This window comes from Tissierella praeacuta DSM 18095 (genome assembly GCF_900128955.1).
GTDB lineage: Bacteria > Bacillota > Clostridia > Tissierellales > Tissierellaceae > Tissierella > Tissierella praeacuta.
Genome location: NZ_FQTY01000002.1, coordinates 173,014 through 230,684 on the forward strand (window position 1 = coordinate 173,014; position 57,671 = coordinate 230,684).

Below are 57,671 nucleotides of genomic sequence, written 5' to 3' on the forward strand. Positions count from 1 at the left end.
GCATTAGTTAAAACTTTAAAAAATCCAAATAACTATAATCCAAAGAAGATGAAATTAGTTCAATCATAAGAATTTATAAATAATAATTATTTGTTTCTATTAAATATAATTTAATAAATAGTTTGTAAACAAGAAGGACTTTATTATGATTTTAAAGTCCTTCTTGTTTATATTTTAAAAGGTTAATATAAATAAAGCTTTTTTATTACCTTATATTTTCTGGTATATCATTCAAAGTTCTTTCTTCAGAATATAACTTTATACTATCTTTAAAAGTGCTTTCAAATTCTTCTCCTTTTTCATGAGAACCAGTTCCTATTTCTTGAGTTTCTTCTTCAAATCCCTTAAAGTTTACATTGATAGTGTCGAAATCCTGTCCTTCCCTTAAAGAAATAAAGTTTATATCCACTCCGTCTGTTATTTCTCCACCTTGAGAGCTTCCATTATTAAATTGAAGTATTTTAACCAGTGTGCCTAAAACAGGAACTTCTTGGAGAGTATTTGCAAATGATGGAGAAATATTTATGCTTAGAGTAAATATTCCAATTGCTTTATAAAGCCGTGTTTTTACTGTACTTAAAGGAAGTTCTAAAATTTCGGCTATTTCTTTTAATTTTAAGTCTTGGGAATATCTGAGTATTATTACAGTTTTATATATAGGTTCTAATTTTTGTAAAGCTTCCTTTAGATCAATATTTTCTAAAGTATTACTTTGTTCGTCATTAAATCTATCTATAGTCTGATTATCTAAATATAAGATTCTTTTAGATTTATTTATGAAATTTATTGAACAATTAATAACTATACGGACAAGCCATGTATTAAAATATTCGGGATGCTTTAACTTATCTATTGATATATAAGCTTTATATACTGAATCACCAACTATATCAAGTGCATCTTCCTCATGATGTACATAACTATATGCAATTCTATATAAATCTTCTTTTTTGCTATTTATAAGGAAACCGAAACTTTCATCATCTCCCTTCATTGCTTTAAGAACTAAATCTTTCAGTGAAATCTCCTCCTTGTAAATAAAATATGAGCTCATTTTTATTATTCACCTATTAGACAATTGTATATGGGAAAAAGTTTTATTAAATTTATTTTTTATATTTATGGATGTAATATATTATGAGAATATAGAATTAAAGTTAAGGTTAATCCTATCCTATTTATAAAATATTATAGTAATATATTTTATCTCATCTTTGAAGATTATACTCTGTGAAAAGTCTTGAGTCCTAAGATATATAAATTAAAAAAACTCAAACATATGTTTGAGTTTTTGCTGTTACTATGGTATAATTTACCTAAAATAATCGGTGATGAGGTGTTAGTAGTGGATGTTTTAGAGAAGTTAAAGATATTGTCTGATGCAGCTAAATATGATGTTTCTTGTTCATCTAGCGGAAGTAATCGAAAGAATAAAAAAGGTGGACTAGGAGATGCAAGTCCAGCAGGTATATGTCATAGTTGGTCTGATGATGGAAGATGTATTTCCTTGTTAAAGATTTTAATGACTAACTATTGTATCTATGACTGTGTTTATTGTATTAACAGGTCATCCAATGATTTACCTAGAGCAATTTTTACACCAGAGGAGATAGTTGATTTAACTATAAATTTTTATAAAAGAAACTATATAGAAGGCTTATTTTTAAGTTCTGCTGTATTTAAATCTCCTAACTATACAATGGAAATGCTTCTTCAAGTAGTTAAAAAGCTTAGAGAAGAAGAAAACTTCAATGGATATATTCATACAAAGGCAATACCTGGGGCAGATGAGGATATTGTTAATAAAATAGGCAGATATGTGGATAGAATGAGTGTAAATATAGAATTACCCACAGAAGAAGGATTAAAACTCTTAGCACCTCAAAAAAATAAGGAAAATATTTTAAAACCTATGAACTTAATAAAAACTGGGATTACTCAATCTATAGATGATAGAAAGAAATTTAGATTTAGTCCCAAATTTGTTCCAGCAGGTCAGACTACACAGTTAATAGTAGGAGCTACAAAAGATAATGATTTAAAAATCATTAGACTATCTGAAGGATTATATAATTCTTATGGTCTTAAAAGAGTATATTATTCGGCCTTTGTACCTGTATCCAATAGTCCCAAACTACCACTTATTAAATCTCCGCCTCTTGTAAGGGAAAACAGACTTTATCAAGCAGATTGGTTACTTAGATTTTATGGATTTGAAGCAAAGGAGTTATTAGATGAAGATAAACCTGACTTTGATTTGAGCCTAGATCCTAAATGCGACTGGGCACTTCGCAACATTCATTTATTTCCAGTAGAGATAAACAAAGCAGACTATACTATGCTTCTAAGGGTACCTGGTATTGGAGTAAAATCAGCAATAAAGATAATTCAAGGAAGAAGATTTTCATCCATAGACTTTTTTGATTTAAAGAAATTAGGAATTGCACTTAAAAGAGCCCAGTATTTTATTACATGTAAAGGAAAGTACTATGGGATAAAATCTATGGATAGTCAAATAATTCGTAATCAGTTAGTGGAAAGTCCTTCAATAGAAAAGAAATATTATCAATTATCTTTATTTGAACAAGTATCTCCAGAGGATAAGTATATTCAAATAGGAGGGCAGCTTTAATGATTCATTATATTTATGATGGTAGTTTTGATGGATTGTTAACTGGAGTTTATGAAGCTTATTATAGGAGAGAAAATATTGATGATATAGTACCTGAAGATAGTATGGAAGAGAACTTTCTAGTACAAAAAGTATTTATTTCAACAGATGGAGAAAAATCTAAAAAGGTATATGAGGCTATAGAAAATAAGATTTCAGAAGAAGCTTTAAGGAAAGTTTTTTATGCCTATTTATCTGAGTTACCAAGACATGGGATAACTATATTAAAATATCTTCAACTAGGATTTACAATTGGAGCAGAGGTGGATTTCAATTTATCCAATGATATTGTTTTAAAAATAAATAGTATTTATGATAAAGTAGGTAAAGAAAAACATAGGATGTTAGGACTTGTTAGGTTTAAACAACTTGAAAATGGGATATTGTATTCTTCAATAGAACCAGATTACAATATTGTAGGGCTACTTGCACCCCATTTTAAATCTAGAATGATGAATGAAAATTGGGTAATACATGATGTAAAGAGAGGAATAGCTGTATTTTATAATAAGGAAGAGTGGGTTATTAAGGATATGGAAATTAATAATTCATTGATAGTAAAAGAAGATGAGGAACAGTATCAAGAACTTTGGAAAGCATATTTTAAATCCATAGCAATCCAGAATAAAATTAATCCAAGCTTACAAAAAAGATGTATGCCAGTGAGGTATTGGAAGCATTTAGTGGAGAAATGAAATAGTTTATTTTCAAAACATTTATTTTATAATAGGGAAAAGATAATTTATTATGTCTTTTCCCTATTATATAATTAGTTGTTTTTAAAATAGTCTAATGGTTCAACGGCTTCTCCATCTTTTCTTACTTCAAAATGTAAATGTGGACCAGTACTAGCTCCAGTCATGCCTATTTTTCCAATAGCTGTACCAGAAGTTATTTCTTCATTTTCTTTAACAAGGAGTTCAGAGCAGTGAGCATATACTGTGGCTAAATCATTACCATGGTCAATAATTATTGTTTTACCATATCCCTCATCAAATTCTGAAAATACTACTTTACCATCTGCTGCTGCAATAATAATTTCTCCTTCTTTTCCAGGAATATCAATACCAGTATGATTTTTTTCCATTTTTGTAACTGGATGTACTCTTTTACCAAAAGGTGCAGAAATCCTTTTAGAATTAGGTACAGGCCAAATCATTTCTATTAATTGGATATCTTCTTTATTTATAACTGGGGTACTACTTGAATAATCGTCAGCAGATACCTTCATATTTCCATTGCTTAAAAATACGCCAGACATTAACATAAACAGCAATATAGTCACAAGTGACAATTTATATGAACCTTCTTTAAATTTCTTTATCATTATAATCCTCCTTTTTAGATACCTCTTCTTATTTATAAATTCTGTAGTAATGATCCTATATGGTTTAGCTCTATTTTTTTCCAATAGATTTATTATACATAAACCATAATTTTCTTTTTCATCTTCTTCAAAAGACGAAAGAGCTAAGGCATCACAAGCAATTTCGCAATCATTTTTCATTTTGCAAAGACCGTACCAAACAATAGGGTTAAACCAATAGATTATCTGTAGGATATATATAATCATATAAATCAATATATCCTTTCTTTTATAATGGGCTAATTCATGTGCAATCACATACTTTAAATCATCAATATGAATTTTTTCTTCTATGTCATCAGGTAATAATATACAGGGGTTAAAAAAGCCATACAAACAAGGAGAATAGACAAAAGATGATTTATAAGACTGCAAAGATGTTTTTATACTAAGCTTTTTTGTACATTTAAATAATATTTGTTTAATATGTCCTTCTACAGGTATCTTGCTAATATTAACTAAATGTCCATATTTTATATTAGATAATATGAAATACAGTCCTAATATTAATATGCCTAAAATCCATATACTTGGCAAAAAATATTTAAGTGAGAAATTAGAGGAAAATTTATGTAAATTAATATTTTGATGATTTAATCCATCATTAAACCACTTAAATATCTGGGATTTTGTTATTACATAATTAGGTTTTAATATAATATTATAAGGGTTGATTCTAGAAAATATATTAAAGCACCTTAGATTCACATTGGATAAAGTTAACCTTATAATAAGTAAAAACCAAAGAATATTTTGACCTCTAACTCCTATTTTCTCTCTAAATATATTCTTCACCAATAAAATAATTCCAATTAAAAGACTAGACTTCATTGAAGCTTCTAAAATTGTATAAAAAAGTCTTACAAGCATGATAAATGACTCTCCTTAACTCTTCTTTTTATCTAAGATTTCTTTTAATTCGTTAATGTCCTCATTAGAAAGTTCATATTCTTCAATGAAGCTAGCAAGCATAGCTTTTAACTCCCCCTTGTAGAATTTATTAATGAATTTATTACTTGTTACACTAATACATTCCTCTTTTTTTAAAAGGGGATAATAGTAGTAAGATTTTCCTATTTTTTCATAACTCAAGATATTTTTATCTACAAGCCTTGAAATAAGAGTTTTAATAGTAGTTGGTTTCCAATCTCTTTTTTGTCCAGCCTTTTCAATTATTTCTTTAGAACTGAGTGGGTTTTTCTCCCAAAGAATTTCCATGACATCCCATTCTGAGTTTGATATTTTAGCTGATTTTTCCATTTTTTCACCTCCTATAAAAATATGACTACAAATGTAGTTTGTATTTATAGTCTACAACTGTAGTCATAAAAAGTCAAGATAATTTATTTGTAAATTTTTTAATTGAAGAAAGCTAATTATAATAAATGGTAAAGACTATAATAAAAATTTCTTTGGTTTGTTAAACCAGAGTTATTATATTTACAAGAGTTCAAGAATATAAATCATTTTAGGAAGATTATATTGAATGGTATAATAAATATAGAATTAAAAGTAAATTAAAAGGACTAAGTCCTATTCAATATAATAGAACTTAATCCTTATGAGTTACTTAATTTAATGTATCCAACTTCTTTGGGTCAGATTATTTATTTAGTTATTTGGTTTCAAAGGCTATACCAAGAGTATTTGGACCACAGTGACATGATATAGTACAACTTGCAATTGTTACATAGATTTTCTTGAAATTCGTATGTTCTAAAATTGTATTTTTAGCAAGACTAATAATCTTCTCATCCATTCCAGAATGGACGAGAAAGATATGTTCATTATTAATATCATCATGGCTTGATAGTTTGTCCTTAATATATTTTACTATAACTTTTTCAATTGTTCCCCTGTATTTATTTCCTAAACTCATAGCACCTGATTTGTTATTTACATTGATAACAGGTTTTATTTTCAATAGATTTGAGCCAAGAGATGAAATCTTTGAACATCGTCCGCCAGCATATAAAAAATCCAAGGTATCCAGAATGAAGCTCATATGTATTTTTTCCTTATAATTGTTTAAAGTATTGCTAATTTGCTTTGCTGTGAGTCCTTGATTTATCATATCTGCGGCTTTCAATACTAAAAGAGCAGAACCAGTAGAGAGATTTTGTGAATCTACAGGATAGATATTACCTAGTTCCTTTGCTACTATACAACAGTTATTATAACTGCTTGTAAGAACACCGCCAAGATTGATATGTATTATTTCATATCCATCATCTATCAAAGGTTTGAAATAATTATAATATTCCATAGTATTTATGGCAGATGTTTTTGGAAGCAGCTTTTTTTTATAATAGACTTCAAAAATTTCAGGTGGTGTGATATCTATATTGTCCTTATAGGTTTTTCCATCTAAAAGGATAGTATAAGGATAATGTTTGACACCATAATGCTGTATTAGTTCATTATTCAAATCGCAGGTACTATCAGCACTTAATATTATCTTTCTCATCTAAATTATCCTTTCTAAATACATTATTAAGTAATTTTATAGCCAGATAAATATGTTAAATTTAGGTATATATACAAAAATCATATCTAATATAGCTTCTTTTGTCAATTGGTCTTTGGGAGTTTTATAGCTGCTCTAAAATATTAAGAATAAAATGAATATTTCTTGACAACAATATTGGAGGAAATATATAATATAAGATATATTGGTGAAGGAGTTGATGTAATATGATAACAATGATAATGGTGATTACTCAATAAAATCAAATATGGGTCAAGGAATTAATAGTAAACAGTATGTTTTTTTGTTATGCAATAGACCTTGTGCCGTAGAATCAACCTTTCACGTCTACTTAAATCCAATAATAATTAAATAATATTACCGTAGATATCCATGGATGGTTTTGTCTGCGGTATTTTTATGCCCATTTTTAAAAAATTAGAAGGAGTGATGTTTTATGAAAAAGAATATAAATCCCAAATTTATAAGTATAAAAATTAATAGAAAGTTGATTAAATTGGAGGTATTAAATGAATAATTGTATTGAAAATTATGGTTTTACAGATTTCTTTAGAAATCAAATAGAATTAATTAATATAGATAAAGATAATCTTGTGCCAGCAAGAGTAATTGAAGTTCACAAGGAAATGTATACGATAATCTATGATAATATGGAGAAAAGAGCAAGACTCAAAGGTTCAGTATTTTATAATGATAATTATAGTATATATCCTGCTGTAGGAGATTTTGTTTTAGTTAAGCACAATCCTTATGGAGAGGATATAATCTATTATGTATTAGATAGAAAGAGTAAGTTCTCAAGATATGATTCTCATTATGAAAAGGAGCAGATGATAGCATCTAATTTTGACCATGTATTTATAGTTTCATCTTTAAACCATGACTTTAATATAAAACGGATTGAGAGATATCTTTCAATTGCATGGGAAAGTGGGGGCAGTCCAGCAATTGTTTTAACCAAATCGGATCTAGCTGATAATATTGAAGAATATAATTTACAAGTAGAAAATGTAGCTATGGGAGTACCCATTTTCTTTATTAGTTCCATTACAGGAGAAGGAATAGATGAATTAAAGAAATATCTTAAACCAAGAGAGACTATAGTATTTCTTGGTTCTTCAGGAGTAGGAAAATCTTCTTTAGTCAATGCCTTATCTGGGGAGAATATTATGAAAGTTAATGATATTAGAGAAGACGATAGTAAGGGAAGACACACTACAACCCATAGACAATTGATTGTGTTAAACAGTGGAACTATGATAATAGATACTCCTGGTATGAGAGAGCTTGCATTGTGGAATGTTGAGGATGGGTTAGATACTACATTCTCAGAGATTGAAGAGTTGAGCAGATTATGCAGATTTAAAGACTGCAGCCATAATAAAGAGCCAGATTGTGCTATTAAAAATGCATTATTAAGTGGAGAACTTTCCTATGATAGATGGAATAATTATATAAAGCTCCAAAAGGAAGCTAGATTTACTTCTAGGAAAGAAGAACTAAATCTTAGGAAGAAAGGAAAAGCTCAGAATAAAGCAAAATTATTAAAAAAATAATATAGGGGAAAAATATATAATTGCCAAGGAAATAGTTTCTTTGGCAATTATATATTTTTAAGCAAATTAAATAACATTTAGAATTCGACAAACAAATACTGATATTTATATTATAATGTTATTATAATAAATTAACCTACATTTCGTCATTGTTTCTAGATATTAATGCTAATTTAAATTTTTTATCATATGAGAATAAGGAAATGATGTATTCAGAAGGTGTATATTCTTTTAGAACAATATATGAAAATATATTTACAATACTTGAAGATAATATGATTTCTGATAAAGAATTTGAGTATTTAAATTTATTGAGTACATTTATAAAAACACTTATAGAAGAGCTTAATTTAGCAGTTGAATTTGTAAGAGATGATGACGAAATTGTAAATTACAGTACAGAAAATTTGAAAGTATCTTCTCTAAGTAGATGTATTTTAGATTTTATAATGGATAATAAAGAAATTTTTCTTTATTCATTAAATAATTAAAAAATAGGGATTAGATATAAAAATCCCCCTATCTTTTTTATATAAAAAAATATATACTAAATATTAAGCTATGCTAAATTAGCTTAATACTTTTATATAGGAGGGGAAAATGGAACTACCTAAACTTAAAATAGGAAATCTAATTGCTAAGTTGCCTATTGTGCAAGGAGGTATGGGAATTGGTATTTCCTTATCAAATCTAGCAGGTAATGTAGCCTTAAATGGAGGAGTAGGTGTGTTATCTGGTGTTGAGATTGGGTTTAATGAACCAGATTATTACCAAAATAAGAATGAAGCAAACTCAAGAGCTTTAAGGTACCATATTAGAAAGGCAAAGGAAATAGCCAAGGGGGGGATTGTTGGTATCAATATAATGGCAGTTCTAAATAATTTTGAAGAAGTAGTTATAGAAGCAGTCAGGGAAAAAATAGATATAATCTTTTCAGGTGCAGGGCTTCCCCTTACCTTACCTAGTTTCACTAAGGGAACAGATACTAAGGTTGTACCTATTGTTTCATCTGACAGAGCAGCTACCCTTATATGTAAAACTTGGGATAAACGATATGATATTATTCCAGATGCAATTGTATTAGAGGGACCAAAGGCAGGCGGACATTTGGGGTTTTCAAAGGAAGAATTGAAAGACTCCTCTAAGGATTTAAATACTTTATTGTTAGAAGTATTGGGAGCTATTAAACCATATGAAGAAAAGTATGGAAGAGATATTCCTATTATAGCTGCAGGAGGAATAATGAATGGAAAAGATATTGCTGAATTACTAAAACGAGGTGCATCAGGTGTGCAGATGGGAAGCAGATTTGTAGCAACGGAAGAATGTGATGCATCTGAAAATTTTAAAGAATCTTATATAAATGCAAATGAAGGAGACATAGTGCTAATCAATAGTCCAGTTGGTCTAATAGGGAGGGCTATAAACAACAAATTTATAGAAGATGCTAAGGCAGGACTAAGGAAACCAATAAAATGCATTACAAATTGTTTAAAGCCATGCAAACCTACAGAAGTACAATATTGTATAGCGAATGCTCTAATTAATGCACAAAAAGGAAATCTTAATTCAGGATTTGCATTTGCAGGTGCCAATGCATATAATATAAATAAGATTATTTCAGTGAAGGGTTTAATGGAAGAATTGGTTAAGGATATTCAATTACATTTTTAATAATAAAACTAAGCCAATTTTGGCTTAGTTTTATTATTAAAATGGGTAGAATAAATATAGTAAAAAATAGGATACAATATAATGTATGTTGTATTAGAAGGAGAGAAATTGGTTATGAAAAAAATATTTAATAATGATTGGCAGGAATTATTAGAGGGAGAGATGGAGAAAGAATATTATCAGAAACTTAGGGAATTCTTGATTAAAGAATATAGAACTAGAATAATATATCCTGATATGCACGATATATTTAATGCACTACATTATACTTCTTATAAAGATGTTAAAGTAGTTATATTGGGGCAAGATCCTTATCATGGACCTAATCAAGCATATGGACTAAGTTTTTCAGTAAAACCGGGTGTTAGGATACCGCCTTCATTAGTAAATATTTATAAAGAATTGAAAGATGATTTAGGCTGTTATATACCAAATAATGGTACCTTAACTAAATGGGCTAAAGAAGGAGTACTTCTATTAAATACTTCTTTGACTGTAAGGGCTGGAGAGGCTAACTCCCATAGCAAAATTGGTTGGGAAATATTTACGGATCACATTATTAGATTATTAAATGAAAGGGATGACCCTATAGTATTTATTCTTTGGGGAAATAATGCAATTAAGAAGAAAGCTTTTATAACTAATCCTCAACATTATATAATAACATCAGTTCATCCAAGTCCATTATCGGCTACTAGAGGTTTTTTTGGTTCAAAGCCATTTTCTAAGACAAATAAATTTTTAGAATCTATAGGAAAAGAGCCTATAGACTGGCAAATAGAAAATATTTAGTTCTCCTTTAAATTTGATAAAAAATAACTTGATATTAATCTAAAACATGGTATCATATAAAGGATTATATTATTTAAAGGAGGATTTTATGGAGAAAAATCACACGCAAAATGTAAAAATTGTTAATGCAGATCCATCGGCAATAGGTCTTTTTGGACTAGCAATGGTAACCTTGGTGGCATCAACGCAAAAGCTAGGTATTACACAGGGATTATCATTTGTAATACCATGGGCAATATTTCTGGGAGCCTTCGCTCAACTATTTGCTTCTATTAATGATTCAAAGAGAAATAACACTTTTGGTACCACTGCATTTGGAGCTTATGGATTCTTTTGGATGGGAGTTGCCACATCTTGGATGATAAATATGGGTGTATTTGGTGAAGCTCTAGCATCAAATGTGGATACAAAGCAATTGGGATTTGCATTTTTAGGATATCTAATATTTACAATTTTTATGACTGTAGGTGCTATGGAAACACATAAGGTATTATTTCTAATTTTCTTCTTCATAGACCTATTATTTCTCGGATTAACTCTTGATTCCTTTGGCATCATGGGAGAATTTCCACATAAATTAGCGGCGTATTCAGAGCTTATTATTTCATTATTATCATTTTATGGCTCAGGAGCGTCAGTATTAAATGAGCATTTTGGAAAAACTTTTTTACCTGTAGGTAAACCATTTGGAATATTTAAATAATAAATAATAATTCTATTGCATAGTTTTAAAAATAGAATTATACTGTTAATATCAAATAAGATTTAGAATTGAGAAGATTACTAATTGAGTAAACAACATTTCCTCTTTTATGCAATATTTTTGATTGTATTTTAAATCTTATAATAAATGTAAAGGAGGAATGTTGAAATGGCAGATAAGACAATAAAATGTAAAGACTGTGGTACAGATTTTGTTTTTACAGAAAGAGAGCAAGAATTCTATAAGGAAAAGGGCTTTGATAATGAGCCCCAAAGATGTGCAGACTGTAGAAAAAAAAGAAAACAAGAAAAAGGTAACAACAGAGGTTTTAGAAGATAATAGAAATGACAGGGAATTTTCCCTGTCATTATTTATTGTTTATGAATACCACCCGCTAACGGGTGGTTATGATTATATATAAAATATGAGTAGATTATTGTTTAGAAGCTGAATAATTGTATAAAATATTAGAAACAAGAATAGTTTGCAATTATCTTTTTATGAAGAAATTAAAGAGTAAATAATTAATATTGAGTTTGATGGTAAGGAAAGATATGATGAATGTCGATTTTTTGGGTATTATGTAATTAGAATTTTATATTTTTTTATGATATTATATTAATACATTGAGATTATGTAATAAAAGGATAATTCATAATTTAAATGCAATATAACTTATTGAATAATTAGTTTGTAAATTTCCAATTACTACTATCTCAAGATTAATTCCTATTTATTCCAAGTAAATTTGTTAAATTTAATCCTTTGATAATTACTGATTATTTTTTCATAAGGTATGAGAGTAATGTACATATGGCATGGGATCTATATTTATTAAATCCATGTATCTTAAGTTTTCAAGATTACAGCAATTTGGTATAGAAAATAGCCTTTCTACTGTAATCCTTTAGAGAATTAGCAAAGTGATAGTTTTTTCTATACTCATTCTTAATGTTGTGTTGATTTTGATTCTCTAAGATTTATATCAGTAATTAAGTGAACTGATAAATCCTTCGATGGTTTGGACGGATACAGGTAATACAGCAGTAGTTTATGTTGAGAAATTTACAGATTTGACCCTTATTTATTTATGATTAACTTATAAAATATAAATGGAGGACTATGAATGAAAAATTTAATATCTAGTAAAAAATTATTGATTGTATTTTTATTTTTCTTAATTATTGGGCTAATATTTATTTTCTCCTCCTTTTTTATAAGTAAAGAAATAGTAAGTTCTGCAAATAAACGTGGTTATAAAGTTATGATGGATGCTGCTTCATATTTTAATATGATTGACAACATTGCGTCAAACTTTAGAATTGGAGGATTGGCTATATCTTTAATAGGAGGTTTAGGGGTTATAAAATTTATTAAAGATATATAATTTTGCTAATAACTTTTAAAGATATACAAATTAGGATTAATAAAAGAGTGACTTAAGTCACTCTTTTATTAATCCGTTCTACTATTTCTACCTGATACTATTAAATACAATTAATTCAATAAATTTATTCAACATTAGAAAGCAAGGAACACCGATATAGAATTTCTTTTTGCTTAGTTTATGTTTAAATATTACCATGCCTATTAAACTACCTATGGAACCACCAAAGAAAGATATTCCTAATAAATATGCTTCTGCTATTCTCCATTTTTTCTTTTCTGCTTTACTTTTATCTATTCCGAACAATATAAATGAAGTAAGATTTATTAAAACTAAAAATCCTAAGAAAAACATCTCTCTATTGTTAAAATTTGAAATGAATTTCATATTATTTTACACCGAGATAGTTTGCTATATTAGCATCTTCTGTTTTTATTCCCTTTATTTTGGATGTTTTACAGCTAATTAGACCTGTAACTCCAGGTCCATGTCCTGCCAGTATACAATCTGAATGCACTATTACACCAATAGTTACTGCACCTTCTAAATACTGGCGTCCATAAGTATTATCGCAATCCCTTAATAGCACTATATCTCCAAATCTAAGTTTGTCTATTCCATATTTTTTTACCGCTTCTTTATCTCCAGTAGTTATATCATAATCTCCAGTAAGGCTAGTGGAACTACCTATACCAGAACCCATTAGATGGGCAGGGATTTCAGTTACTACAGGAACTTCTAACTCTCCATTTTCATTTTCTCTGATTCCCATTTTTTCAAATAGATTAGGGTCAAGGTTCATTATTAGTACATCATCATGACCTTCCATTTTAAGACCTTGACCATTTGCTTTAATAAGTATTGTATCATTTATAGCCATTTTTTCTAAATCTTCCTGTGGGAAGTATATAAGGACATGCTCAATTCCTCCATGCATACCAGTGACAAATCCCTTTGCACCTTTTGCATCTCCAGATATTACTCTAGCTTCATTTCCTACACAGGATAGAACCATTAGAGGTCTATTTTCAGCTACATCTTCATTTCTAATACTTACACCTGGTTCCACATGGTCACCTACAAGGTTCATACAAGAATCTCCAATTTGAAAATTGTAAGTAATGCCTCCTGTTCCATGTAAAATCATAGGTTTGCCATCACTACTTATTCTATAGGGACTTGGTCCCATTATAGGACTATGAATTTTACCCTGTACTGATTGAATTACTAATTTGTCTTTATTAGTTTTTATCAAAAAAATCACTCCTTTTAGTCATATATAATAAATTATACTATATAAATGTAGAAATTAATGACTTTAGAAAAATATTTATAGGATTTAATATAAATATAAATATTTTTATATACCCAAAGAGAAGTTTACATAATCAATAATATTGACAAAATATACTTAATATTATAAAATGATGGTGTTAAAAATCTATAGCAAAAAAACTTAAATAAGATTAATGAATAGTTGAAATTAAGATGGATTTTATTAAGAGGTGTAAACCTTTATCATAGACAGCACATTAGGATTGCTGTCTATTTTCAAAATAAGATTAAAAAGGAGGTTTATTATGGAATTTAAATTTGATATGGAAAAAAACAAGGAAAAAATTGAAGATTTTAAGGTGTTTATTAAAGAAAATGAAGACAAGCAGGGAGCCTTAATGCCAGTGTTACAAAAAGCTCAGGGGCTATTTGGATATTTACCTGTAGAAGTGTTAGAGATCATATCTAAAGGATTAGATATTCCATTATCAGAAATATATGGTGTAGTTACTTTTTATTCTCAATTTTCATTAATTCCTAAAGGAGAATACAGAATAGGTGTATGTTTAGGAACAGCTTGTTATGTAAAGGGTTCCCATGAGTTACTTAACAAGGTTATGGAAGAATTGGGAATTGAATCAGGTCAAACTACACCAGATATGAAATTCTCCCTAACAGCAACTAGATGTATAGGGGCATGTGGATTGGCACCAGTTTTATCAGTAAATGATGATGTATATGGCAGATTAAAACCTGAAGATGTAAAAGGCATTTTAGATAAGTATAGATAATATGGAGGTGTAAATATGACCACAATTAATGAATTGAAAAAAATTAAAGAAGAAGCTTTAAATAGAATAAAACTTCGTCAATCAGAGTTAGGCAAGGAGTTTATAGAAGAAATAGCAGGACTTAAGAAACATCATATATTAGTCTGCGGAGGAACAGGCTGCCATTCAGGTGGTGGAGATAAGATAAAGGATTTAATAGAAGAAAAGATAAATGAAAAGGGATTAGGAGAGGAAATTCAAGTAGTACTTACAGGTTGTTTTGGACTTTGTGAATCAGGACCAAATATAGTTGTATATCCTGAGGGAGTGTTTTATAGCCATGTTACATTAGAGGATGTTGAAGAGATAGTTGAAGAACATATAATAAAGGGTCATATAGTAAAGAGAAGATTATTTAAGGAATCTTTAGTGGAAGATAAAATCAAACCAGTTAGTGAGGTTAATTTCTATAAAAAACAAACAAGAATTGCCCTTAGAAATTGTGGGGTTATAGCTCCAGAAGACATAGAAGAATACATAGCAATGGATGGCTACTCTGCATTAGCAAAGGTAATAACTGAAATGACACAAGAAGAAGTAATAAAAACTATGAAAGATTCTAATCTTCGTGGTAGAGGAGGAGCAGGTTTCCCAGCAGGTAGAAAATGGGAGGAAGCTTATAAATATGATGCAGATCAAAAATATATAATATGTAACGCAGATGAAGGTGATCCAGGTGCATTTATGGATAGATCAATATTAGAAGGAGACCCACATTCTGTATTAGAAGCTATGGCTATAGCAGGTTATGCTGTAGGAGCTAATCAAGGATTTATATATGTTAGGGCAGAATACCCAATAGCAGTTCAAAGGTTAGAAGTAGCCATAAAACAAGCTAGAGAATATGGACTATTAGGTAAAGGTATATTAGGTACAGACTTTGACTTTGATATTGAGCTTAGACTTGGAGCAGGAGCTTTTGTATGTGGAGAAGGTACAGCTCTTATGGAATCCATAGAAGGAAGAAGAGGTATGCCAAGGACTAAAATCCATAGAACAGCTCATAAGGGTTTATGGCAAAAACCAACTATTATAAACAATGTTGAAACTCTTGCAAATGTACCAATAATATTTGAAAAAGGAGTAGAATGGTTTAGAAGTATTGGAACTGAAAAATCTCCAGGAACTAAAGTTTTTGCATTAGGTGGCAAGATTGAAAATACAGGATTAGTTGAAATTCCAATGGGTATGACCCTTAGAGAAATCGTATATGATATAGGTGGAGGAATACCTAATGGTAAGAAGTTTAAGGCTGTCCAAACAGGAGGTCCTTCAGGTGGATGTATACCTGCTGAATATCTAGATACTCTGGTGGATTTTGAGTCCTTAGGAAAATTAGGTTCCATAATGGGTTCAGGCGGAATGGTTGTAATGGATGAAAACAATTGTATGGTAGATATTGCTAGGTTTTTCCTAGATTTTACTGTTGAGGAGTCCTGTGGAAAATGTGTTCCTTGTAGAGAAGGTACAAAGAGAATGTTGGAAATATTAGAGAGAATTACTGAAGGTAAGGGAGAAGAAGGGGATATAGAAAGACTAGAAAGTCTATCTGAAACTATTAGTTCCGCATCATTATGTGGACTTGGTCAAACAGCTGCTAACCCAGTAATTACTACATTAAAATACTTTAGAGATGAATATGAAGCTCATATAAGGGATAAAAAATGTCCTGCTGGTGCATGTCAAGCACTTTTAGAATATTATATTTCAGATAAATGTATTGGTTGTACTAAATGTGCTAGAAACTGTCCAGTTTCTTGTATTGATGGTAAAGTAAAGGAAAGACATGTAATAGATACTGGTAAATGTATTAAATGTGGAAATTGTATGTCAGTATGTCCTGTAGGAGCGGTAATCAAAAGATAGAAAGGAGGTAAGATTGTGAAAAAAGTTAATCTTACAATAGATGGGCAAAGTGTAACAGTACCTGAAGGCTATTCTGTAATTCAGGCTGCAAAGGAACTTGGTATAGAGATTCCAGCTCTTTGCTATGACCCAAATCTAGAAGTAGTATCTGCTTGTAGATTATGTTTAGTTGAAATAGAAGGAAGCAGAAAACTTGAAACCTCCTGTTCTGTTAAAGTTAGAGAAGGGATGGTTGTAAATACTGAAACTGAGAAGGTAGTAAATGCCAGAAAGAATATTTTACAGCTTTTATTAGATAGCCATCCAAATGATTGTTTGACCTGTCAAAAAGCAGGAGAATGTTTATTACAAAAATATGCATATAGATATGATGTTAAGTTTAGAAAACATGATGGTGCAGTAAGACCAAAACTTATGGATACCTCAAGTCCATATATATTAAAGGATAATAGTAAATGTATTTTATGCGGAAAATGTGTTAGAACTTGTAATCAAATAGATGATAGAAAGGTTTTATCCTTTGCAGAAAGAGGATATGAAACTAAAATAGTTTTAGATGCAGATCAAACCTTTGAAACATCAAAATGCATATCTTGTAATAGATGTGTGACTGTATGTCCTGTAGGTGCTTTAGTAGATAAAAGACTAATGGGAAAAGTAAGAACTTGGGATGCAGAGGTTAAGACTGTAAATTGTAAGGTATGTCAATATGGTTGTGAGTTTGAAGTATTGTCTAAAAACAAAAAGAAAGTTGCTGTAAGGGCTAAATCACCTGCTAATGGCAGACCACTATGTTTGAAAGGCAGATTGACTACTGAATTGACTCAGTTAGAGAATCCAGATAAGCCCTATAGAAAGATAGGAAATAAATTTGTAGAGTCTAGTTGGTCAAAGACTTTAGGGTTGGCTGATATAATGGAAAAGATAGAAAAAATTGAAAATACTAAGAAAGATAATGACTAGAGGAGGGATAAGATGAAAACCGATGATATTAAAGCCATTATAAAATTTGCTGTTGAAAACGAAATAGAAGCATATGAATTTTATATAGGAGCTACAAACAAAGTTAAGGATAATTATCTTAAAGAAACCTTCCAAGAGTTGGCAGAAGAAGAGTTAAAGCATAAGAAATTTTTAGAGGAATTTTTAGTTAGTGATATAAATGAGATAAGGTTACATCAAACAAATGATTATAAAATAGCTGAAACTATAGATAAACCAAAGCTAACTGTAGAAATGAAATTTGCTGATGCTATTGGTCTAGCAATAAAAAATGAGGAAGAAGCTATGGATATGTATAAAAATCTAGCTGATATTTGTATAGATGAGGAGCAGAGAAAACTATTCCTTGGACTTATGGAAATGGAAAAGATGCATAAGGCTAAATTGGAAGAAATCTATGTTAATGTAGCCTACGCAGAAGTTTGGTAGTTAGCTGGTTAACTTTTAATTAAGTACGGAGGTGAAAAAATGGTTACACTTACTATGAATGGAAAAAAAATTATAGTAGAAGATGGAGTTTCAATATTAGAAGCTGCTAGAGAAAATGGTGTGGATATCCCTACTTTATGTTATGATAAGGAACTTTCACCCTTTGGAGGATGTAGATTATGTGTAGTAGAAGTGGAAGGTTCTAAAAATCTTGTAGCATCATGTTCAGCTAAAGTAAAAGAAGGAATGGTAGTATATACGGAATCTGAGAGAGTAGTTAAAACACGTAGGGAGATTTTAGATTTACTATATTCAAATCACCCGCAGGATTGCTTGACATGTGAAAAATCAGGAGAATGTCAACTTCAAGATTTATGCTATAGATATGGAATAAAAGAAGGTTCCTATAAGGGAGAAGTAAAAAAATATGCAATAGACAGTTTGAATCCCGTTATGGAAAGAGATCAAAGCAAATGTATTTTATGTGGAAAATGTGTAAGAGTATGTAAAGAAATTCAAGTTACATCGGCCATTGATTTTTCAGGAAGAGGTTTTAAATCTAAGATTACAACAGGATTTGACAATCCTATTGATTATAAAAACTGCAGATTATGTGGTCAATGTATAACTGCATGTCCCACAGGAGCACTTATAAACAAACAATTAAAAGGGACAAGACCTTGGGAAGTTGAGAAGGTTCGTACTACATGTCCATTTTGTGGAACTGGATGTAACTTTGATCTAAATGTTAAAGACGGAAAAGTAGTAGGAGTAACTCCAAATCCTGATTCCCCAGTAAATGGAAATTCTCTTTGTGTAAAGGGAAGATATCATATAGATTTTATAAATAGTCCAGATAGACTAACTAAGCCTTTAATAAAGAAAAATGGAGAATTTGTAGAGTCCAGCTGGGAAGAGGCAATGACTTTAGTAGTAAGTAATCTTAAAAAAGCAAAAGAAGAATATGGTTCAGACTCAGTTGCTGGATTGAGCTCTGCACGTTGTACTAATGAAGATAACTTTGTATTTCAAAAAATGATGAGAGCTGCTATAGGAACTAATAATGTGGATCACTGTGCTAGAACCTGACATGCTCCTACAGTTGCAGGTCTTGCAACAACATTAGGAAGTGGAGCTATGACCAATGCTATATCGGAAGTAGAAGGCAATGAGGTATTATTTATAATAGGCTCAAATGCTACAGAGGCTCATCCCATAATTGGAAATAAGATGAAAAAGGCAGTTAAAAATGGTTCGAAACTTATTGTAATAGACCCTAGACGTACTGAGCTTGCAGAGATGGCTACTATATGGTTGCCTTTAAATTCAGGTACAGATGCAGCTTTAGTAAATGGGTTGATGTATATTATAGTAAAAGAAAATTGGCATGATAAAGAATTTATAGAAAGTCGTTGTACAGGATTTGCTCAAATATTAGAGGTGATAGAAAAATATCCTCCAGAGGTAGTATCTAGGATAACTGGAATATCTGAGGAAATGTTGTATGAAACTGCTAAATTATATACAAGCACTAAAAAGGCAGGTATATTCTATACATTAGGAATAACTGAACATACTACAGGAACAGCAAATGTTATGAATCTTGCAAATTTGGCTATGCTGACTGGACACCTTGGTGTAGAAAATTCAGGAATAAATCCATTGCGTGGACAAAATAATGTGCAAGGTGCCTGTGATATGGGAGCTCTTCCCAATACTTATCCAGGATATCAAAATGTAATGGATGATAAGAGTAGAGAGTTCTTTGAGGAAGTTTGGAATGTAGAATTAAGTCCTAATAATGGTCTTAGAATACCTGAGATGCTAGATGAGGCTTTTGCAGGAAATGTTAAGGCTATGTATATTATGGGAGAAGATCCAGTTTTAACTGATCCAGATGCAAATCATGTTAAGAAATCTTTATCTAACTTAGATTTTCTTGTGGTACAGGATTTATTCCTAACTGAAACAGCTAAATTTGCCGATGTTGTACTTCCGGCTACTTCTTATGCAGAAAAGGATGGGACATTCACAAATACTGAAAGAAGAGTACAAAGAGTTAGGAAAGCTGTAGAGGCACCAGGAGAATGTAGACTGGATTGGAAAATACTTTGTGATGTAGCAAAAGGATTAGGTGCTAGCGGATTTGATTATAAAAATTCGGAAGAAATATTTAATGAAATAAGAAAAACAACACCTAGTTATAGGGGTATAACTTATGAAAGAATAGATAAAGTAGGCTTACAATGGCCATGCCCAACAGAGGAACATCCAGGAACACCATATCTTCATAAAGGAGTATTCCCAAGGGGAAAAGGATGGATGATTCCAGTTGAATACGAAGAACCAGCAGAGCTTGTATGTGAAGATTATCCCATACTTCTTTCAACAGGAAGAATGTTATATCATTATAATATAATGACAAGACATTCTAAGAAATTAGATGATATAAGACCTCATGAACTTGCAGAAATAAACCCTGCAGATGCAGAAAAATTAGGGTTAAAAGAAGAGGATTTTGTAAGAGTTACCTCAAGACGAGGTTCTATATTAACAAGGGTAACTATAACTGATAAAGTAAAACCAGGAATGATGTTTATGACATTTCATTATAAAGAATCACCAGTAAATGAATTAACGAATTCAGCCTTTGATCCTATTACAAAAACAGCTGAGTATAAGATTTCTGCTGTAAGAGTAGAAAAGGCTGAGAATATATAATTATACTTGGAGTGATAAATATGTTCAAGGTTGGGATAATAACTGCAAGTGATAAAGGCTCCATAGGAGCAAGAGAAGATAAGTCTGGAGAAATAATATCTGAAATTGTGGAAAGTAAAGGATATATTGTAACAAAAAAGATTATACTTCCTGATGAAGAACAAGATATATATAATGAAATAATTAATATGGCAGATAATCTAAAGGTGGATTTAATTTTGACTACAGGAGGAACGGGATTTAGTCAAAGAGATGTAACTCCTGAAGCTACAGTAAGGGCATGTAATAGGATGGCAAATGGAATAGCCGAAGCCATAAGATATTATAGTCTTAGCATTACACCAAGAGCTATGTTATCTAGAGGAGTTTCAGGAATAAGAAATAAGACCTTGATAATCAATTTACCTGGTAGTCCCAAGGCAGTTAAAGAATCCTTAGATTATATATTAGAAAGTGTTCATCATGGATTGGAAATTCTAATAGGTAAATCCCAAGACTGTGCTAGATAATAGGATAAACTAAAAGAAGATGCGAGCTCGCATCTTCTTTTAGTTTATCCATTTAATAAGTAATATACTTGATTGACTCTGTATGTTATTTACCTGCATTTTTATGAGGAACAATAACAAGTGAGGGTTTTGTAGTAGGTTCTGGTAACCCTGCTACAGTATCTACTTTGCCATATTTACTTCTCAATTCTTTAATTTCACCATAATGAAGTGCTCTTACAGGACATGACCCTATACATATAGGATCTTTCCCTTGTATTATTAAATCTACACAAAAATCGCATTTACCCATTTTCTTTTCATTAGGGTTATATGTTGGTGTATCATAAGGACAGGCCTGTTCACAAGCACGGCATCCGATACAGACTTCCTTATTAACTAAAACAATTCCATCATCTTTTCTTTTATACATAGCTCCTGTTGGACAAGCTTCAACACATGCAGCATTTTCACAATGATTACAAGACATTGATGTAAAATAAGAGAATATATTTTGGTTTATTCCATTTCCATCATTACTATACTCTCCTCCATTAACTTCAGTTACTTTTCGAAACAATTGTCCTAAATCCAAATCGCTTTTATCTTTACATGCAACTTGACATGCCTTGCATCCCATACATATATTTTGCTCTATACAAAATCCTAATTGTTTAGCCACAATAACTCCCCCTATCTTGAAAATTTATTTAAGCCTTCTCTACTTCAATTAAATTAGTGTGTTGTGGATTTCCTTTTGCCAAAGGAGTTGGTCTATGGGTTGTTAAAGTATTTATACTTCCTCTAATATCAACTCCATTTTCATCTGGTGTCCACCAAGCTCCTTGAGGAATACTTGTAACTCCAGGCATTATTCTATTTGTAACTTTTGCTGGTAATTGAACTATTCCACGATCATTAAAGGCTCTAACTATATCGCCATCTTTAATATTTCTATTTTCTGCATCAATAGGGTTAATCCAAATTGATTGTGGTTCTACTTCTTCACCCCAAGGATTGTTATCATGAGTAGAGTGACAACGTCTCTTAATATGATGTCCAATACATTGTAGAGGATATTTTTTAGTTAGTGGATCCTCAGGCCCTTCCCAAGATGAAATATATTTTGGTATTGCTGGAATTTCTTTTGGAGTCTTCATATCATATAATCTTTGAGAGAATATTTCTATCTTTCCTGATGGAGTAGGGAATGGATTATTTTCTGGGTTTTCTATTTGCTCCTTAAATGCAACTAATGGCTTATCAAATTTAAACCTATATATTCCTTTTTCCCTAAATTCCTCAAAACTTGGAAAATCGGGATGATTTTCTTGAATACCTTTTACTATCCACCTAGTCCAATCTTCATTTGTTTCATTACCTTCAGTAAATTCATCTTTTAGTCCTAGCTTTTCTGCTACTTCTTTTAACCACTCATATTCAAATTTACATTCAAAAGGAGGGTCAACAACTTTATTGGCGTATAACACAAAGTCTCCATATGTCCAAGGAGTAGTAATATTGTTTCTTTCGAATACTGTATCACCTGGAAGTAGTATATCTGCAAACTTAGCACTAGGAGTCATAAATATATCACTAACTACTATAAACTCTACTTTGTTTTCATCTTTTAATATTTCAGCAGTCCTATTATGGTCAGAATGTTGATTTATTAATGTATTACCTGCTAGGTTAAATATCATTTTTATATTACTAGGAATTTTCTTAACTCCTTTTACACCGTCCTTAGCTCCCATTTCAGTTCCTCTTACTATTGCATCTGTCCATAAGAATAGTGGTATTTTTCCCTCAAATGGATTTTCAGGAATTGGCACACTAGGTATACTTATTCTGCTTGCATATCCAGCTCCTGATGCCCAGCCTCCATTAATACCTACATTACCAGTCATAGCAGCTAATACTGTTGCCCCTCTAACGATTTGTTCACCATAAGCATTTCTTTGAGGACCCCAACCTTGAATAAGAGCTGCTGGTTTAGTTGTAGCATATTCTCGTGCTAAGTTAATTATGGTATTTGCTGGAGTTTTAGATATTTTTTCTGCCCATTCGGGAGTCTTAGGTATTCCATCACTTTCACCTAAGATATAAGATTTATAAGATTCTTTACTACTAATGCCTTTTGGCATATGCTCTCCATCAAATCCTAAAGCATATTTATCTAAAAATCCTTGATCATGTAAACCTTCTGTAATCATTACATAAGCCATAGCATCCATTACAGCATTATCAGTTCCTGGAAGCAAGGGTATCCATTCATCAGCTAGAGATATGGCAGTATCACTGTATCTAGGATCTACTACAATGATTTTAGCACCTGCTTCTTTTGCTTTTCTTAATGGATACATAGTAGTACCAAAAATAGTTTCTGCTGGATTGTGTCCCCATAGTATAATAAGTTTAGAATTCACCCAATCATCAGGGGTGTTTCCTGTATTTGAAGTTCCATATGTGTAAGGTTTAGCAATAGCTGTTGCAGCAGTGCTATATGAATTATAGTATCCAAGATATCCTCCATCTAGAGATAATAGTCTGCTTACTAAGTTATTTCCACGAATTGTAGCACTTACTCCAGTAGCATAATGTACATATCTAGATGCTGGGCCATATTTTTCTTTTATTCTCTTGGTTTCACTTGCTATAGTATCAACTGCTTCTTCCCAAGAAATTCTTTCAAATTTTCCCTCTCCTCTTTTTCCTATTCTTTTCATAGGATATTTTAATCTATCGGGATGAAAATATGTTTGTCTATAGGCTCTTCCTCTAACACAAGCTCTAGCTAATGTTGTACTTGCTTCATCTTCAGTACCTTCATCTGTAGTAAGTCTAATAACTACACCATCTTTTACATGAGCCTTTATTACACATCTGCCTCCACAATTATTAGAACCTGAAGTAGGAATTATAGTTACTCCTTCTTCAATTTTTATTTCTGGTTCTTCAATTCCATTTGATGAATCCACTTGATTATCCTTTAGTGCCTTAGGATTACAGCCAATTAGGGCTAATGCACTGCCTGTTATTGCACTTAATTTTAAAAAGGCTCTGCGTGATAAACTTTTTCTTTCTACCAAACTTGACATCTTGATTCCCCCTTATTTATTAAGGTAATTTTATATAATTATCTTTAATTAAAGATAATATTAGCGATTTTAACTTTCTATAAAGATATTGAAACTATATATTATATCTTTTAATAATTCTATGTCCATTCTCAAGTATTCAGGAGTAAATAAGGCTAGGCCTTTGTAAAAGTGATGATTTGTACTATTGTATAATTTACTTGAAAATTTGTCTATCCAAACTAAAGGGTGGGTTTCTAAAAATTCTTTCTGACTAATAATAGTTGAAGAAAAATATTTCATATTGTTTTCATTTAAAGCTTTTATACTTCTTCCAATTAAAATTGACATAAATTCTAGTTCGAATCCTATATGATCATCTGGTTCTTTATTTTTATTTTTTGTAGTTACATTCCATCTTTTATAAAATTCTCTTACTGCTAAAGTATGTTCATCAAATATGATTTTTTCCTTGCTTAAATAAACAGACTCCCAAGGGGGAGCAGGTAAGTGATTAGGTCCTATAAATAATCTATTATATTCCAATTTTAATTCCTCTATTTCTAATGGAGATATTTTCTCAATGTTATTTAAAAATTGACATAAGAAATATACTCCTTGATTACTTTCGCCAGCTTCATTTAATAGTTCAGTAAATACTTTGGTTTGAAAAGCCTCTTTTAATCTATGTATATTAGGTTCTGTATAAAAAGATTTTGCTAAAAAGTCATAGAACCATTGACGAGTTGCCATAATATGTTTAATCTCAAGTTTCTGTATATCTTCTATTTCATTTGACATAGTTGTTCCTCCTCTAAGATATAAAAGATTTTATAAATGAATTTAACAATAATCAGGAATAAAAAAACAAAAGTCTAAGATAAGATAATTTGAATAGATAAGGCTAAAATGGCTTTTATACAGTAATGTACAAGCATGAACGATTATATCAATTAGTTAACAAATTGTCAACATTAGGACATATTATATTTAATATATTGTTTTTATTTGTTTTTTTAAAGTTAAAAAGGGTATATAATTTATTTATAAGTAAGATAGAGGTGATGAATATGAATAAATTTAATACAGCAGTATTATTAGCAGGTGGTAAGAGTTCAAGAATGGGGTTTGATAAGCAGTTTTTAGAATTTAATAATCATCGACTCATGAAGATATTAATAGAATCATTAAGAAAAGAGTTTAGTGAAATAATTATTGTAACAAATAAACCTGAAGAATATAAAGGGTTTGACTCTAAAATAATTACAGATGTTATACAAGGGAAAGGACCTTTATCAGGAATACATGCTGGATTAAAAGAATCTTCATCAAAATATATCTTTGTAATTGCTTGTGATATGCCTAATATAAATTTAGATTATATAAAATATATGAAAAGGATTCTTGAGGATACTAATGTTGATATTTGTGTAACAGAGAAAGAAAATAGAATAGAGCCTTTTAATGGATTTTATTCTCGGGAAATAATAGAAAAAATTGAAGAACATTTATCATCAAATAAGAGGTCAGTAAACGAATTGATTTCTAATTCAAAGACTTATTTTATTAAAGAAAAAGAAGCAAGAATTTTTAGTCCAGATTGGGATATGTTTTCTAATCTAAATACAAAAGAAGATTTAGAAAGTTTTCTTTCACATAATAGTAAATAAAAAAGTTGGAATAATTCCCAACTTTTTTCTCTTAGTATAATAATAAAAGTTTTTCCATATTAAAATTTACATAAATTGGTTTATGAATATATAAATCGTTTTTTTGGAAATCTCCTTCTAATACCTTCATGTATATGGGAGATTTAAAAGTTCCATTATTATCTAATACTATGGTATAAGAATGTAAGTTAGGGATTATATCGGATATATTTAATTTAAAGGTATTTATAAACTCATCATCAGGATATAGGTTTATATGTTGAGTATGAATACCAATATATTTGATATTATCTTTAACTGTTCTATTACATATTAATTCCAGATTCCAATCCAATGCGTAGACTGTATTTTCAGAGAGTTTTTTTGCTTTTGAAATATTTCTACAACCTATTAACATTGCAGTATTAATTGTACTAGGATTATCAAATAACTTTTCTTTATAGTTAATTTCTTCTATTTTTCCATTATTTAATACTGCTATTCTATCACATATTCTATAAACTTCATCTTTATTGTGAGAAACATATAAGGTGGTTCCATCATGTTTTTTCAATATATCGATAAGTTCCTTCTCCATTTGCCATCTTAAATGCTCGTCTAAGGCAGAGAATGGTTCATCTAGCATTAAAATTTTAGGCTCATTAACTAGCATTCTTGCTAATGCTACTCTTTGTTGCTGACCACCAGATAGCTGGTGAGGATAATTATTTTCCAAACCTTCTAAAGAGAAGGAGCTAATTATATCTTTTATAACCTCTGATTTATTATGATGATTTTTAGGAACAGCAATAGCTATATTTTTTTCTAAAGTCATATTAGGAAAAAGGGCATAGTTTTGAAACAATAAACCAACTTTTCTATCTTGAGGTAACAAATTTATCTTTTTCTTACTATCAAAAAGTACTTTATCATTTACTATAATCTGTCCTTCATCTGGTGTTTCAATTCCAGCAATACATTTTAATGTCATGCTTTTACCACAACCAGAAGCCCCTAATAGAGCCAAAGTCTCTTTTTTTGTTTCAAACTCTACATCTAGTATAAAATCTCCAAATTTCTTTTTAATATTTGCATAAAGAATAGCTAACTACCCCCTTTCCTTGCTTTGCTGAATTGTAAGCTTTCAAACTTATTCATTATTACTATGGTTATAAATGATATTGTTACCATAACAGCAACCCATCTATAAGCAAGTGCTCTGTTTCCAGCTTGGACAGCACTGTAAACTGCAACAGCCATGGTTTGAGTTTTTCCAGGAATATTTCCTGCTAACATAATAGTAGCACCAAATTCACCTAAGGCTCTTGCAAATGCTAAGATAGTACCTGCAATTATACTAGGTAAACTATTAGGCAGCATTATTCTTAAAAATATTTTATGCTCAGACAATCCTAGTGTTTTAGCTACATAAATCATATTTTTATCTAGCTGCTCAAATGCACCTCTTGCAGTTCTATACATTAATGGAAAAGATACTACAGTAGAAGCTATAATAGTTGCAGTACTAGAAAATACAATTGAAATATCATATATAGATAGTAGTTTACCAATAAAGCTATTTTTTCCTAGAAATACAAGTAAGAAAAAACCTACAACAGTAGGAGGTAATACTAGTGGAAGGGTTAAAAAACCATCCACTAGACCTTTAAATCTTTTTAACTTTGTAGTTAAGTATGCAATATATACTCCTAATATAAAAGTTATAATTGTTGCAATAATTGCTGCTTTTAATGATATTAATAAAGGAGAATAATTCATATATCCTCAGTCCATTTCTATTTCATTGAGAAACCATATTTTTCAAATAATTCTGTAGCTTTATCTGTTGATAAGAAGTCTAAAAATGCCTTAGCTCTATCAGGATTTTTGCTATCTTTAACAACAGCAACAGGGTAACTAACTTCTTTGTGGCTTCCTTCAGGTGCTTCAGTAACAATATTTACATTATCTGATGTAAAAGCATCTGTTGCATAAACTATACCACAGTCAACTTCTCCGCTTTCTACCCAAGTAAGAACTGTTCTAACATCGCTACCTAGTACAAACTTTGAATTAACCTTGTCCATTATATTTAAATTATTAAATATTTCTTCGCTGTATTGACCTACTGGGACATTTGCAGGATCACCTATTGCGATTTTTTTAATTTCATCCTTAGTTAAGTCTTCAAAGGACTTCATTTCAACTTCTCCATCCTTTGGAGTAATAAGTACTACTTTATTTATCAATAAAGTCTTGATTGTCCCATCTAATATATGTCCGCCTTCGTCTAGAGCCTTCATTTGTTTTTGTGCTGCTGACATAAATATATCAACAGGAGCACCTTCTTCTATTTGAGCCTGTAAAGCTCCAGAACTTCCAAATGTGAAATTAAGAGTAGTTTCTGGTTCTATGGTTTTATATACTTCTGATAATTCATTTAATACATCTGTTAAGCTTGCAGCAGCTGAAATAAGTAATTCCCCTTCTTCCTTTGGTTCTTCTTGGTCATTTTCCTTGCCTACGTCTACAGTAGTATTATTCTCTGATGTATCAACCTTATCTTTAGTACATCCAATTATTGGTGTAATAGATAAAATACATACAAGTAATAAAACTAAAAATTTTCTTGTTTTCATTTAAATTTCCCCCTTGATTATATTTATAATAACAGGAACAATTCCTGCATTGAACCATAATTGCGTTATAAGCTAACATCTCTATTGAGAGTAACGGAAAGCTTTTAAAATCGTCCAAAAGGACGATTAATTTAAGATATTAAAATATATTTTAAGAAGAGAAGTATTTATGAAAAAGCTTTTCTGCTTCTATATTCAATTCGTTAACAAAGGATTGATACTTAGATAATAACTCTTCTCCCTCTTCTGTAAGCTCGGATTTACCCCCGCCTTTACCTCCAACTACAGTAATGAACAATGGAAATCCTAACTCTTCTTCAGCCCTTTTAATAATTTTCCATCCCTTACTGGGGGAAAGTCCCATAACCTTATAAGCCTCTGATAATTTGTTTGTTTCTTTTACAAGACTCATAATTTTAGCAACTCCAGGACCGAATGCAGAGTTATTAAAGACTATTTTAATTTTAGCATTGTAATTTAAATTTTTATAGGAGTTAAGGTTCATAAAATCAACTTCCAATCCTTTAATTTATAATTAAACTAATTACAATGTATTATAATACAGATATATTATGATTGCAACTATATAATTCATTGTTAACTATATGGCAACCTTTATGTCAATTTGACATAAAGGTTGCCATTTTGACATAAAAAATTTCAATATAATCCTTATATAAAATCATAATATAAAAGGATATTATAGAGCCCTTATAAATTCAAAACTTTATATTTTATTACATATATTTCATATGATATATTTTTGGCATAAATATTGCAGTATATATTTAATTAAATATAATATAAATAATTTTGTGAGGTGAAGGAAATTGAAAAGACGTACATTTTTAAAAATGTTAGGGGGCATAGGAGCATTAAGCTTTACTGGATTAACTATAGGATGCAGCAAGAAAGAACCTGTAGACAGTAATGTTCCAGATGAATTCCCGGAATTTTCTCAATTCCCAGGACAAAAGCCAGAAGCTAAAATTGATTTAGAAACAGGCACTGTTGAGGTAGAACCATCAATATTGATGAGACATAGTGCATGTTTGGGTTGCTATAGTTCTTGTGGAAATCGTGTAAAAATTGATAAAAATACTGGAAAGATATTAAGAGTATATGGTAATCCATATAATCCCAATAGTGCAGAACCTCATCTTTCATTTGAAGAACCTTTGACAGAATCTTACTTAGCTTTCAGTGGCTATAAAGATAAAGGTAGTATTCATCGTGGGGCATTGTGTGCTAGAGGAAATGCTACATTGGAATCTCACAACGATCCTATGAGGATATTAGTTCCGTTAAAAAGGACAGGGTCAAGAGGAGAAGGAAAGTGGAAACCAATTACCTGGGATGAGGCAGTGGAAGAAACAGTAGAAGGTGGAAAGATATTTAAAGATATAGGTGAAGATATTGTAATTGATGGATTTAGGACAGTAAGAGATTTAGATAATCCAATAGATCCAAAAGCACCAGAATTTGGGTCAAAGGCAAATCAATTAGTATTTTTTGGAGGACGTGGAGATGGCAGAACTTCTTTTGCTGGTAGATTCACAAATTCCTTTGGGACTGTAAATAACTTTGGACATGGTTATTCTTGAGGTGGCTCAAAAACACCTGCGGCGCAGGTAATAGCAAGTGGACAAAATCTAAGACCAGATATAAATAATGCACAATATATATTATATGCTGGTGCATTTCCAGGACATAGCGGGAAGCCTATGCAAACCATAGCTAGACAAATAAAGTTTAGGGTAAAAGAAGGAAATATTAAGTATTCAGTAGTAGATCCAGTGCTTGCTGGGGGAGCTGTTACGCCTCTATATGAAAATAGTGAGTGGGTACCAATAAAGCCAACAACAGATAATGCTTTTGGTATGGCATTGATTAGATGGATTATAGAAAATGATAAATATAATAAAGAATTTTTAAGTTCACCTAATTTAGAGGCTGCTGTTTCTAAAGGATTTAATGGCTGGACAAATGCTGCTCATTTGGTAATAGATGATCCTAAACATCCAAATTACAAAAAGATGCTTAGGGCTGAAGATTTAGGATTAGAAATAGAAGAGGAAGAAGAAGATATATTCATAGTAATTGATGATTCTACTAAAGAATTTGCTAGATATGATAAGGTAAAAACAGCAGATTTATTATATGAAGGAAAAGTAAAAGGATCTAATGGAAAGGAAATAAAAGTAAGGACATCCTTTGTTATTTTAAGGGAAAGTGCATTTAAGCATGAAATAGATGAATATTCAAAGGCATGTGGAATTCCAAAGGATAAAATAGTAGAAATAGCAAATGAATTTACTTCTCATGGAACTAAGGTTTCAGCAGATGGAATGGGAAGTACAGCTACTGCAAATGGTTCTGATATAACTATGATTCACTATATTTTAATGGCTATGGTGGGAAGTATAAATAAAAAAGGTGGAGCAATTACAAGAAGAAATTCATATAAAACTGTTTCTCCTGGGCCAAGATATCAGTTAAATATTATACCAGATGGTCCAAAAGCAACAGGTATGAGAATTAGCCGTACTGGCATTAGATATGAAGATACATCTGAGTACAAAGAAAAGGTTGCTAAGGGAAAAAATCCTTATCCATCTAAGATGCCATGGCATCCAGTGGGCAGTGGTTCTGATAATCAAGGAATATTTTCTATTATAAATAAATATCCGTATCAAGCAAAGATAGTTTTAAATTGGATGGCTAACCCTTTATTGGCAGTACCAGCGGCAGCAAGAAAAGAAGTAATAGAAGCATTGAAGAGCGTTGAAAATGTTCCATTATTTATTTCTTGTGATGCATATATGGGAGAAATGACAGCCTTAGCAGATTATATTATACCAGATACGACTCCTTATGAGAGTTGGGGATTAGCTAATGTTGAAGGAAATTTTTCAGGGAAAAGTATAACTGTTAGATGGCCAGTAGTAGAACCTGCAACTCCAAAGTTAGAGGATGGAAGACATATATCCTTTGAAACATATATAATAGATGTTGCTAAAAAGATTGGATTACCAGGGTTTGGGGATAAGGCAATATTAGATATGAATGATAATTTATTGCCCCTTAATAGCAGAGAAGACTATTTCCTTAGAGGTATTGCAAATATTGCATATGATGATGAGCCTGTATCTGATATTAAACAAGAAGAAATAGAAATGCAAGACTTAGAAAATGCTATTAAAGATTGGTCTAATATATTAACAAAAGAAGAATGGGCTAAAGCATTAAATGTAATTGCAAGAGGTGGTCGTTTTGAAGAGCATGGCTCAGGGTTTGATGGAGATAATCACAAATATGCTTATAAGGGAGCAGTTAATTTATATATAGAGAAACTTGCAACAAGTAAAAATTCATTAACAGGTGAATATTATAGTGGTGTAGCTACTTGGAATCCAGAATCCTTCTCTGATGGCAGTTTAGTAAGAGATGTATTCCCAGAAACAGAATGGCCATTTAAAGCTGCAAATTATAAACCTAAGTTTAGAAGTGTAAGTATGCTTGTTAATAGTTCTAGTTTAAGGGACTTAAATAAACATAATTATGTTGAATTAAACACTGAAGATGCTAAGGCATTGGGAATATCCACTATGGATAAGGTTAAAGTAATACCAGCCACAGGTGGGGAATTTGTTGGTCATGCATTAGTTAGACCTGGTATAGCAAAGGGTACAATAGGTATAGCATTCGGATATGGACATTGGGAATATGGTGCAAAGGGATATAGCCTTGAAGGAAATACTCAAGATGGTAATGAGGCTATAGGTACAGGTGTACATTTAATGAATCTAATAGATCCAAAAGTAAAAGGAATCTTTGGAATCTCCGAATCCTCAACAGGAGGACCAGGCAGAAACGGTGGAGCTTATAAGGTGGAGAAGGCATAGATAGGAGTGAAATAATGATACAGGAATTTATTTATATAGCAAAAAAACGATTGGAGATATATGAGTTTCTATCATTTTCATTTTTAAATACTCCTTCACAAGAATTAATAAACTTAATAAGGAATAATTCAGAATATCTTAAGGAATTAACTATAGATAAAATAGATTTTCTTGAGGGAAAAAGTTTAGATTACTTTACTCAAGAATATTATGATAGATTTTTTGTACCTACTTCAAAACTATTCGTACCTCCTTATGAGGCGGCAATAAGGAATAAAAAGGTAAAAAACGGAAGGGTTTACTATGGAAAGTTAGATAGTCAAGAGACTTTTCATGTAAAGGCATGCTATGAGATTGTAGATTTCAGAGTAGAAGAGCTTAATGGTTTTCAACCTCTTATAGAAAATCATTATCCTGACCATATTGCTTTTGAATTAGCTTTTTTAACATCCTTAGTTAATTTTGAGATTTTGGCATTGGAAAAAGGACAAGTTGAAAAGGCTAATAAGTGGAAAAAGTTAGAGAAGGATTTTCTTGAGGAGCATCTAACCAAGTGGATAAGAGATTATGCCATATTGACAAAAGAAAAAGAAGAAGGCTTATATTCCTATCTAATGGGAGCTGCTGCTAGCTGGATAGATTTGGACTTAGAATATTTAATGGAAGAAAACCAATAAATTTAAAGAGGTGATTTAAGATGAAAAGATATGGAATGGTTATAGATTTGGAACGTTGTGTTGGATGTCATGCTTGCACTGTTAGTTGTAAGATGGAAAATGATGTTCCAGAGGGATGTTTTAATACTTGGGTTGAAGAATGGGATACTGGAGAATATCCTCAAGTATCTAGAGTAAAGCTTCCGAAACTATGCAATCATTGTATAGATGCACCTTGTATCAAGGCATGTCCTGTAAAAGCAACTTATCATGTTAAAGGTGGTATAGTTGTAGTAGATGAAGAAAAATGCATAGGGTGTGGAGCTTGCGTTGCAGCATGTCCTTATGATGCAAGATATATGAATAATGAAACAAAGAAGGTTGGGAAATGTACATTCTGTATACAGAGAGCAGAAGCAGGGTTGTTACCAGCCTGTGTAAGCACTTGTATATCTCATGCAAGATTTTTTGGTGATTTATATGACCCAGAGTCTGAAGTTAGTAAAATGATTGAGGAAAATAAAGCAAAGGGATTAAAAGAAGAATTAAACTTGGATCTTGCTGTTACTTATATTGGATTAGATAAGGCTCTAAAGGATGGAGAACCAGAAGAACGTTATCAAGGTGGTAAATAAGTTACCCAATCTGTCATGTAAGGAGGGAGAGCAATGTTTGGTAAACTAGGTACAGGAGAATTGATACTTATATTAGGTATTGCATTGGTTATATTTGGACCTGGAAAGCTTCCAGAAATAGGAAAGGCATTTGGAAAGGCAATAGGAGAGTTTAAAAATCATGCAAATAAAATATCAGAGGATATGGAAATTAATTTGGAAGATAAAAAGGCATAATTATAAGAACAAGGTACTAATTTTAGTACCTTGTTCTTATAGCCATTAATTAGTTTATTGACAAAATAAAAGACATACAATAGTATCATAGATAAAGATAGTTTGTAAATTATTAGAGAATTACTCAGCTAATATGGAGAGATGAATATGTTAAAATTTGAAAGCATAATAGATGCCGTCACTTCTAGAATGGAACCAATATTTATAAATCAACAACGTTGCTCGAGGATACGTTCTCCTTTGAGTAAATGTAGTAAATGTATAGATATTTGTCCAACAAATGGAATAGATATTAAAAATACCCAAATTAATCTTAATGACAATTGCATTAAATGTGGACTTTGTGCATCAGTATGTCCTAATGGTGCCATATCCATTCAAGAACCAACGGAATTAAATCTATATAACTATATAGTAGAGAGTGGAAAAGCAAATAACAAAGTGGCTTTAACTTGTAGAAAGAATAGTAATATATCCAATGATATTTTTAGAGTTCCCTGTTTAGGAAGCCTAAATTTAGAATTTCTATTAGGTATAGATATTTTACCCTTTGAAGTGAATGTTATTTTTTCTAAGGAAATATGTAAGGAATGTAGTGTAGAGAATGGCATTAATTATTACTTGAATAGTATGGAAAAGGTAAAGAAAATTGAGAGAACTCTAAATCTAGCAGGGGATTCTATAAAACATATGGAGAGTATTCCTAAAATCAAGAAAAACAAGATATTAAATGATAATGAAGTTGATGATGAGAGAAGGGAATTTTTATTTTCAGCTTTTAGATCAGTTAAAAAACTTCCTAGTTTTGCAATAAAATATGTACTAGGTTCCAATGAGGAAGAAAAGAAATCCAGAGAAATAGTTCCAAATCCAACTTTCTCAAAATATCCAATATTAACTAAAATTTTTAATGAGGAAAAAGATAAATTAGCATCTAATATTGAAATGATAGATTATTTAAAACCTTCATTAAAAGGAGTATGTAATTTTTGCAGGGCTTGCGTCATACTTTGTCCTATGGGGGCGTTAAAATATAAAGAAGATGAGGACAAGGTAGACATTTTGTTAATAAATGAAGCTTGTACTGGTTGTGGATTATGTACTGAGGTTTGCTACTATAAATCATTAGAATTGAAACCTAAAAAGGTAGATGATTTTACAGTAATGCAGCCAAGGATAATTGCTAGTGGAACTAAACAAAGATGTAGTATATGTAAGCAAATAATCACTTCTAGTGAAATAACGGAAATTTGCTTATCTTGCATAAAATCTGGGAAAGGGAATGGGAGGCAAATATGAAAAAATCCATAACAGCAATAATACTATTAATAATATTATTGGCAATATCTATTCCCCATATGGAAAAAAGATTTGATAAGTATATTAACAAAGGTACAAATGTGAAATATAGAATTGGCGTTATTACAGCTACAGATATTAGAATGGGAAAAGTTGAAGCCATGATAGATGGATTATATCATTATGGATACAAGAAAGAAGAATTAGAAATTATTATAAAAAATGCTAAGGGAGATAGGAGTAAGCTTGACTCCTTTGCAGAAGAATTAGTCGAAGAAAATGTAGATATTATCATAACTACTGGAACTTTTGAAACATCTGCTGCTAAAAAGTATGCAGATAATAAGGAAATCCCTATAATATTTATTGGTGTAAGTTGTACTGTAGAGCTTGGTTTTATAGATGATATAATTTCACCAGGATGTAATATAACAGGAGTTGATAGCCATTATGTTAGGCTATCTGGTAAAAGATTAGAGTTCTTAAAGAGAATAGTACCAGATACTAAAAATGTATTAATATTGTATAATCCCCTAACCACACCTTTTGGACCGAGTTCCAAATTCTTATATGAGGCAGCGGATAAGCTTAAAATAGAGTTGGAATTAATTTCAGTTACAAATAGAGATGAAATTATTAAAACCATATCTGAAAACCATACTAAGTTTGACGGTATAATGTTAATGTGTAGTTTGTTATTTGAATCAACAATTGAAGATATAGTAAATGCATCACTAGAATATAAAATTCCTGTTATGGGTGTTAATGATACTCAAGTTGAAAAGGGGATATTGGCATTTTATGGCAGTACCAATTATAATGAAGGTTTTCAATCTGCTAGATTGGTAGCGAATATTCTTGAAGGTCAAAATCCAAAAATAATCCCAATAGAGTCTCCAGAAAATTTGGAGCTTCATATAAATATAGATACAGCTAAAGCATTAGGGATAGAAATTGATTATTCTAAGATGACCTTTGTAGATAAATTTGTAAAAACTGAAAGGTAGAATTATATGGGAGGAAATAGGGAAGGAAAAATAAAAAAACATTTTTTAGTTAGCATAAAATCTAAATTGATTTTTATGATGCTTGGTGTATCTATTATCCCATTAATATTATTGGCTTTGATTAATATTAAGACATTAAAGAATGAAGTAGAAGAGTCTATACATAAAGAACATGAATTAACTGCATCAAAAATATCACAAACAGTAGTTGAAATGGTAAAGACAACACAGGAATCATTGGAAACTATGGGCATGACAAATTTAGGATTATTTGACGGTGATAATAAATATAATAGAGAAGATATAATATATAGGATGTTAAAAAGATATCATCATTTAGAGGAGATATCTATGATAGCTCCCAATGGTATGGAATTAGTAAAAATATCAAAAAGATATGCCATTTCTCCCAAAGAGTTGAGAAATATTTCCGAAGAGGAAAAATTTCAAATCCTAAAGCAGGGGAACTTGTATATTGGAAAGCCAGAAATAGATTTAGATAATCAAATTGTTTTTGAATTGGGAATTCCAGTTGGTGGAAATCAAGAATATTTAACAGGGGCTATTATAGCAAAGATGAGCCTTAGACAAATAATGAAAAAGATAAACTCCACAAAGACAAAAGAAGGAAGTTATATTATTTTAATAGATGATGCAGGCTCTTTAATTGGTCATTCTGACTATAGCCAAGTGACTAGAAGACAAGATGTAACTAAAAGTAGAGGAGTTAAAAATTTACTCAAGATTAAAACAGAAAAAGATAAGGATTCAAAGTATGAAAAGTTTGAAACTATGATTTATGAATCTTATTTAGGAGAAAATGTTTTAGGAGTATATGGTTTAATTCCAATAGTTGATTGGGGAGTAGTAGTTGAGCAGCCTTTGGATAGTGCTTATGCTAACATTAGATTAGTCATAGCTAAGATTGGAATTACTTTTGTATTGACCATATTAATGATTGCTTTATTTGGCTCTTTTCTAATATATCTTTTTATGAAGCCAGTGGAGGAACTAGAGAAGGGTGTTGATTCTGTAAAAAGTGGAAATTTTGACTATAAAATACCAAGACGAAATAATGATGAAATTGGGAAAGTAATAGAAGCATTTAATGATATGACAGAAGAAATTAAGAAAAGAAGAGAAAATGAAAGTTTAATAATGATAGCAGAAAAAAGGGCGGCAATAGGTACTTTAGCAGCTGGAGTAGCACATGAAATTAATAATCCTATGAATAATTTGGGATTTTATGCAACTGATTTATTGGAAAGATTGGAAACAGAAGATATAAACTTTTTATATAGTAACAAGATTATACAAAATTATTTAGAAATAATAAAGGAACAAATTAGCAGATGTTCAGCAATTACTCAGAACTTATTAAAATTTTCCAGGGAATCAAAGGTTAATATTAAATTAGTTAATATATCTAAGATAATTGAAGATATTTTAAAATTAATGGAACATAGATTAAAGAAGCAGAATATAGATATTGTATTTAAAATAGATTCAATAGAACCTATAATATTAGCAGATGAATCTCAGATGCAGCAAATGTTGTTAAATATAATAACTAATGCAGTAGATGCTATGGAAGATAAAGGGACATTAACAATAGATATTAAGGAAATAGATGATAATTTACTATTATTATCAATATCTGACACTGGATATGGTATAAAGGAACAAGATAAAGGAAGGATATTTGACCCTTTTTATACAACAAAACCAATTGGCAAAGGAACTGGGTTAGGTTTATCAATTAGCCAAGCTATAGTTGAAAGGATGAGAGGCTCTATTGAAATACATAGTAAAGAAAATATAGGGACTAAAGTATTGATAAAACTTCCAATTTCTAAGGAGGTGGAGGGAAATGGAGAATTTTAAATTATTAATAGTAGATGATGAAGAAACATTTATTGAAGTATTGAGGGACAGATTGACTAGAAAAGGGCTCAATGTCAAAGCTGTTACTTCGGGATTAGATGCAATAAAATTAGTTGAAGAAGAAGAGTTTGATGTAGCATTATTTGATATAATGATGGATAAAATAAATGGATTAGAATTATTAGCTAAGGTAAAGAAAATACAGCCAAATATGGAAGTAATTATGTTGACTGGATATGGAACAATAGAATCTGCAATAGAGGCAATGAGAAAAGGTGCTTATGATTATCTGTCTAAACCTGTAAATCCTATTGAATTAGAGTTGGTTTTAAAGAGAGCTGCCGAGAAAAAAAGACTTCAAGGATATAATGAAAGCCTTGTTGAAAATATTAAACTTATAAATGATAAAAAAGAGATTATTGGGGAATCTCCAGTAATGATGAATTTAAAGTATATAATAGAAAAAGCCTGTGATAGTCATTTGCCAGTTTTAATATTAGGGGAAAGTGGGACAGGGAAAGATTTAGTAGCTAATGCATTACATTATAAAAGTTGCAGAAGAGATAAGCCGTTTATTCCAATAAATGCAGGTGCTATTCCTGGAGAACTGTTAGAAAGTGAATTGTTTGGACATGTAAAGGGAGCTTTTACTGGTGCTCATACTAATAAAAAGGGATTAGTAGAAATAGCCAATGGGGGAACTCTATTTCTAGATGAAATTGGAGATATGGATCCTTCCTTACAGGTAAAATTATTACGTTTCTTGGATACAGGAGAATTTAGACCTGTAGGAGGGACTATGACAAAAAAGACTACTGTAAGAGTGGTTACGGCAACAAATAAGAATTTAGAAGAAGCAATTTATAATGGAAGTTTTAGGGAAGATTTATTTTATAGATTAAGTGTAGTTACTATTTCAGTACCTCCTTTGAGAAAACGTGGAAATGATATACTTATTCTTGCTAATTATTTTTTAAATAAAAACTTAAATAATAAAAAGGAGTTAAGAGAAGAAACAAAAAGGTTTCTACTAGAATATGATTTTCCAGGAAATGTAAGGGAATTAGCAAATTTTATTGATAGAGGAGTATTACTATCTAAAGGAAATGAGATTTTTCCTAGGGATTTGCTTCCAAATTTAAACAATTCTGAAACTCCTCAGCAAAAATATATCTCCTTAGATGATGTGGAAAAAGAGCATATTAGCAATATATTAAAGCTAGTTGACTGGGACAAGCCAGAGGCTGCAAAGATGTTAAATATAGGATTAAGAACATTGTATAGAAAAATAGAAAAATATAAATTAGAACCATAGCAATATTAATGTTAAAATAGTATATGGTGAAAACAAATGAATTCTAAAATAGATACAATTGCAATCTAGTATGATATAATTGAAATATTTAAAATAGGTAGGGATTATAGAAATTTATCCATGAGGTGATTGAAATGAAAGTAGTAAAAGCAGAAGATGCTGTTGGTATGGTATTAGGTCATGATATAACAGAAATAGTACCTGGAGAGTTTAAAGGAGTGGCATTTAAAAAAGGACATATTATACAGGAGACGGATATTGAGAAACTTCTTAGAATAGGGAAAGAACATATATATATATTTGAAATAGATGAAAATACATTACATGAAGATGATGCCGCTATAGCTATAGGAAATTTAATTTGCGGGGAAGGCATCTATTTTACTGAACCTAAAGAAGGCAAGATTAATATAATGCCAAAATATAAAGGATTGTTAAAGATAAATAGAGAAGTGTTGGATGAAATAAATGATTTAGGAGATATGATTTTAGCCACTATACATGGAAATAGATTAATTGATGAAGGTCATTTAATAGGAGGTTTTAGAGTAATTCCTTTAACCATTGAGAAGGAAAAAATAATTGTAGCAGAAAAAATACTTAAGGAAAAGGGTCCAATATTTGAAGTGAAACCCTTTAAAAAATTAAAAACAGCTTTAATTATTACTGGCTCTGAAGTCTATAAAGGTAGAATTGAAGATAAATTTGGACCAGTTATAGAAAGAAAAGTGAAAGCTTTTGATTCGGAAATTTTCTATAAAACCATAGTACCAGATGAACTAGATATTATTAAGGATGAAATTATTAAATCAAAGAATATGGGAGGAGAACTTATAATAGTTACTGGAGGAATGTCAGTAGATCCCGATGATAAAACTCCTGGTGCAATTAAAGCAACTGGAGCTAACATAGTATCCTATGGTACTCCAGTATTACCTGGTGCTATGCTGCTTGTGGCTTATTTAGATAATATTCCAGTAATGGGGCTTCCAGGATGTGTAATGTTTGCACATACTACAGCATTTGATTTATTGTTACCAAGGATTTGTGCAGGTGAGAAAATTTTCCGTAAGGATATTACAAGGCTTGGTTATGGAGGTCAATGTTTAAGCTGTAAGGTTTGTACCTTCCCAGACTGCCATTTTGGAAAAAATTAAGGAGGAAAAAATGTTAACTAATATATCCATAGAAAAGGCAAATGAAATACTTTTAAGTCAGGATATTAAAATAAATACAATAAATATACCTATTTTAGAAAGCTTAGGATATGTTTTAGGAGAGAATATTATATCTGATATGAATATGCCCCCATTTGATAGATCTCCCCTTGATGGATATGCCTTAAAGTCTGAAGACATAAAAGAGGCTACAGAAGAAAGTCCTGTGGACTTAGAAGTGATAGATTATATTCCAGCGGGATATGTGAGTTCCAAGAAAATAGAAAATGGGCAAGCTATAAGAATTATGACAGGAGCTAAAATACCTGAAGGTGCAGATATTATAATTAAATATGAGGATACAGAATTTACAGAGAAGAATGTTAAAATATTCAACTATCTTAAACCTAATTCAAATATAGTTAAAATGGGGGAAGATATAAAGATAGGAGATGTTGTTCTAAAGAAAGGACATATTATTGGTGCAGCTGATATAGGAATACTTGCAACATTAGGAAGAAGTATGGTCAAAGTTTATTCAAAACCCAAAGTAGCTATTTTGGCTACTGGTGATGAACTCATAGGTATTGATGAGATACCTAAGGAAGGAAAAATAAGGAATAGTAATTCCTATACTATAGCAGCACAAGTGATGAAATTAGGTGGAGAACCTATAGTCCTTGGAATATGTGATGATAAACTAGAGGATATAAAATGTGAATTAAAATCTAGCTTAGAATGGGCAGATATAATTATAACAACTGGTGGGGTTTCTGTAGGAGATGCAGATTTAGTTAAAGAGGCCCTTCAGGAAATAGGAGGAGAGGTTTTATTTTGGAAGGTAAGAGTGAAGCCAGGTACACCTATTGCAGTGGCAAAATATGATAATAAATTAATATTTGGACTATCTGGCAATCCTGCGGCAGCAAGCATAACATTTGAAAAATTTGTGAGACCAACTATACTTAGGCTTATGGGAAAAACAAAATATGATTTGATAAAGATAGAATCTACATTGGAAAGTGAATTTACCAAAGTAAGTAATCAGAATAGATATGTTAGAGCAATAACTTATTACAAAGATGGACAGTTTTTTACTAAACTTCCTAGCAAGCATAGTTCAGGAATTTTATCATCTTTATCAGGTACCAACTCCTTATTTTATATAAAAGCAGGTACTGGTCCTTATAAAAATGGAGATAAAATAGAAGTTGAAATATTGGATTGTTCGGAGGTACTGTAATGATACCTGTATTTTCAATTGTTGGAAGTAAGTCTAATACTGGAAAAACTACTATCCTTTGTAAGATAATAGAGGAGTTAAAAAATAGAGGCTATAAAGTGGCAACAATAAAACATCATATGGGAGAGTTTGAAATAGATCAACCAGAGAAAGACACATGGAAACATGGACAAGCAGGAGCTGATACTGTTATTATATCATCCCCAGTTAAGATAGCAAAGATTGAAAAGTTACAGCAAGAATATAAACTAGACGACATAATTAGTCAAATTCAGAACGTTGATATTATCATAACTGAAGGATATAAAAAGGAGAACAAGCCTAAATTAGAAGTAATCAGAAAAGAAGTTTCAGAAAATATTATTTCTAAAGATGAAGAACTATTTGGAATAGTCACAGACTTTCCATTAAAGAATGAAATACCACAATTTGATTTTGAGCAGGTAGAAGATATAGTAAATCTGATAGAAGAAAAGTTTTTAAAAAACAATCTTAAATAAAAGAGGAGGTATTTATATGTTTGGTAAAATGGGTGCTACAGAATTAGTATTAATACTTGGAATTGCTTTAGTGGTTTTTGGACCAGGGAAACTTCCTGAAATAGGAAAGGCTTTTGGAAAGGCAATAGGAGAATTTAAAAATCATGCTAATAAAATATCTGAAGATGGAAAGGTTGATTTAGATAGTAATAAGGAGGACAAAGAATAAACGAAAACCATAGACTTTAGGAGGATTTTTATGGAAGATAAACAGCTTACTCTAGTAGAGCATTTGAGTGAGTTAAGAAAAAGGATTATTATAATTTTTATAGCTATAATATTAGGGTCTTTTCTAGGCTATAAATATATTAATATAATTATTCAATATATGGTTAAACCAGCAAAAAATTTAGAGTTTATTTATTTAAGCCCACCTGAACTTTTTGTAGCCTATATTAAGATTGCTATAATATTTGGAATAGTAATTTCTTCTCCAATAAGTTTAATGCAAATATGGTTATTTGTAAAACCAGGACTTAAAAAAAATGAGCGGAGATATTTATTGTTTTCCTTGTATATGGGTATAATCTTTTTCTTAATAGGTGTAATATTTGCATATTTAGTAATAATTCCAATAACTATAGATTTTTTTACCCAAGTTTCTGTAAATCAGATAAGTCCATTATTTTCTTTTGATAGATATTTGAGTTTTATTTCTTCAATGGTCTTTTCCTTTGGAGTAGTATTCGAATTACCATTGTTGATAATATTATTGACACAATTAAATCTTGTTACGGCCAAGACACTAAAAAAATATAGGAAAGTAGTAATTTTATTAATATTTATTTTAGCTGCCGTATTGACTCCCCCAGACGTAGTATCACAAATGTTACTAGCTTTACCAATGGTGTTTTTATATGAATTTAGTATATGGATTTCAGCAGCAATAGGAAAACGAAAAAACAAAAAAGGTGATTAGATGAAGGATTCTTTTGGAAGAGAAATAAATTATCTTAGGATTTCCCTAACGGATAGATGTAATTTAAGATGTATATATTGTATGCCAGAGAAGGGAGTCTCTAAGTTTTCTCATGAGGAAATATTAACATTAGAAGAAGTATATGAAATAACAAAGGTTTTTGTAGAATTAGGTGTAAATAAAATAAGATTTACTGGTGGAGAGCCTCTTATAAGAAAAGGTATAATAGATTTAATATATAAAGTATCAAAGCTTGATGGAGTGAAAGATTTGGCTATGACCACCAATGGTATCCTTCTTAAGGAATATGCTAAGGAACTAAAGAAGGCAGGTCTAAACAGAGTAAATATTAGTTTAGATACTTTAGATGAAGAAAAATATAGTCTTATTACTAGGGGCGGAAAACTTAAGAATGTTTTAGAAGGTATAGAAGAAGCGAAGAAAGTAGGTTTAACTCCTATAAAGATAAATACTGTTCTAATAGGTGGCTTTAATGATGATGAAATAGAGTCTTTTATAGGACTAACAGAGAAAGAAGATATAAACATTAGGTTTATTGAACTGATGCCAATAGGAGAAGCAGCAGGATGGGCTAAAGAAAAATTTATTTCTAACGATATTATATTAGAGAAGGTTAAAGAGCTAATACCTATTCCGAGGGAAGATAAATCTTCACCAGCAGCATATTATAAATTGCCCAATGGAAAAGGCAAAGTAGGTATTATAAATCCAATATCCTGTAAATTCTGTGCTAATTGTAATAGGGTAAGATTAACATCTAAGGGATCGCTTAAATTATGTCTTCATTCTAATAGAGAAATAGATATAAAAGAAGCATTAAAAAGTGGACAGGATATGAGAAAGTTAATAATCGACTCTATAAATCAAAAAGAAGAATCTCATCATCTAGAAGACGGAAAATATATTAGTAGAAATATGAATCAAATAGGGGGATAAACAATGGAATTTACACATTTTAATAAATATGGAAGAGCTCATATGGTAGAAGTTGGAGAAAAGGAAGATACTAAAAGAAAAGCTATAGCAAGAGGAAAAATCAGAATGAAAAAAGATACCATCCAAAAAATTAAGGATGGGCTTATGAAAAAAGGAGACGTATTGTCTGTAGCTCAAATAGGTGGAATAATGGGAGCTAAGAAAACCAGTGATTTGATCCCAATGTGTCATAATATATTTTTAACAGGTGCAGATATTAGATTTAATATATTAGATGATACCATTGAAGTTGAATCGGAAGTAAAAACTGTAGGTAAAACAGGAGTAGAGATGGAGGCCTTAACGGCTGTATCTCTAGCTTGTCTAACCATATATGATATGAGTAAAGCCATTGATAAGGATATGGTAATTGAAGATATAAGACTTATTAAGAAGACAGGTGGAAAGACAGGTGATTATGTGAGAAAAGAAGTAAGAGGCAGGGTGTTATCCATAAATATTTCAGATAAAAAAGGGGTAGTTAAAGAGCCTATAAAAGAAGGACTATTCATTGAAAACTCTGGGCTGGAAAATGATGCTCATTCAGGGAATTGGCATAGGCAAGTAAGTTTATTAGGTATAGAAAGTTTTGAAAAAATGGAAAATCAAGGTATAGAAGGATTAGTACCAGGAGTATTTGCAGAAAATATAACTACAGAAGGAATAATTCTTTATGAACTTCCAGTAGGTACAAAGTTAATTATAGGAGAAACAATACAAGAAGTTACTCAGATAGGTAAGGAATGTCATACAGGATGTGCAATAGCTAAAAAAGTTGGGAAATGTGTTATGCCAAAGGAAGGAATTTTTACTAAGGTTTTAAAAGGTGGACTTATTAAAGAAGGAGATATTATAGAAATAATATAATAAAAAATAAGTATCAAAAATACTGGTATTTTTGATACTTATTTTTTAAAGATTTAGATATAGGTATTTTTTATCCAATGGCTCTATGGATTCTATGATGCAAGAGCCAAGACAAACTTCGTTTTCATATAATACAGCAGCTTGCCCTGGAGTTACAGCTTTTACAGGAGTATCATATTTTATATGGAGTTTTCCATTGTCTAATATATTTACAGTTACAGGTATATCTGATTGTCGATATCTAAACTTAGCAGTACATTTTAATGGCATATTCGGTGCTTTTTCTAATATCCAAGAAGGTGATTCTCCAATTAAGGAGATGGAGTAAAGTGCTGGGTTTTTTTCCCCTTGTGCTACATATAGTATATTTTCTTTTATGTTTTTTCCTACAACAAACCAAGGTTCTCCAGTTCCAACTCCTCCGATTCCTATGCCTTTTCGTTGTCCTAAGGTATAATGAATGAGTCCGCTATGTTTTCCTATTTTATTTCCATATATGTCTATAATATCTCCTTCTTTTGCTAAGAGGTATCTATCTAAGAACTCATCAAAATCTCTTTCACCTATGAAACAAATACCTGTAGAATCCTTCTTTTTCGCTGTATATAAATCATGTTTTTCTGCCAATTCTCTAACTTCTTTTTTTTCTAAATGACCTATAGGAAATATTGTTTTAGAAAGAGCTTTTTGCCCTATTCTTGATAAAAAATAAGATTGATCCTTATTATTATCCTTTCCTCTAATAAGGTAATAGTTATCTTCCCTTCTTTCTACTTGTGCATAATGCCCCATTGCTATATAATCTCCTTCTAGATTTAGAGCATAATCTAAAAAGGCATTGAATTTTATTTCTTGATTACACATAACATCTGGATTTGGGGTTCTTCCTTTCTTATATTCATCTAGGAAATAAGTAAATACTCTATCCCAATATTCTTTTTCAAAGTTTATAGTATAAAATGGAATATCCAATTGGTCAGCCACTGCTCTAGCATCATCTGCGTCTGCTGTTGCTGTACATACACCATATTCATCTTTTTCATTCCAATTTTTCATAAATAATCCAATAACATCATAACCTGCTTGTTTTAAGAGTAAAGCAGAAACTGATGAATCAACTCCGCCACTCATGCCTAATATTACTCTTTTTCCCATAATTTTCTCCTTTTTAAATACTTATTTTTTCATATAAATATTATATCATAGTATTTTCTGTTTTTATTATATTTATTAAGTATGATTAGGAATAAATAAACTCAATTTGTAATCTTACTATAGTATTTGCAATTCGTACAATTCATTGACAAATATATACTATTGTAATATTATATAATCCACTGGTTTTTTCAAGGTATCTAGGTGGGTATTTTATTATAAAGTAGGTGTGAAAGTTGACAGCAAAAAAAGACTTTTTGTATATACAGTTATATAATAAATTTAAGGAAAACATTGAAAATAATATATGGGCAGAAGGAATTAAGTTACCATCAGAGTATGAACTTATGGAGAAGTATAAAGTAAGTAGGGATACTATACGAAAATCATTACAAAGATTAGCTCAAGAAGGATATGTTTATAGACAAGCTGGGAAGGGTACTTTTGTGAATAATCTCAAATCTAGATATAAACTTACTTCTTTAGAAAGTTTTTCAGAGCAGATGCTATATATGGGTTTAATACCATCTAGTAAAATATTGAGTCTTAGTCTTGAAATACCTAATGGTAAGATAAAAGATTATCTTGAAATAATAGATGATGAAAAGGTTTATAGGGTTGAGCGATTAAGATTAGCTAACGGTGAGCCAATGTGCTATGAAATAGCTTATGTATCTGAGAGGTTATGTCCTGATTTAGATAAGCTAATTTATAGTGATACGTCTCTGTACGAAATTTATGAGGAACATTATAATTTGAAGCTGGATTATGGAAATCTATATTTGGAAGCTGAAGGATGCCCTAAAGAGTATAGTCACCACTTAAAAATAAAAAAAGGCTCCCCAATGTTAAAAATGAAATGTATTGTATATACAGATAATAAGAAACCATTATATTTTGTTGAAAGTTATTACATAGGGACAAAATATGTATTTTTTGCAAGTATGCCAAGAATATAAAAGTTTTAAGTAATGTTTTTATGAAAATAAATTAATATGGAATTTATATTAATGGGGATTAGAGGTTTTCCATAGGCAATAAAAAAGGTGCTTATTTCATAACTATAAATCAGTTATGAAACAGCACCTTTTTTTATTTAGAAACTATTTTATTGAAGCAGACCTATTTTGGTTACCATTAGATAAATTTTCTAACTACATTTTGTACAGCTAGTTTTGCTGCATCATCAATTGCAGTACCTACCACTAGGATATTAACTCCTGTATCTGAAAAGGCTTTAAAATTACTTAGATTTATGCCTCCTTCTGCAAGTGTAGGAATCTTTACTGATTCAACTAAAGCGTAAAGTCTTTCTTTAACAACTGGATGAATTTCTCCTGCATCTGCACCTTCATAACTCATGCCAGTCATAAGACCTATAAAATCAACTCCTATACTCTCCATATCTTTAGCAACCTTAGCTACTTCTTCAGGAGTTCTAGCAGGTAATCCAAAAGTATGAAGATCATCAGGATGTCCGATATAGGCATCTACAAGTAGACCGTACTTATGAGCTTTATTTACTACTTCTTCCAGATCCTTTAAACTAGATTTATGAATATGAAGTCCGTCAGCACCTGCTTTAGACAAGCTTATGAAAACTTCGTCAGATATTTCTACTGGTACTAATTCATGAAAGCCTCCTGGTATTCCTACAGTTATGAATATATCTTGACCTACTACATTTCTTATACCTTCAGTAACCTTTATCATTTCAATAACTGGTAATTCATGACGTATTTGTTCTGCATCATGCATATTTGTAACACCTTTAAATCCTCTTGCTAAAGCTACTGCTGGATGATTTGGTTCTATTAACTTAACTCCAGCATCAACTACTGCCTTTGCCAGTCTTGCATCATCTCCAGTTATTCCTGTGCTTAATATTGTAGTTCCGCCATGTAACTTGATTGCATCTAAGACTTTATTTAAACCTTTTTTTCTTTTACTTTCCATATCTGATGTAAACATATTATGCCTCCTTATTAAATTTTGACTTGTTAATTTTATTAGCTATTACTGTAATTATAAAAGCAGAACATAATCCTACTAACATACTAACCAAGAAGCCAAAGGGATTATTTGATAATGCTGGTGCAGTAATTGAAGGTACATAAGCAGTACCATGAACATTAAATATACCTACTGATATACCTGATAATGCAGCTGATATTATTGCTCCTATAAATACTAATTTATCTGAAAACATAAAAGGATATGAAGCTTCAACAAATGTACCAAATGCTATATTAATGAAAAATCCTGGTGCTGCAATAGCAGCTTCAGATTTTTGTTTTGGAAATAGAATATTGGCTAAAGTAATACCTGCTGAAACCATTACTAATCCTGTCATATCAACGGCTCCTAAAAAACTTGCTCCAGTTGTTTCCATTTCTAGTAAAACAATTGGTAATATTGCTGCATGATATACTCCTCCTATTATGGCAGGCCAAATTAATAATCCAGCCACAGCACCAGCTAAAATTGGGCTAAAGTTTACTGCAGTTTCAATTATTGATCTTATTCCATTACCTAACATTAAAGTAATTGGTGATATTAAGAAATAAACTATTAGCCCAGCAATTAGACCTGATAATCCTCCTGAAACAATATTAGCCGTTGTCCCTGGAAAGTTCCAACTTAAAGCAAGTCTAATTAAATAGATAGCGAGAATACCTGCTAAGATACCTCCTATTAGACCGCCTATTAATCCACCCTTTGATGAGAGCATACCAGCAATTACTCCAGCAACGATTCCAACTTCATCAAGTCCAGATACTTGTTTTGCTGCAATTGCAGCTACTATAACAGGTAATCCTTGAATTAAAATATTAAATATTTCTCCTAGACTACTAAATGCTGGAACTTTACTTAATGCAAGAACTAATGCCATTGCAATAAATCCAGGCAACGCAGACATCATGATACCTCTAAAGCTAATTCTTTGAAGTATATTATCATCTGTAGAACTTGTACTGCTTGATGAGCCTCCTATGGTTGGTTTATACTTAATTCCCCAATACTTACTTAAGGCCTGTACAGAAGCCACAGCTCTAGTCCTATTGGTTGTACCAGTAGTACCAGAAGTTGCAATTACATTACCTCCTAGAGATTGTATAGTAGCCATAGATGTGCCACCAGTACCTACTATAGGAATTTTTTTGTCTATTGCTGCTTTAATTGAATATTTATTTGTATTTTTTGGATCAGAACTCATTAAAATCAAGCCATCTATTTCCCCACTGCTAATCTTTTCAGCTATAACCATATCTTTTTCTTCTGATATAGTGTTAATTTCCCAAAGAGATTTTTCTTCAGAGAAAGTTATTTTGTTTTGGCTAAGATCCCAAGTATATAGTCTAGTAGGAGTATCCTTATTTATATTATCCATTGAAGCCTTAGCTCCTATAAATTGAATTTCTTCTACTTCAATACCTGCTGATTTACATTGGGTTTCAATTTCTCCAAGTAATTTAAGAGGTTCTTTTCCCCCTAAGTTATAAAGGTTCCCTCCGCTACTACCTAGAATGGCAATTTTTTTCATTACATTACCTCCTTTAGAATTGTACGTACATTTATAATATTATAAATGTACGTACAATTCAATAGTTTTTTCTAATAATTATAGAATATGTTGGAAATTTAATAGTATTATTAATTCAATATTTATATTATGAAATAGTATTGATAAAATATGGAATAAGTAAAATAATGGACTGGTATTTTAAAATACCAGTCCATTATTTTACAAACTTTTAAGCATTTATAAGTATATTATTAAGAGTTTCTACATTTTTATTTATAATTTTAAGTAATTCTATTTGTTGGTCTTGAAGTAATAATATTCTTTCAAAGGATTTTATTGCACCTTTAAAGTTCTTATTTTTTACTAAAACTATATAGTTTTTAGTTTCTTTGCCTATTTCTCCTAGAATATAATCATTTTCTTTAATTTCCTTTTTCAAGGTATCGGTGGATTGTCGTATTTCCCCATAGGTTTCTACATCAATTTTTCTATCTTTATCTTTAATAATATCTGCCATTTCTAATCTAACATTTTTTAAATTTTGCTGTAATTCATTAGATAGTTCATATACTTCTTTGGTATTCAAGACAAACTGTTTTTTCCCATTATATTGTTTTTCTACGATATCAGCCATGGTTTTTACTACTTTAGAACCTTTTTCGTAAATTCCTTCTACTTTTTCAAAAGCTGAAGGATTATCATCTTGAAGTTCTAATATTTCTTCAATAGCGTCTTCTAGTTCTGGATTATTAATATCTCCGTAGACTTTAATATTAGAGAAATTATCTGGTATTTTCTCTAATTCTGTGAGAACATCACTAACCTCCTGGGGAATAATTTCAGTTTCAGCATAGACAAACCCACTGCTAAAACTTATTAATAATAAAGATAATGTTAATGCAGTAAAGATTTTTTTCATAATACCCATCGTCCTTTTGTAATATTATTTGTAAATATAGGTTGTCTTGCCTCTTATATACCCATTAATTAGCAACTTAATAATATTTATGCAATTATTTTATTATTAAATAGTTTATACGTTAATCATTAACGCGCTAACTACTTCTTCCATTGCTAATGCCCTTGAGGCCTTTGTTAATATTAAGGAATTGGGGATCATTACTTCTTTAATTTTTTTAATTAACTCAGGCTTGTTATCAAAAGATGCTACTCTATCTTTACCAAGATTTATTTTTGCAGATTCTGCAATATGACGGGATAATGGACCAAGGGTAAAGACATAGTCTATTTTATCCTTATTAATCTTTAATCCGATTTCCTTGTGCATATTGATTTCTTCATCTCCTAAACCTTGCATATCACCAAGAACAACAATTTTTTGGCTATATCCTAACATAGAATACATAGTATCTAAGGTTGCTAAAACAGAAGAAGGATTAGATTTATAAGAATCATTTAAAATAGTAAATCCCTTTCCATGGATTAATTCATTTCTCATTCCTGTTTTCTCTACATTTAATAAACCCTTTTCAATATTTTCAAAGGAAATTCCAAAATACCTAGCAACAGCTATGGCTGCAGTGGCATTAAGTACCTGATGTTCTCCTAACATGGGTAAAAAGAAAGTTGGTGAAGAAGGTTCCTTTAAAAAGAAAGAATCTCCAGTTTCATTTATAAAAACAATTTCTGGTTGATAATCATTAAAGGGTTTATTACCAAAGGTTTTAACTTCATAATCCATAGAGATATTTTCTATTTCCTTCTTTAACATATCATCGTCCCCATAATAAAGAAAAAGGTTATGGGGTTTCAATCCTTTTAGTATTTCTAGTTTTGCCTTTGCAATATTTTCTCTAGTTTTTAAGCCTTCCAGATGTGCTTCTCCTATATTAGTAATCACAGCAGCATCAGGTCTAGCAATGGAGGTTAATAATTCTATTTGTCCAAAATTATCCATGCCCATTTCAAGAACTGCCATTTCTGTATCTTCTTCCATGGACAAAATAGTCAAAGGTAATCCAATGTAATTATTGAAATTAGCTAAAGTTTTATGGGTTTTATATTGAGTTTTTAAAAGACTTGCTAAGATATCCTTAGTGGAAGTTTTGCCGTTACTTCCTGTTATTCCTATTACCTTTGTATTTAGTTGATTACGATAGGATTTAGCTAATTCTTGTAAGCCTACCGTTGTATCATCTACAAGAATAAAAGGGAAATCAATATCAGGCATAGTCTCATTTTTATTCCATAGGCTAGCTGCTGCACCTTTTCCTATTGCCATAGTAATAAAATCATGTCCATTAAAGTTCTCTCCTATTAAGGGTATAAATAATTGTCCATGATTTATATTTCTTGAATCTGTAGAAACCCCTGTGATTATAGTATCCTTATATTTTTCTTTTAATCCCGTTCCACCACACATTTGTTGAATTTCTTTTAAATTTCTTGTTATCAAAACCTTCACCTCGTATTTACTATAGATTTCTTTTCATTATATCTTTCTAAGGCTAAATTAATTAGTTTTTCTATTAATTCTTCATAAGTAGTACCATCTGTAGCTCCCCATAAAACTGGAGTCATACTTACAGCTGTAAAGCCAGGCATTGTATTTACCTCATTAACAAATATCTCATTTTCATCTGTAACAAATATATCTACACGAGCTAATCCATAGCAATTTAATATCTTAAAAGCTTTTACGGCAGTTTCACGAACCTTATCACTAACTTCTGGTTCTAATCTTGCTGGTATTACAGGTATTAGTTTACCATCTATATATTTAGCATTATAGTCAAAAAATGGTCTTTCCATAATAAACTCTCCTGGTACGGAAGCCTTGGGGTTATTATTACCTACTACAGAGATTTGCATTTCTCGAGCCGCTAATTCTTTTTCAATAATTATTTTGCAATCATAACGGAAAGCATCTTTGAAAGATGCTATAAGTTCTTCTCGATTTTCAGCTCTGCTGATACCAACACTGGAACCTCCATTGGAAGGTTTTATATAGCATGGATAACCAATTTGATCTTCAACTGTTTCATAAGACTTTTCCTCATTCTCTTTCCAATTATGTAAATTAATTGGGACATATTTTACTTGGGGAATATTGTGTCTTGAAAGTAAATCCTTTGTCATCACTTTGTCCATTGCCAAAGCAGAAGATAAGACTTCATTTCCCACATAAGGAATATCCAATAGTTCAAGAAGTCCCTGTATAGTACCATCCTCTCCATTAGGGCCATGAAGGGCTGGAAAAACTAGATTTTTCTCATCATCTTTAAGAACTTTAGTCAGAAATTCACCTATTGAAAAAGCTATACTGGAAGAACTGGTACGCCTCAATTCATCAGGATTATTAATTCTTCCTTCCAATAAACCTAAATTGCACCAAGAACCTTCATTAGTGATATAAATTGGATAAACATTATATTTCTCTCTATCTATAGCATTAATTATAGCTGAAGCACTTCTAAGGGATATATCATGTTCAACAGATTTTCCACCACATAATACATAAATATTAGTTTTCATATCTAACCTCCTATTTTAAACATTAGTTTATTAATAGATTATATCATAATATACTTTTAAATAATTTAATTTTATCTTACAATAAATAATATAATCCTCATGCAGATTTCTTAAAAATACTTTCTTATAAAATATATTTAATAAATCCAGAAACTTTTATTAATTTGCATTAATCTAAAGCATATACTACAATTGTACTATGAGATTTAATGGCTTAAGATATTATGGGTTACGTAAATACTATATAAGGAATAGGTGAGAATATGAGTGATATATTTAATAGGGAAAAATTTATAGAGTTTTATAATAAAAGGATTAAATTATTTCATATAATATTTACAATTTTATTTATCCTCAACCTTTCTTTTAAAGGTTTATACTCAAATTTAGTCACAATTTCTTTTGCGGCTATACTTTTAGTAAATCTTATATATTTTATTTTACAGAAAAGATTAATAGAGAGTATTTTATTTGGTGGTTTATTGGCCTTTTTATTAATACTTTATATTAAATCTATTGTAACGACATTAATATTTTTTATTGAAGCTATAATAAGGTGAAAATATATTTTATAATAATGTAAATATCCTATTTATATTAGATATCCATATATAAATCCAAATATATTATAGATAGATATGGTAAATAAGAGGCTGTCTCAAGAGTTGATTTTGAGACAGTTTTTTTATAAATAAAAAGGAAATAAAATAAGGAAACTCTTTTTCTAATATTGTTATATTAAATTTTAATCAAAATTACTAATATCTATACTAAAAAAATTAATATAGAAAATTCTTATTTGATTACCATTCCCTAAATTTTATATAATAATGTGAACGATTGTTAAGGGAGTGAAAAGGATATGTTAAAGTTACCGAAGAATTTTGAGAACTATGAAGAAGCTAGGAGAGAAGGTTTTTTAAAAGTAAAGGCATTAAAGGAGAAAGGAACTCCAGTTGTGGGAATATTTTGTACATATACACCTATTGAGCTTATACATGCAGCAGGAGCAGTTGCAGTTGGCTTATGTGGAACATCTGATGCACCAATACCAGATGCTGAAAAACATTTACCTAAAAATCTGTGTCCACTTATAAAGTCCAGCTATGGTTTTGCAGTATCAGAAACATGCCCCTATTTTTATTTTGCCGATTTATTAGTAGGAGAAACTACTTGTGATGGTAAAAAGAAAATGTATGAGTTATTAAATGAAATAAAGCCAACTCATGTCATGCATTTACCACAAGGACAAGATAAAGACCATGCATTTAAATACTGGAGAGAAGAATTAATTAGATTAAAAGAAGTATTGGAAGATAAATTCAATATAGAAATTACAGATGAAATACTAAGAGAAGAGATAAAAGAAAGAAATAGAGAAAGAAAGATTCTTCTAGATTTCTATGAGCTTGGAAAATTAAATCCTTCCCCAATATCAGGACATAAAGTAAATGAAACAATGGAAGCCTTAGGTTTCCAATTTGATAGAAGAACTCAATGTGATTTTATAGCTGATAGAACTAGAGAATTGAAAGACAAATATGAAAAAGAATTAAAGGGAACTAAGTCAAATAGACCTAGGATACTTATTACTGGTTGCCCTGTAGGAGGAGTTAGAGACAAGGTGTTAAAAACCATAGAAGATTCGGGAGCAGATATAGTGGCTTTCGAAAACTGTAGTGGAGTAAGAGAAAAAGCCACTCTTGTTGATGAAACAATGGATCCAATAGATGCATTAACAGAAAAGTATTTAAATGTTAGTTGTTCTGTTATGACACCAAATCCAAGAAGATTTCAAGCTCTAGATGAGATGATAGATGAATATGAAATAGACGGAGTAATAGAAGTAGTTCTTCAAGCTTGTCATACATTTAATGTGGAAGCCTATAACGTTAAAAGATTTGTAACGGAGAAAAAGGACAAGCCATATTTATATATTGAAACAGATTATTCAAAATTAGATATAGGGCAAATAAATACTAGGATAAATGCATTTTTAGAGATGCTTTAATGATTAAATGTACCTATAACCTATAGACATATTATAGATATTTTTAATTTCACTTTAATAAATAAGGTATATATAATTATTAAAGATTGATAAATTATAGGCAAAAAATCATAAGGGAGGAAACAAATGAAAAAAATTATTGCGTTACTTTTGTCTTTAATGCTAACTATTTCTTTAGTTGCATGTCAAGGGAAAGATGAAGTTAAGAATGATAGTCAAGTGGTATCACAAGAAAATGTAAATGATGAATCCAATAAAATATTTAAGATAGGTATTGTAACACCTACACTATCTACTTCAGAAGATGAATTTAGGGCAGGGGCAGAGATGGTTGAGAAATATCCAGATATAGTTAAACATATTACTTTGCCAGAAAATTTCAATGCGGAATTAGAAACAGGAATATCTCAAATACTTAGTTTAGCAGATGATCCAGAAATGAAGGCTATAATAGTAAATTCAGGTCAATCAGGATTGTTACCAGCATTTGAAAAAATCAAAGAAAAAAGACCAGATATACTAACTATAGCTACTATGATGGATGAACCAGAATTAATGGCAAAATATGTAGATATAAACTTTTCAACTGACTGGGCAAGGAGAGGGGTTACTATACCAACTAAAGCTAAGGAAATGGGAGCAAAGACATTTATACATTACTCATTCCCTACTCACCTAGCTAAGGAAGCTGTGGCAACAAGAAAAGATGCCATGGAAAAGACTTGTAAGGAATTAGGATTAGAATTTGTAGAGATAATTACACCAGATCCACAAACAGGTGATGGACCTGCTGCTATGCAACAGTTTTTAAGAGAAGATATACCTAGACAAATAGCGAAATACGGTCCAGATACAAATATCTTTGGTAGCAATTGTCCAATGTATGATGTAATACTAGATGAAGCCCTAAAATTAAAATATACTGTAGCAGAACAATGTTGCCCTACGCCTACTCAGGCATATCCTACAGTAATGAATTTGGAAATAGAGCCAGAAGATTTGGGAAATTATGATAAGATAAATGATATGATAGCAAAGAAAGCAGCGGAAGCTGGAATGACAGGAAGATTATCTGGGTGGGCTATGCCTTCTCAAATATATGTACCTAAGTTTGAAATTGAATTAGCTAAATATATAATAGAAAACAATTTAGAATTAAATGAAGATATATTAAACAAAGAATTTTTAGATGACTTTTCAGAAAAGGCAATGGGAGTAAGAGCCGATTTTAAACCATTGGATGAAAATACAGATAACTATTTTATGTTAATATTAGAATCAATTTATTATTAAAATACATGCAGGATAGATTCTATCCTGCATATACTTCTTTTTGGAGGGGGGTTAATATGGTGGATTATATTTTAAAAGTTCAAAATCTTTCTAAAAAATTTAATACAGCTAAAGCATTAAATAATATAAATTTTAATTTAAAAAAAGGAGAAATTCATGGAATAATTGGTGCCAACGGTTCTGGGAAAAGCACCTTTATGAATATATTATTTGGCAGTAGGCATATTAGAGAAACTGGAGGATATGAAGGAGATATATTTATTAATAATGATAAAGTAGATATTAAAAGTACATATGATGCTATGAAACAAGGCATAGGAATGGTACATCAAGAGTTAGCTTTGCTTGGAGAAATGGATGTAAGTAGTAATATAAAAATAAATCGAGAAAATATTTTAGATAAAACAAAGATTTTAAGAGATTTTGCCCTAGTGGATATAGATAAAAATCAGAGAGATGCAAAAATGGCATTATCTAAGGTAGGAGTAGATATTAATCCAACAAGAAAAGTCAAGGATATATCCACTAATTTTAAACAATTTATAGAAATTGCTAGGGAAATAGATAATGATAAATTAAAAATACTTATGCTTGATGAACCAACATCATCATTAAATATTGAAGAAACTAAAATATTGTTATCACATTTAAAACAAATAGCTGAGAAAGGTACTTCTATTATTTTTATATCTCATAGACTAGAAGAAATTGTTGAGGTTTGTCATAGAGTGACTGTATTAAGAGACGGAGAAATTATAAGGGAATATAATAAGGAAAATTACAATATGAATGAACTTGCTCTTGATATGATAGGAAAAGAAGTAGTACAAACTTTAAGAAATAGGAAAGATTTTAACAGAGAGAGTATATTATCCTTTAATAATATAGAAATAGAATACGCAGAGAGAAATCATAAAGATATATCATTAGATATTAG

Annotated in this window: 56 protein-coding genes and 2 pseudogenes (2 of these 58 only partly in view); 39 read left to right on the forward strand and 19 right to left on the reverse strand. The window is 30.6% G+C overall.

All coding sequences use genetic code 11. The features are described 5' to 3' along the window. On the forward strand, positions 1–69 hold the final stretch of the coding sequence (locus BUB33_RS03480) for a biosynthetic peptidoglycan transglycosylase (protein WP_084725121.1). The gene continues 675 nt to the left of window position 1, outside the view; the window shows 69 of its 744 coding nt (coding positions 676–744); its start codon lies beyond the left edge, outside the window; the stop codon is at positions 67–69. Between the two features lie 136 nt (positions 70–205). Here the strand turns inward: BUB33_RS03480 and BUB33_RS15675 are convergent, their stop codons facing one another. Then, complete coding sequence (locus tag BUB33_RS15675) at positions 206–1,054, reverse strand: sigma-70 family RNA polymerase sigma factor (RefSeq protein ID WP_084725123.1); 849 nt, start codon at positions 1,052–1,054, stop codon at positions 206–208. Positions 1,055–1,345: 291 nt separating this feature from the next. On the opposite strand from BUB33_RS15675, the gene BUB33_RS03490 reads away from it, so the two are divergent. Together BUB33_RS03490 and BUB33_RS03495 are read left to right on the forward strand one after the other, a co-directional pair. Continuing rightward, positions 1,346–2,632 (forward strand): putative DNA modification/repair radical SAM protein, encoded by a 1,287-nt coding sequence (locus tag BUB33_RS03490; RefSeq protein ID WP_072973178.1) that lies wholly within the window; start codon positions 1,346–1,348, stop codon positions 2,630–2,632. Beyond that, positions 2,632–3,366, forward strand: a complete 735-nt coding sequence (locus BUB33_RS03495; RefSeq protein ID WP_072973180.1) for a TIGR03915 family putative DNA repair protein — start codon at positions 2,632–2,634, stop codon at positions 3,364–3,366. The genes BUB33_RS03490 and BUB33_RS03495 overlap by 1 nt, the downstream gene beginning before the upstream one ends. Before the next feature lie 74 nt (positions 3,367–3,440). Here BUB33_RS03495 and BUB33_RS03500 read toward each other — a convergent pair whose 3' ends face one another. Then, positions 3,441–4,907 (reverse strand): M23/M56 family metallopeptidase, encoded by a 1,467-nt coding sequence (locus tag BUB33_RS03500; protein ID WP_072973183.1) that lies wholly within the window; start codon positions 4,905–4,907, stop codon positions 3,441–3,443. Positions 4,908–4,922: 15 nt separating this feature from the next. After that, positions 4,923–5,297, reverse strand: a complete 375-nt coding sequence (locus tag BUB33_RS03505; protein WP_072973185.1) for a BlaI/MecI/CopY family transcriptional regulator — start codon at positions 5,295–5,297, stop codon at positions 4,923–4,925. A gap of 142 nt (positions 5,298–5,439) precedes the next feature. On the opposite strand from BUB33_RS03505, the pseudogene BUB33_RS16865 reads away from it, so the two are divergent. After that, positions 5,440–5,593, forward strand: a pseudogene (locus BUB33_RS16865) (IS3 family transposase); the annotation flags it as partial. Between the two features lie 59 nt (positions 5,594–5,652). Here BUB33_RS16865 and BUB33_RS03515 read toward each other — a convergent pair. Next, positions 5,653–6,504 (reverse strand): DegV family protein, encoded by an 852-nt coding sequence (locus tag BUB33_RS03515; RefSeq protein WP_072973187.1) that lies wholly within the window; start codon positions 6,502–6,504, stop codon positions 5,653–5,655. 530 nt (positions 6,505–7,034) lie between these two features. On the opposite strand from BUB33_RS03515, the gene rsgA reads away from it, so the two are divergent. The 7 genes from rsgA (at position 7,035) to BUB33_RS03550 (ending at position 12,637) form a co-directional block, all read left to right on the forward strand. Beyond that, a complete protein-coding gene (gene rsgA, locus BUB33_RS03520; protein WP_072973189.1) occupies positions 7,035–8,081 on the forward strand; it encodes a ribosome small subunit-dependent GTPase A in 1,047 nt (348 codons plus the stop codon). Between the two features lie 149 nt (positions 8,082–8,230). Next, positions 8,231–8,572, forward strand: a complete 342-nt coding sequence (locus BUB33_RS03525) for a hypothetical protein (protein WP_143154882.1) — start codon at positions 8,231–8,233, stop codon at positions 8,570–8,572. Positions 8,573–8,681: 109 nt separating this feature from the next. Continuing rightward, positions 8,682–9,755 carry an NAD(P)H-dependent flavin oxidoreductase gene (locus BUB33_RS03530; RefSeq protein ID WP_072973193.1) on the forward strand — a complete coding sequence of 358 codons (1,074 nt, stop codon included), beginning with the start codon at positions 8,682–8,684 and terminating at the stop codon, positions 9,753–9,755. 114 nt (positions 9,756–9,869) lie between these two features. Then, on the forward strand, positions 9,870–10,547 hold the full coding sequence (locus BUB33_RS03535; protein WP_072973691.1) for a uracil-DNA glycosylase: 678 nt from the start codon (positions 9,870–9,872) through the stop codon (positions 10,545–10,547). A gap of 88 nt (positions 10,548–10,635) precedes the next feature. After that, complete coding sequence (locus BUB33_RS03540; RefSeq protein WP_072973195.1) at positions 10,636–11,250, forward strand: acetate uptake transporter; 615 nt, start codon at positions 10,636–10,638, stop codon at positions 11,248–11,250. 168 nt (positions 11,251–11,418) lie between these two features. Then, positions 11,419–11,589, forward strand: a complete 171-nt coding sequence (locus BUB33_RS03545) for a zinc-ribbon domain-containing protein (protein ID WP_072973197.1) — start codon at positions 11,419–11,421, stop codon at positions 11,587–11,589. Positions 11,590–12,376: 787 nt separating this feature from the next. Further along, positions 12,377–12,637 (forward strand): hypothetical protein, encoded by a 261-nt coding sequence (locus BUB33_RS03550; RefSeq protein WP_072973200.1) that lies wholly within the window; start codon positions 12,377–12,379, stop codon positions 12,635–12,637. Positions 12,638–12,724: 87 nt separating this feature from the next. On the opposite strand, the gene BUB33_RS03555 is transcribed toward BUB33_RS03550, so the two are convergent. Both BUB33_RS03555 and BUB33_RS03560 read right to left on the reverse strand, forming a co-directional pair. Then, positions 12,725–13,024 carry a DUF1294 domain-containing protein gene (locus BUB33_RS03555; RefSeq protein WP_084725125.1) on the reverse strand — a complete coding sequence of 100 codons (300 nt, stop codon included), beginning with the start codon at positions 13,022–13,024 and terminating at the stop codon, positions 12,725–12,727. 1 nt (position 13,025) lies between these two features. Continuing rightward, entirely contained in the window at positions 13,026–13,892 is an 867-nt protein-coding gene (locus BUB33_RS03560; RefSeq protein WP_072973202.1) for a DUF4438 domain-containing protein, read from the reverse strand. Positions 13,893–14,217: 325 nt separating this feature from the next. Between BUB33_RS03560 and BUB33_RS03565 the strand changes: the two genes are divergently transcribed. Genes BUB33_RS03565 through BUB33_RS03595 form a run of 6 tightly spaced genes read left to right on the forward strand, consistent with a single transcriptional unit; the run spans position 14,218 to position 21,269 of the window. Further along, positions 14,218–14,703, forward strand: a complete 486-nt coding sequence (locus BUB33_RS03565) for an NADH-quinone oxidoreductase subunit NuoE family protein (protein ID WP_072973205.1) — start codon at positions 14,218–14,220, stop codon at positions 14,701–14,703. A 15-nt stretch (positions 14,704–14,718) separates the two neighbouring features. Further along, complete coding sequence (locus BUB33_RS03570) at positions 14,719–16,608, forward strand: NADH-quinone oxidoreductase subunit NuoF (protein ID WP_084725127.1); 1,890 nt, start codon at positions 14,719–14,721, stop codon at positions 16,606–16,608. A 15-nt stretch (positions 16,609–16,623) separates the two neighbouring features. Continuing rightward, entirely contained in the window at positions 16,624–17,571 is a 948-nt protein-coding gene (locus BUB33_RS03575) for an NADH-quinone oxidoreductase subunit G (protein ID WP_072973208.1), read from the forward strand. Between the two features lie 12 nt (positions 17,572–17,583). After that, positions 17,584–18,039 carry a ferritin-like domain-containing protein gene (locus tag BUB33_RS03580; protein ID WP_072973210.1) on the forward strand — a complete coding sequence of 152 codons (456 nt, stop codon included), beginning with the start codon at positions 17,584–17,586 and terminating at the stop codon, positions 18,037–18,039. A gap of 39 nt (positions 18,040–18,078) precedes the next feature. Next, positions 18,079–20,760, forward strand: a complete 2,682-nt coding sequence (gene fdhF / locus BUB33_RS15680) for a formate dehydrogenase subunit alpha (RefSeq protein WP_084725129.1) — start codon at positions 18,079–18,081, stop codon at positions 20,758–20,760. A gap of 20 nt (positions 20,761–20,780) precedes the next feature. After that, a complete protein-coding gene (locus tag BUB33_RS03595) occupies positions 20,781–21,269 on the forward strand; it encodes a MogA/MoaB family molybdenum cofactor biosynthesis protein (RefSeq protein WP_072973216.1) in 489 nt (162 codons plus the stop codon). Between the two features lie 85 nt (positions 21,270–21,354). On the opposite strand, the gene BUB33_RS03600 is transcribed toward BUB33_RS03595, so the two are convergent. The 3 genes from BUB33_RS03600 to BUB33_RS03610 form a co-directional block, all read right to left on the reverse strand. Beyond that, positions 21,355–21,930: a DMSO/selenate family reductase complex B subunit gene (locus BUB33_RS03600; protein ID WP_072973218.1), complete on the reverse strand. Its 576-nt coding sequence runs from the start codon at positions 21,928–21,930 to the stop codon at positions 21,355–21,357. A 28-nt stretch (positions 21,931–21,958) separates the two neighbouring features. Continuing rightward, positions 21,959–24,349, reverse strand: a complete 2,391-nt coding sequence (locus BUB33_RS03605) for a DMSO/selenate family reductase complex A subunit (RefSeq protein ID WP_072973221.1) — start codon at positions 24,347–24,349, stop codon at positions 21,959–21,961. A gap of 69 nt (positions 24,350–24,418) precedes the next feature. Continuing rightward, complete coding sequence (locus BUB33_RS03610; protein WP_072973223.1) at positions 24,419–25,129, reverse strand: TorD/DmsD family molecular chaperone; 711 nt, start codon at positions 25,127–25,129, stop codon at positions 24,419–24,421. Between the two features lie 269 nt (positions 25,130–25,398). Between BUB33_RS03610 and mobA the strand changes: the two genes are divergently transcribed. Beyond that, positions 25,399–25,998 (forward strand): molybdenum cofactor guanylyltransferase, encoded by a 600-nt coding sequence (mobA, locus tag BUB33_RS03615; protein WP_072973225.1) that lies wholly within the window; start codon positions 25,399–25,401, stop codon positions 25,996–25,998. A 31-nt stretch (positions 25,999–26,029) separates the two neighbouring features. On the opposite strand, the gene BUB33_RS03620 is transcribed toward mobA, so the two are convergent. The 4 genes from BUB33_RS03620 to BUB33_RS03635 form a co-directional block, all read right to left on the reverse strand. Further along, positions 26,030–27,004, reverse strand: a complete 975-nt coding sequence (locus BUB33_RS03620; protein ID WP_200778109.1) for a sulfate/molybdate ABC transporter ATP-binding protein — start codon at positions 27,002–27,004, stop codon at positions 26,030–26,032. Positions 27,005–27,081: 77 nt separating this feature from the next. Further along, entirely contained in the window at positions 27,082–27,756 is a 675-nt protein-coding gene (modB, locus tag BUB33_RS03625; RefSeq protein ID WP_072973229.1) for a molybdate ABC transporter permease subunit, read from the reverse strand. Positions 27,757–27,773: 17 nt separating this feature from the next. Beyond that, the gene (gene modA / locus BUB33_RS03630; protein WP_072973232.1) at positions 27,774–28,616 is read right to left on the reverse strand and encodes a molybdate ABC transporter substrate-binding protein; all 843 of its coding nucleotides are present in this window, start codon (positions 28,614–28,616) and stop codon (positions 27,774–27,776) included. Positions 28,617–28,767: 151 nt separating this feature from the next. Continuing rightward, positions 28,768–29,121 carry a helix-turn-helix domain-containing protein gene (locus BUB33_RS03635; protein ID WP_072973234.1) on the reverse strand — a complete coding sequence of 118 codons (354 nt, stop codon included), beginning with the start codon at positions 29,119–29,121 and terminating at the stop codon, positions 28,768–28,770. A gap of 325 nt (positions 29,122–29,446) precedes the next feature. Between BUB33_RS03635 and BUB33_RS16825 the strand changes: the two genes are divergently transcribed. The 17 genes and pseudogenes from BUB33_RS16825 (at position 29,447) to BUB33_RS16525 (ending at position 45,254) form a co-directional block, all read left to right on the forward strand. Continuing rightward, positions 29,447–30,220 carry a molybdopterin-binding domain-containing protein gene (locus BUB33_RS16825; RefSeq protein ID WP_072973236.1) on the forward strand — a complete coding sequence of 258 codons (774 nt, stop codon included), beginning with the start codon at positions 29,447–29,449 and terminating at the stop codon, positions 30,218–30,220. 60 nt (positions 30,221–30,280) lie between these two features. Further along, positions 30,281–32,521, forward strand: coding sequence for a molybdopterin-dependent oxidoreductase (locus BUB33_RS03645; protein WP_327191962.1), 2,241 nt, complete (start codon positions 30,281–30,283; stop codon positions 32,519–32,521). Positions 32,522–32,535: 14 nt separating this feature from the next. After that, positions 32,536–33,198 carry a TorD/DmsD family molecular chaperone gene (locus BUB33_RS03650; RefSeq protein ID WP_072973242.1) on the forward strand — a complete coding sequence of 221 codons (663 nt, stop codon included), beginning with the start codon at positions 32,536–32,538 and terminating at the stop codon, positions 33,196–33,198. A 20-nt stretch (positions 33,199–33,218) separates the two neighbouring features. Beyond that, entirely contained in the window at positions 33,219–33,812 is a 594-nt protein-coding gene (locus tag BUB33_RS03655) for a 4Fe-4S dicluster domain-containing protein (RefSeq protein ID WP_072973244.1), read from the forward strand. Between the two features lie 33 nt (positions 33,813–33,845). After that, positions 33,846–34,028 (forward strand): twin-arginine translocase TatA/TatE family subunit, encoded by a 183-nt coding sequence (locus tag BUB33_RS03660; protein WP_072973246.1) that lies wholly within the window; start codon positions 33,846–33,848, stop codon positions 34,026–34,028. A 147-nt stretch (positions 34,029–34,175) separates the two neighbouring features. After that, on the forward strand, positions 34,176–35,327 hold the full coding sequence (locus BUB33_RS03665; RefSeq protein WP_072973249.1) for a 4Fe-4S binding protein: 1,152 nt from the start codon (positions 34,176–34,178) through the stop codon (positions 35,325–35,327). Then, a complete protein-coding gene (locus BUB33_RS03670; RefSeq protein ID WP_072973252.1) occupies positions 35,324–36,334 on the forward strand; it encodes an ABC transporter substrate-binding protein in 1,011 nt (336 codons plus the stop codon). Before BUB33_RS03665 ends, BUB33_RS03670 begins: the two co-directional genes overlap by 4 nt. A 6-nt stretch (positions 36,335–36,340) precedes the next feature. Continuing rightward, on the forward strand, positions 36,341–38,218 hold the full coding sequence (locus tag BUB33_RS03675) for a sensor histidine kinase (RefSeq protein WP_072973254.1): 1,878 nt from the start codon (positions 36,341–36,343) through the stop codon (positions 38,216–38,218). Continuing rightward, a complete protein-coding gene (locus BUB33_RS03680; protein ID WP_072973256.1) occupies positions 38,205–39,533 on the forward strand; it encodes a sigma-54-dependent transcriptional regulator in 1,329 nt (442 codons plus the stop codon). The genes BUB33_RS03675 and BUB33_RS03680 overlap by 14 nt, the downstream gene beginning before the upstream one ends. Positions 39,534–39,667: 134 nt before the next feature. After that, positions 39,668–40,690 carry a molybdopterin-binding protein gene (locus BUB33_RS03685; protein ID WP_072973258.1) on the forward strand — a complete coding sequence of 341 codons (1,023 nt, stop codon included), beginning with the start codon at positions 39,668–39,670 and terminating at the stop codon, positions 40,688–40,690. Positions 40,691–40,700: 10 nt separating this feature from the next. Next, positions 40,701–41,933, forward strand: coding sequence for a molybdopterin molybdotransferase MoeA (locus tag BUB33_RS03690; protein WP_072973260.1), 1,233 nt, complete (start codon positions 40,701–40,703; stop codon positions 41,931–41,933). Beyond that, a complete protein-coding gene (gene mobB / locus BUB33_RS03695; protein WP_072973262.1) occupies positions 41,933–42,433 on the forward strand; it encodes a molybdopterin-guanine dinucleotide biosynthesis protein B in 501 nt (166 codons plus the stop codon). The genes BUB33_RS03690 and mobB overlap by 1 nt, the downstream gene beginning before the upstream one ends. A gap of 16 nt (positions 42,434–42,449) precedes the next feature. Further along, complete coding sequence (locus BUB33_RS03700) at positions 42,450–42,641, forward strand: twin-arginine translocase TatA/TatE family subunit (RefSeq protein ID WP_072973264.1); 192 nt, start codon at positions 42,450–42,452, stop codon at positions 42,639–42,641. A gap of 30 nt (positions 42,642–42,671) precedes the next feature. Further along, positions 42,672–43,391, forward strand: a complete 720-nt coding sequence (gene tatC, locus BUB33_RS03705) for a twin-arginine translocase subunit TatC (RefSeq protein ID WP_072973266.1) — start codon at positions 42,672–42,674, stop codon at positions 43,389–43,391. Next, a complete protein-coding gene (gene moaA / locus BUB33_RS03710; RefSeq protein WP_072973268.1) occupies positions 43,392–44,348 on the forward strand; it encodes a GTP 3',8-cyclase MoaA in 957 nt (318 codons plus the stop codon). 3 nt (positions 44,349–44,351) lie between these two features. After that, a pseudogene (gene moaC / locus BUB33_RS16520) lies at positions 44,352–44,804 on the forward strand (cyclic pyranopterin monophosphate synthase MoaC); the annotation flags it as partial. A 3-nt stretch (positions 44,805–44,807) separates the two neighbouring features. Beyond that, on the forward strand, positions 44,808–45,254 hold the full coding sequence (locus tag BUB33_RS16525; protein ID WP_234949982.1) for an MOSC domain-containing protein: 447 nt from the start codon (positions 44,808–44,810) through the stop codon (positions 45,252–45,254). A gap of 45 nt (positions 45,255–45,299) precedes the next feature. On the opposite strand, the gene mnmA is transcribed toward BUB33_RS16525, so the two are convergent. After that, on the reverse strand, positions 45,300–46,409 hold the full coding sequence (mnmA, locus tag BUB33_RS03720; RefSeq protein ID WP_072973273.1) for a tRNA 2-thiouridine(34) synthase MnmA: 1,110 nt from the start codon (positions 46,407–46,409) through the stop codon (positions 45,300–45,302). Between the two features lie 236 nt (positions 46,410–46,645). Here mnmA and BUB33_RS03725 point away from each other — a divergent pair, with 236 nt between their 5' ends. Continuing rightward, positions 46,646–47,368: a GntR family transcriptional regulator gene (locus tag BUB33_RS03725; protein ID WP_072973275.1), complete on the forward strand. Its 723-nt coding sequence runs from the start codon at positions 46,646–46,648 to the stop codon at positions 47,366–47,368. Between the two features lie 178 nt (positions 47,369–47,546). Here the strand turns inward: BUB33_RS03725 and BUB33_RS03730 are convergent, their stop codons facing one another. From BUB33_RS03730 to BUB33_RS03750, 5 genes are all read right to left on the reverse strand, one after another. Continuing rightward, complete coding sequence (locus BUB33_RS03730) at positions 47,547–48,380, reverse strand: beta/alpha barrel domain-containing protein (protein WP_072973277.1); 834 nt, start codon at positions 48,378–48,380, stop codon at positions 47,547–47,549. Position 48,381: 1 nt separating this feature from the next. Further along, complete coding sequence (locus tag BUB33_RS03735) at positions 48,382–49,953, reverse strand: PTS sugar transporter (RefSeq protein ID WP_072973279.1); 1,572 nt, start codon at positions 49,951–49,953, stop codon at positions 48,382–48,384. A 211-nt stretch (positions 49,954–50,164) separates the two neighbouring features. Next, complete coding sequence (locus BUB33_RS03740) at positions 50,165–50,854, reverse strand: hypothetical protein (protein ID WP_072973282.1); 690 nt, start codon at positions 50,852–50,854, stop codon at positions 50,165–50,167. Positions 50,855–50,968: 114 nt separating this feature from the next. Further along, on the reverse strand, positions 50,969–52,351 hold the full coding sequence (locus BUB33_RS03745) for a UDP-N-acetylmuramoyl-tripeptide--D-alanyl-D-alanine ligase (RefSeq protein WP_072973284.1): 1,383 nt from the start codon (positions 52,349–52,351) through the stop codon (positions 50,969–50,971). Positions 52,352–52,356: 5 nt separating this feature from the next. Next, complete coding sequence (locus BUB33_RS03750) at positions 52,357–53,430, reverse strand: D-alanine--D-alanine ligase (protein ID WP_072973287.1); 1,074 nt, start codon at positions 53,428–53,430, stop codon at positions 52,357–52,359. An 862-nt stretch (positions 53,431–54,292) separates the two neighbouring features. Between BUB33_RS03750 and BUB33_RS03760 the strand changes: the two genes are divergently transcribed. The 3 genes from BUB33_RS03760 to BUB33_RS03770 form a co-directional block, all read left to right on the forward strand. Further along, the gene (locus tag BUB33_RS03760) at positions 54,293–55,441 is read left to right on the forward strand and encodes a double-cubane-cluster-containing anaerobic reductase (RefSeq protein WP_072973292.1); all 1,149 of its coding nucleotides are present in this window, start codon (positions 54,293–54,295) and stop codon (positions 55,439–55,441) included. Between the two features lie 126 nt (positions 55,442–55,567). Further along, a complete protein-coding gene (locus BUB33_RS03765) occupies positions 55,568–56,734 on the forward strand; it encodes a DUF3798 domain-containing protein (protein ID WP_072973294.1) in 1,167 nt (388 codons plus the stop codon). 56 nt (positions 56,735–56,790) lie between these two features. Beyond that, positions 56,791–57,671 carry the 5' portion of a sugar ABC transporter ATP-binding protein gene (locus BUB33_RS03770; protein WP_072973296.1) on the forward strand. 700 nt of this gene lie beyond the right edge of the window, so 881 of the gene's 1,581 nt are visible here — the first part of the coding sequence; its start codon is at positions 56,791–56,793; its stop codon lies beyond the right edge, outside the window.

Coding starts and splice junctions, on each gene's coding strand:
- BUB33_RS15675 (WP_084725123.1), bottom strand. CDS start 1,054: ATGAGCTCATATTTTATTTACAAGGAGGAGATTTCACTGAAAGATTTA.
- BUB33_RS03495 (WP_072973180.1), top strand. CDS start 2,632: ATGATTCATTATATTTATGATGGTAGTTTTGATGGATTGTTAACTGGA.
- BUB33_RS03500 (WP_072973183.1), bottom strand. CDS start 4,907: ATGCTTGTAAGACTTTTTTATACAATTTTAGAAGCTTCAATGAAGTCT.
- BUB33_RS03505 (WP_072973185.1), bottom strand. CDS start 5,297: ATGGAAAAATCAGCTAAAATATCAAACTCAGAATGGGATGTCATGGAA.
- BUB33_RS03515 (WP_072973187.1), bottom strand. CDS start 6,504: ATGAGAAAGATAATATTAAGTGCTGATAGTACCTGCGATTTGAATAAT.
- rsgA (WP_072973189.1), top strand. CDS start 7,035: ATGAATAATTGTATTGAAAATTATGGTTTTACAGATTTCTTTAGAAAT.
- BUB33_RS03530 (WP_072973193.1), top strand. CDS start 8,682: ATGGAACTACCTAAACTTAAAATAGGAAATCTAATTGCTAAGTTGCCT.
- BUB33_RS03535 (WP_072973691.1), top strand. CDS start 9,870: ATGAAAAAAATATTTAATAATGATTGGCAGGAATTATTAGAGGGAGAG.
- BUB33_RS03540 (WP_072973195.1), top strand. CDS start 10,636: ATGGAGAAAAATCACACGCAAAATGTAAAAATTGTTAATGCAGATCCA.
- BUB33_RS03545 (WP_072973197.1), top strand. CDS start 11,419: ATGGCAGATAAGACAATAAAATGTAAAGACTGTGGTACAGATTTTGTT.
- BUB33_RS03550 (WP_072973200.1), top strand. CDS start 12,377: ATGAAAAATTTAATATCTAGTAAAAAATTATTGATTGTATTTTTATTT.
- BUB33_RS03555 (WP_084725125.1), bottom strand. CDS start 13,024: ATGAAATTCATTTCAAATTTTAACAATAGAGAGATGTTTTTCTTAGGA.
- BUB33_RS03565 (WP_072973205.1), top strand. CDS start 14,218: ATGGAATTTAAATTTGATATGGAAAAAAACAAGGAAAAAATTGAAGAT.
- BUB33_RS03570 (WP_084725127.1), top strand. CDS start 14,719: ATGACCACAATTAATGAATTGAAAAAAATTAAAGAAGAAGCTTTAAAT.
- BUB33_RS03580 (WP_072973210.1), top strand. CDS start 17,584: ATGAAAACCGATGATATTAAAGCCATTATAAAATTTGCTGTTGAAAAC.
- BUB33_RS03595 (WP_072973216.1), top strand. CDS start 20,781: ATGTTCAAGGTTGGGATAATAACTGCAAGTGATAAAGGCTCCATAGGA.
- BUB33_RS03605 (WP_072973221.1), bottom strand. CDS start 24,349: ATGTCAAGTTTGGTAGAAAGAAAAAGTTTATCACGCAGAGCCTTTTTA.
- BUB33_RS03610 (WP_072973223.1), bottom strand. CDS start 25,129: ATGTCAAATGAAATAGAAGATATACAGAAACTTGAGATTAAACATATT.
- mobA (WP_072973225.1), top strand. CDS start 25,399: ATGAATAAATTTAATACAGCAGTATTATTAGCAGGTGGTAAGAGTTCA.
- modB (WP_072973229.1), bottom strand. CDS start 27,756: ATGAATTATTCTCCTTTATTAATATCATTAAAAGCAGCAATTATTGCA.
- modA (WP_072973232.1), bottom strand. CDS start 28,616: ATGAAAACAAGAAAATTTTTAGTTTTATTACTTGTATGTATTTTATCT.
- BUB33_RS03635 (WP_072973234.1), bottom strand. CDS start 29,121: ATGAACCTTAACTCCTATAAAAATTTAAATTACAATGCTAAAATTAAA.
- BUB33_RS03650 (WP_072973242.1), top strand. CDS start 32,536: ATGATACAGGAATTTATTTATATAGCAAAAAAACGATTGGAGATATAT.
- BUB33_RS03655 (WP_072973244.1), top strand. CDS start 33,219: ATGAAAAGATATGGAATGGTTATAGATTTGGAACGTTGTGTTGGATGT.
- BUB33_RS03660 (WP_072973246.1), top strand. CDS start 33,846: ATGTTTGGTAAACTAGGTACAGGAGAATTGATACTTATATTAGGTATT.
- BUB33_RS03665 (WP_072973249.1), top strand. CDS start 34,176: ATGTTAAAATTTGAAAGCATAATAGATGCCGTCACTTCTAGAATGGAA.
- BUB33_RS03670 (WP_072973252.1), top strand. CDS start 35,324: ATGAAAAAATCCATAACAGCAATAATACTATTAATAATATTATTGGCA.
- BUB33_RS03675 (WP_072973254.1), top strand. CDS start 36,341: ATGGGAGGAAATAGGGAAGGAAAAATAAAAAAACATTTTTTAGTTAGC.
- BUB33_RS03680 (WP_072973256.1), top strand. CDS start 38,205: ATGGAGAATTTTAAATTATTAATAGTAGATGATGAAGAAACATTTATT.
- BUB33_RS03685 (WP_072973258.1), top strand. CDS start 39,668: ATGAAAGTAGTAAAAGCAGAAGATGCTGTTGGTATGGTATTAGGTCAT.
- BUB33_RS03690 (WP_072973260.1), top strand. CDS start 40,701: ATGTTAACTAATATATCCATAGAAAAGGCAAATGAAATACTTTTAAGT.
- mobB (WP_072973262.1), top strand. CDS start 41,933: ATGATACCTGTATTTTCAATTGTTGGAAGTAAGTCTAATACTGGAAAA.
- BUB33_RS03700 (WP_072973264.1), top strand. CDS start 42,450: ATGTTTGGTAAAATGGGTGCTACAGAATTAGTATTAATACTTGGAATT.
- tatC (WP_072973266.1), top strand. CDS start 42,672: ATGGAAGATAAACAGCTTACTCTAGTAGAGCATTTGAGTGAGTTAAGA.
- moaA (WP_072973268.1), top strand. CDS start 43,392: ATGAAGGATTCTTTTGGAAGAGAAATAAATTATCTTAGGATTTCCCTA.
- mnmA (WP_072973273.1), bottom strand. CDS start 46,409: ATGGGAAAAAGAGTAATATTAGGCATGAGTGGCGGAGTTGATTCATCA.
- BUB33_RS03730 (WP_072973277.1), bottom strand. CDS start 48,380: ATGTTTACATCAGATATGGAAAGTAAAAGAAAAAAAGGTTTAAATAAA.
- BUB33_RS03735 (WP_072973279.1), bottom strand. CDS start 49,953: ATGAAAAAAATTGCCATTCTAGGTAGTAGCGGAGGGAACCTTTATAAC.
- BUB33_RS03740 (WP_072973282.1), bottom strand. CDS start 50,854: ATGAAAAAAATCTTTACTGCATTAACATTATCTTTATTATTAATAAGT.
- BUB33_RS03750 (WP_072973287.1), bottom strand. CDS start 53,430: ATGAAAACTAATATTTATGTATTATGTGGTGGAAAATCTGTTGAACAT.
- BUB33_RS03760 (WP_072973292.1), top strand. CDS start 54,293: ATGTTAAAGTTACCGAAGAATTTTGAGAACTATGAAGAAGCTAGGAGA.
- BUB33_RS03765 (WP_072973294.1), top strand. CDS start 55,568: ATGAAAAAAATTATTGCGTTACTTTTGTCTTTAATGCTAACTATTTCT.